Below are 57671 nucleotides of genomic sequence, written 5' to 3'. Positions count from 1 at the left end.
GTCCGTTACATAGAGATTGGGCAGGCTGCTCACCCGTGCGTTGCGTATGGCTTCACCCGTGAATGCCGTGATGGCTCCCTTCACCTGTTCGATGTATATTTTCCCTGTCTGCCAGATGAACTGCACTTCCGGATGTGCCTTGATGAGCGGTAGGCCGGCCGTCAGTGTTTGGTTGATGGTACGTGCTCCCAGGCTTCCACCCAGTATCAGGATGGTTTTCCGTTTGGGGTCGAGACTGAATACATGGGCGGCTTCTTCGCGCGTCGTCGGGTCGTTGAGCAGGGTTTGTCTGACCGGGTTTCCGGTCAGTAGAACTTTATCGGCTGGGAAGAATTTCTCCATACCTTCGTAGGCCACACAGATGCGGTCAGCCTTTTGTGCCAGCAGTTTGTTGGTTACACCGGCGTATGAGTTCTGTTCCTGTATCAGGGTGGGTATTCCCATCATTCCGGCTGTCTTCAGTGTCGGACCGCTGGCATATCCGCCTACTCCCACAGCTACCTGCGGACGGAATTCCTTGATAATCTGCCGTGCTTTCCACTGGCTGCGCAGGAGTTTGATGATGACGGCGAAGTTTTTCCACAAGTGCTGGCGGTCGAAACCGGCTACCGGCAGGCCGATGATGCGGTAACCAGCATCGGGAACACGCTGCATCTCCATTCTTCCTTCTGCGCCGACAAAAAGAATTTCTGCTTCGGGGCGCAGTTCGCGTATGGCGTTGGCAATGGATACGGCCGGAAAGATGTGTCCTCCCGTTCCGCCACCGCTGATGATGATGCGCGGCTTATTATAATCGATATTCTTCTCTTTCATTCTTTCACCTTATTATATATGTGCTTATTTGAATTCACTGTCACTGTTCAGCAGTTGTGAAGTCGGTTCTTCAGCTTCCTCTTTGGTTACAGCTTCGCCAGTAGTGTCCGTATGACTTGTTTCTACTTGCATCGGTATCTGTGCATCGTGTAGACGCTGTTCTTCCAGTTTGGCTGTATATCGGCTCACACTCAATATCATGCCGATGTAGGCACAGTTGATGAACGTCGATGTACCTCCCTTACTGATAAGCGGCAGCGGTTGCCCTGTGACAGGGGCCAGACCTACGGCTACCATCATGTTGAACAAGGCTTGTGTCACCAGCAGCAAGGCAATGCCTGTCACGAGAAAGGCCGGGAAGGTACGGTCACATTTCTTGGCTATTCGTCCTACACGTATCAGCAGACAAATGTAGAGAAAAACAACGACAATGCCACCGATAAGTCCCAGCTCTTCAATGATGATGGCGTAGATGAAGTCCGAGTATGCCTGACTTAGGAAGTCGCGCTGTACAGAGTTGCCAGGACCTTTACCGATGACGTGGCTGGTGGCTACGGCAATACGTGCATGCGCCACCTGAGCATCGCCGTCGATATCAAATTTGGCTGCAGGTACTTCCTTGGCGTAGGCAAAATCCACAATACGTGCCTTGACCGTCGTAAAGCGGTGTCCCATCGGAATCCTTTCCAAGGTATCATTGGGCGTGGCCAGCAAGAAGGATACGAACAGTACTACGGCACCTATCAGTCCTCCCCCCAGCAATATCAGTTTCTTGGCCTGCACACGTCCGATGAACATCATCAGATAGACGGTGCCGAAGAGCAGTACGCCGGTCGAGTAGTTTTCCGGTAGAATAAGCCCGCAGACGATGCATGTCATGATCATGATGCGTTTGAAAGCCTTCGGAGAGGCTCCATGTTCGTCCTGCCCCCTTGATAAGATGACGGCAGTTCCCATAATGACCCCCATCTTGGCCAGTTCCGATGGTTGGAACTGTACCCCCATGAAAGTCATCCAGCGTGCGGCACCGTTGATACGGTCGCCGGTGACGACTCCTGTAATCATGACGAAGAGCAGCAGCACGACTGATACCAGCAGTAGCGGGTAGGGAAGTGCCTGAAACCATTTGTAGGGAATGTTGTGTACAAACACGACAATCAAAGCGCCGATGGACAGCAGAATTGTGTGCTGCGTAATCGGGGCCCAATGGTCACCACTCTTATAGGTCAATGTAGAGGCGGCAGAGAATACCTCGGTGATGGAGATGAGACAGAGCACCAGAAAGATAATCCATATCACCTTATCACCTTTGAATATACTTTTTAGCAGGTCCACTTTATTCAGTTTTTTAGGTTGTTCCTTTCTCGTTTATATATAAGTCTAGGTAAGCAGTTTTACAGACTTCTTACACAGGCCTTGAATTGGTCGCCACGGTCTTCGTAGCTCTTGAATAAGTCGAACGAGGCACAGCAGGGACTTAACAGAACTGTCTCACCTTTTTGCGCTAGGCGATAAGCTGCCTCTACTGCGTCTTTCATGCCTGTCTGTACATCGGCAACAGGGAGCCCCAAACGGTCGAAGAACTCATGTAGCTTTTCGTTGTGAAGGCCTAAATAGACTAATGCGGAGCATTTTTCCCGTACCAGATCCTCAATTTCCGTGTAGTCGTTACCTTTGTCCTTGCCTCCCAATATCAGTACGGTTTTGGTCGTCATGCTTTGCAGGGCGTACCAGCAGGAGTTGACATTGGTGGCCTTCGAATCGTTGATAAAGTGTATACCGCGGATGGTAGCTACCTTTTCCAACCGATGGGGGACTCCTTGAAAATCGGACAACGCTTTGCGTATATCTTCATTTTTTACACCTGCCAAATTGGCTGAGATACCGGCGGCCAACGAATTATAGAGGTTGTGTGTACCGCGCAGGGCCAGTTCTTCCTGCTCCATGTTGAAAGCGATGGGGGTATTAATTTCCACTTCACCATCTTCAACGTACGCTATGGCTCCATCTTCCTTGACAGCTGAAAAGGGGTATAGTTGGGCCCTCAGGCCGTGTTTGGCCAGTTCGCGGCGGATGATGGGGTCGTCGTTCCAGTAAACGAACGCATCTTCTTCCGTTTGGTTCTGTGTGATGCGGAACTTGGCATCTACGTAGTTTTGCATGCAGTGGTCGTAACGGTCCAGATGGTCGGGTGTGATGTTCATCAGTACGGCGATGTTGGCACGGAATTTATACATGTTGTCCAACTGGAAACTGCTCAGTTCGATGACGTAATAGTCATGCTGCTCGGTAGCTACTTGTAAGGCCAGGCTGTTTCCTATATTACCCGCCAGGCCGACATTCATACCTGCACTTTTGAAAATGTGGTAAATGAGTGAAGTGGTCGTGGTCTTTCCATTCGACCCGGTGATACAGATCATCTTGGCATTCGTGTAACGTCCGGCAAATTCGATTTCCGAAATGACGGGCGTTCCTTGTGCTTTCAGTTTAAGAATCATCGGGGAATCGTTAGGAATACCCGGACTTTTGATAACTTCATCAGCATTTAGAATCATGTCTTCCGTATGTCCTCCTTCTTCCCAGGGAATGCCATACTTGTTCAGCAGTTCTTTGTACTTGTCTTTGATGGCACCCATGTCTGAAACAAAAGTGTCGAAACCTTTCACTTTTGCCAGCACGGCAGCACCTGCGCCGCTTTCGCCGGCTCCTAAAACTACAATTCTGTTCATATCTAAAGTTATCTGATCTTCAATGTTATAATGGTAATAGCTGCCAGAATGATGGTTACAATCCAAAATCGGACGGTAATCTTTGATTCGTGGAACAGCTGTTCGGGCTTGGTGAATACGACACGGCATCCCGGTTCAATCAGGTTCATGCCGGTACGGAAGTGGTCGTGTATCGGTGTACGTTTGAACAAACGCTGTTTGACACCTTTTCGTTTGCCGGCTTTGTAGTACACCCTTTGCAGGATGACAGACAAATTTTCAACCAGAAAAATACCGCAGAGGATGGGAATCAACAGTTCCTTGTGGATAATGATGGCAAAAACCGCAATGATACCTCCGATGGTAAGGCTACCTGTATCCCCCATGAACACTTGTGCCGGATAAGCATTGTACCACAGGAAACCAATAAGTGCACCGATAAAGGCGCAAATGAAGATTACCAGTTCTTCGGAGCCGGGAATATACATAATGTTCAGGTAGCCTGCATATTCAATGTGGCTCGACACGTATGCCAAGATTCCCAGTGTCAGTCCGATGATGGCCGAGTTACCTGCAGCCATGCCGTCCATTCCATCATTCAGATTGGCACCGTTGCTTACGGCTGTAACGACGAAGATGGTAACGATGACGAACAAAATCCATCCGGCTGTCTGTGCGTGGTCACCCAGAAAGCCCATAATGTCGGCATAATCCAGGTTATTGCTTTTGAAGAAGGGAATGGTAGTTTGTGTGGCCTTGATTTCCTTAGCTGCATGTACTACCTCAATCTGTCCGTCGGGTTGTTCTACTTCAATGTTTTCGCGGATGACAACCTGCGGGCTGAGGTAGAGAGTCAGCCCCACAATCAGGCCGAGACCCACTTGTCCGATAATCTTGAATTTGCCGTGCAAGCCCTCCTTGTCTTTCTTGAATATTTTGATATAGTCGTCAGCAAAGCCCAGTGATCCCAGCCACACAGTGGTGATGAGCATCAGCATCATGTAGATATTCTCCAATTTGCCTAACAGCAAACAGGGGATAAGGGTTGCAAAGATGATAATGACTCCTCCCATACTGGGTACCCCCACTTTGTTTACACCGAACGGATCAATGCTGGCATCGCGTTGGGTTTCGGTAATCTGCTTCCGTTTGAGCAGGTGAATGAACTTGTCTCCCCAAATCGTAGAAATCAGCAGGGCCAGAATGATAGCCATCAGCGATCGGAAGGACGTATAGGCAAACATACCTGCGCCGGGGAAATCATATTGGTCGAGCCAATGGAATAAGTAGTATAACATGACAATGAATAGTTTACAATGTACAATTAACAATCGGTCTTCAGTTCATGATTTTCTGGAGTTCTTCCTTGTCGTCGAAGTGGTGTTTCACACCTTTTATCTCCTGATAGTTCTCATGCCCCTTACCTGCTACCAGTACGACATCTCCGGGTTGTGCCAGCATGCAGGCTGTCTTGATGGCTTCGCGGCGGTTGGCAATGCTGAGTGTTTTCTGCATGTCGTCTTTGTCGAGTCCGGTCAGCATGTCATTGATGATATCCTGAGGTTCCTCGAAACGAGGATTGTCGCTTGTTATAATGACACGGTCGCTCAGACGGGCGGCCTCTTTGGCCATAATGGGGCGTTTGCCCTTGTCGCGGTTGCCGCCGGCTCCTACAACGGTGATGACCTTGCCTTTTCCTTCCAGCACTCCGTGGATAGCATTCAATACGTTGACCAGTGCATCGGGCGTATGGGCATAGTCCACAATGGCGGTGAAGCCTTTTTGGGGCGAACGGACCGCATCGAAACGGCCGGCAACCGGATGCAGTGTACTCAATGCCACCAGTACGTCTTCTTCTTTCTTACCCAGCAGCACGGCGGCACCGAATACGGCCAGTAGGTTGGAGGCGTTGAAGCGTCCGATAAACTGGACGGCCACTTCGTGATTATTGAAGTCGAGTAACATGCCTTCGAAGTGCGACTCCAGTACACGCCCCTTGAAGTCGCTCAAGCTACGCAATGAATAGGTATATACATGCGAACGGGTATTCTGAGTCATTACCAGTCCGTTCTTATCATCCAGATTAGTCAGGCTGAAAGCATTCTTGGGCATGTCGTCGAAGAACTTTTTCTTGGCCTTCAGATAGTTCTCCACCGTCTTGTGGTAATCCAGATGATCGCGCGTTAAGTTGGTAAAGATACCTCCGGCAAAGCGCAGACCACTGATTCGTTTCTGGTCGATGGAGTGGGAACTTACTTCCATGAAAGCATATTTGCATCCCGCGTCGGCCATCTGTCCCAGCAGGCGGTTGAGTGTGATGGGATCGGGAGTCGTATGGTCGGTCGGAACCGGTTGGTCATCGATGTAATTGCATACGGTAGAGATGAGACCGACCTTGTAGCCGAAGTATCGGAATACATTATATAATAAGGTCGCAATAGTAGTCTTGCCGTTGGTACCGGTGACGCCTACCAACTCCAGTTTCGAGGTCGGGTCGCCATAAAAGGTCGTTGCTATCTTGCCCACAGCATCTTCACTGTCCTTTACACGGACGTAAGTGATATTGGTTTCCTTCTGCTTCGGCATTTCCTCACAGAGTATGGCGACAGCTCCTTTACCAATGGCAGAGGGAATATAGGCATGACCGTCGGTCTGCGTGCCGCGCATGGCCATGAAGAGGTGGCCGGATTCTATCAGGCGTGAATCGATGTTCACTCCGGCTATTTCGATGTCTGTACTGCCGGTTACTTCTACCGGTTGTATAGCTTTCAGCAATTCATTCAGTTTCATAATCTTCCATTAAAATGTTTCCATTCGTTTATTGTCTCAGTTGGAGGGTGACGGTCTGTCCCTTTATAATCCTGCTGCCTCCTGCAATGGACTGGCTTCTTACTTTTCCGATACCATAGAGCTGTACGCGCAGGCCTTTGCTTTCCAGCAGATAGACGGCGTCTTTAGCTCCCATGCCTATCACATTCGGTACCAGGCCTGTTTTGCTTTCGCCCGTTTGCAGGATAACGGCATTGGGTGATTGTTGCGCATGCCCCCACGTAATTTGGCCGTCTGCCAACTTGAAGTCTTTCTGTACTGGCACCTTCAGGCCTTCCAGTACCCGAACCGTTTCGTTCATGTTACCTGCCTTGACAGACGGGATGACGTTGGTCGTGCTGTCTACGGCATTACTCAGGTCGAAGTGCAGGTTCTTGGCATAGACTCTTTCCGCAATCTTGCCGAAGACACTTCCTGCCATTCCACCGCCCGAGGCGATACCTTTGTTGATTTGGATGGAAACGATACAGCTGTATCGCGGCTGCTCCGAGGGAAAATAACCGCAGAAGCTGACCAAGTGATTGCGTACACCGCCCTTGTAACCTGCCGCTCCTTGCGAAATCTGTGCCGTACCGGTCTTTCCCGATACATGGAACTGATCACTGCCTGCCGGTTTGGCAAGGCCGTGCCCTACTACGTTGCGCAGGATGGTGCGTATCTGCTCCAACGTATGGTCTGAACAGATTTTGGGATTGATGACTTCTACCGGATATTCTTCCACCGTTTCACCATCCTTCACGGCTTTAGTCACAAAGCGCGGACGTACCATCGTGCCGTTGTTGGCGATGGCGTTGTAGAAGGTCAGTATGTTGATGGGGGGCAGCTGTACCTCGTAACCGATACTCATCCATGGCAGGGTGGTCTTGGCAAAGTATTTTTCTTTCGGTCCCTTGATATTGGGGGTGCCTTCGCCTGGTATCTGCAGATGCAGAGGCTGATCGATACTCATGCGCTTCAGGCCGTCCACGAACTTTTGTGGATTGTCTTTGTAGAATTTGTCGATGATGCTCGACACGCCGATGTTGGATGATACCTCCATGATGCGGTTCACGTTGATGACGCCATAGCCTCCCTTGTACCAGTTGTGGTCGCGCATGGCTTGTCCGTACATCATCTTGATACCTTTCTCGGTGTCTACGGTATAGTCGGGTGTGATTTTCCCGTCTTCCAGCGCTACCATGATGGAGGCTGTCTTGAAGGTGGAGCCCGGCTCTTGCAAGTTGCTGATGGCCAGGTTACGCATTTCGTAGTAATTGCCGTCCTGTCCGCGGGTCATGTTTACGATGGCCTTGACATCGCCTGTAGGCACATCCATCAGGATGGCTACACCCGATACGGCTTCCAGCTCCTTCAGCTTGTCTACCAGTGCCTTTTCGCAGATGTCCTGCATGTCTACGTCGAGGGTGGTGATGATGTCGCAACCGTCTACGGGCGGGCGGTCTACGATGTTCAGGTATTTGTTCATCACCTTCTGGCGGTGGGTAATACCTTCGCGTCCTTTCAGCAGGGAGTCGAAGGCCAGTTCGATACCGTTCTTGGCTCCTTGGGCGGTGTCGGCATACAGGTCGCCCAGCGTACGTGCGGCCAGCGAACCAAAAGGTTTCTTGCGCTGGTTGTAGGCCAACTCATGAAATCCTCCCTTATACTTGTTCAAGTTGAACACGGGCAGACGCTTCGCCTCCTTGTATTGGATGTACGAGATGCGTTTGGGATAAATCAGGTAGTTGCGGCTTCCCTTCTTGCGGCCCTTCAGCAGATGGGCCTTGAACTGGGCAGCGCTTCGGTCGGGGAATATCTTGTGCAGGCCTTCGCAGATTTCCGTTAGATGGTTCATCAGCATGGTGTCCTTCTGGTGCCCGCCTGCCTTGAAGTCCATGTAGATGCGGTACTCGGGCAGGGAGCTGGCCATCAGCTTGCCGTCGGCCGAGAGGATGTTGCCACGGTTGGGCTTGACGGGCACACCCTCGCGCACGAAGCGGTCGGCCACGTCTTTCCAATAGCCCTGTTCGGCAAACATGATGAAGCCGGCCTTGACTACCACCGCTATTCCCATCAATGACATCAGCAGCACGACGAAGAAGTAGCGGGTCATTATATTTTTTTTGTTTACAGCCATGGTTGTTCGTTGCAGGTTGTGGTTTTACTTGATGAGGTAGGGTGGAGTCGTTGCCGTCTGCAGGTCGCTCTCGCGGGTGGAAATATATTCCTCGATGCGCGACTGGCGGCTGCGCTCCATCAGTTCGGAACTGCGTGTCAGCGCGTCGTACTTGATGTCGGTCAGCTCCTTCTTCAGCCGGTCAATCTCTATCATCTGCTGCTGGCAGGCATAGCGGTTGTGGATGTAGAAGATGATAAGCACCATGACCAGCACCAGCAGTTTGGTTTGCCGGCGGAAGAAGTCGGTGGCCAGTATGTCTCCTCCCACAATGCTTTTCCAGGAAGCGTGTCTGCTCTTCTTTTCAGGTTGCGCGATGTTTTCTTCTCTGCTTTCCATTGCAATGTCTCCTTTTTATCTCATCGTTTCTCAGCAATTCTCAGTTTGGCGCTCCGTGAGCGGGGATTGCGGGCAATCTCCGCTTCGTCGGGCACAATCACTTTGTTGTTCACGAGGCGGAAGGGCGTCTGTACGTTGCCGTAGAAGTCCTTTTCGGCCTTGCCCTCTACGTTGCCCGTCTTCATGATGTTCTTCACCATGCGGTCTTCCAGCGAGTGATAGGTGATGACGACCAGTCGCCCGCCCGGGCGCAGGGCTTCGGTGGCGGCATAGAGCATTTCCTTCAGGGCTTCCATTTCCTGATTTACCTCGATGCGCAGTGCCTGGAATACCTTGGCCAGCTCCTTCTTCTCGCGTTCGCGGCCGAAGAGAGGCTTCACGAGGTCGAGGAATTCGCCGATGGTTTCTATCTTCTGCGTATTGCGCGCCTTGACCAGCAGCGAGGCCAGCTTGCGGCTGTTCTTCAGTTCGCCGTAGAGGTAGAAAATGTCGGCCAAGCGTTCTTCGTCGTACATGTTCACCACATCGGCCGCCGTCAGGCCTGCGCGTTTGTTCATGCGCATGTCCAGCTGGCCGTCGAAGCGGAAGGAAAATCCCCGTTCGCTATCGTCGAAGTGATGGGACGATACACCCAGATCGGCCAGGATGGCGTCCACCTGCTCTACGCCGTAATAGCGAAGGAAGTTGTGCAGGTAGCGGAAGTTGCTTCGCACGAAGGTGAAGTGCGGGTCATTCACGATGTTGCGTTCGGCATCCTCGTCCTGGTCGAAGCTCAGCAGCCGTCCTCCGTCGCCCAGTCGGGACAGGATTTCGCGCGAGTGTCCTCCTCCGCCGAAGGTCACGTCTACGTACGTGCCGTCCGGGCGGATGTCCATACCGTCTACGCTGGCTTTCAGCAGCACGGGGATGTGATATGTCGTTTCTTCTGTTGCCATTTACACCTTAGTTATATAAACGGCTGTAAAAGTACACATTTCTCTACAATTACGGGCAAGGTTTTTGCTAAAATCAATGAACAAGTTTTCAACAGCTTTAAATCCTTTGTTTGCAGAGGGTTCTGTCGGCTTGTGCGAATGATACTTTAAGTGAAAACGTTATTTTCTGAGGAAAATTGCGCTTCTGTGCCGGAAGTGGTGGAAAACATTGCTTTTTCCGATGCAAAACATTGCTTTCTTTGCAAGAAAACATTGTTTTTTCTGTTGCAGAACATTCGGTCTTTTTTTCGTTGGCGATGGATGCCGTTTTTAGAATCGGCGTAGGCATGAGGTTGGTTGGTGGCGGAAAAGTCTTTCTTTGGAGGAAGGCCTTGATAAATGGAAAGGACAGGCTTCGGGTGGAGCCTGTCCTTTCGTTTGCACAACTAAAAATATACGCGGTCTCTTTTCAGACGCTTATACCTCAAGTGACAGAGGTTAGGGAGAATTATACAAAGTCTTTCAGTTCGCGTTGCAGCTTCTGGCGTGTGAAGAAGATGCGGCTTTTCACGGTACCCAGAGGGAGGTCCAGCTTTTCGGCAATCTCGCGATACTTGAATCCGGCCACGTGCATGGAGAACGGCACACGATATTCCTTGGGAAGTGCGTTGACGATGCGGTGCATCTCTTTCAGGTCGTAGGCTGTTTCGGTGCTCTCCGTATAGCTTTCGCTTGGCGTGTTCAGGTGATATTGGTTGTCCGTCTGGTCAACGAAAGTCTGGTCGCGTACCATCTTGCGGTAATTGTTGATGAAGATATTGCGCATGATGGTATAGACCCATCCTTTGAAGTTGGTTTCGGGAGTATATTTATCTTCGTTGTCGAGGGCTTTCAAGGAGGTTTCCTGAAGCAGGTCGTTTGCGTCTTCGCGGTCGGCGGTGAGCTTGTAAGCGAAGCGGAGCAGATCGTCCTGCATGCTTACCAAAGCTTTTGTAAATGTTACACTGTTCATATTCTACGTGCGTGTTAAATGATTAATTGTCGTTCTTTTATTTCGACGTTGCAATGATACGGACTATTTGCGTCTCCAGTCGCCTGAAAACAGGCAATAATAGGGGGAAAATCTGTTTATTGATAGTTTTCGGGTGGTTTTTGATAGTTTTCAGGTGTATTTTCTGTCAAAGTCTTGCTTAGAATTAAAAAGAAGCGTTAATTTTGCGCAGTTATTTTATCTGAATGAAAGAATGGCAGATGACTCTTTGTTTTTAATCGACATTGACAGGATTCTTCGGGAGAAAGCTCCGAAGCAGTCAAAGTACGTGCCGCGTTTTGTCGTTTCGTATCTGAAGCACATCGTCCATCAGGACGAATTGAACGTCTTCTTGCGCGAATCGAAAGATAAGGTCGGCGTCGATTTTCTGGAAGCATGCCTGGAGTTTCTGGATGCCAAGATTGAGGTGAAAGGCCGTGAGAACTTGCCCGAAGGTAACTTGTGTACATTTGTCTCCAATCATCCGTTGGGTGGGCAGGATGGCATTGCTTTGGGCTACGTGCTCGGCAAACACTATGGCGGCAAGGTGAAATATCTGGTGAATGATTTGCTGATGAACCTGCATGGATTGGCTCCTTTGTGCATTCCCATTAACAAGACAGGCCGTCAGGCAAAAGATTTTCCGAAACTGGTGGAGGCTGGTTTCGCTTCGGACAATCAGCTCATCATGTTTCCGGCCGGCCTTTGTTCCCGTCGCCAGAAAGGTGGAGTGATAGCCGATCTGGATTGGAAGAAGGCATTTATCGTAAAGAGCGTGGAGCATCATCGGGATGTTGTCCCCATTCATTTCGAAGGACGGAACTCCGACTTCTTCTATAATCTGGCCAATCTGTGCAAATTCTTGGGTATCAAGTTCAACATCGCCATGTTGTATCTGGCCGACGAGATGTTGAAGAATCGGCATAAGACCTTTACTGTGACCATCGGAAAGCCTATCCCCTGGCAGACCTTTGATAAATCGAAGACACCCGTCGAGTGGGCACAGTATGTAAAGGACATCGTATATAAATTGTAAGGACACTGAGTTTATAGAATATTAGGTATGAGTATGGAAGAGATTATAGCACCGGTAGACAAACAGTTGCTGAAAGCGGAGCTGACGGAAGACAAGCGTTTGCGCATGACCAACCGCAGCCATAATCAGATATACATTGTCACGGCACACGATGCGCCGAATACGATGCGTGAAATCGGCCGTTTGCGTGAAATTGCTTTCCGGGCAGCCGGAGGGGGAACAGGCATGTCGATGGACATTGATGAGTATGATACAATGGAAAACCCCTACAAGCAGTTGATTGTGTGGAATCCCGAAGCAGAGGAAATTTTGGGAGGATACCGCTATCTGTTGGGGACGGATGTGCGTTTCGATGAAAAGGGAGCACCTATTTTGGCCACTTCGCACATGTTCCATTTCTCGGAGAAGTTCCTCAAGGAATATCTGCCTACGACCATTGAACTGGGACGTTCGTTTGTTACATTGGAGTATCAGTCCACCCGTACGGACAGCAAAGGCTTGTTTGCCCTCGACAACTTGTGGGACGGCTTGGGAGCACTGACAGTCGTAATGCCGAATGTGAAGTATTTCTTCGGAAAGGTGACCATGTACCCCAGCTATCATCGTTTGAGCCGCGACATGATACTTTATTTCCTGCATAAACATTTTGCCGATAAGGATGGATTGGTTGTGCCTATTGAACCCTTGAAACTGGAAGCCGATGAGAAAGACCTGGCCGCTCTGTTCTGTCAGGATTCCTTCAAGGAAGATTATAAGATATTGAACGCTGAAATCCGCAAGGTTGGTTATAACATTCCTCCGTTGGTCAATGCTTATATGAGTCTGAGTCCTACAATGCGTATGTTCGGTACGGCCATCAACTATGAGTTTGGCGATGTGGAGGAAACAGGTATCCTGATAGCTGTGGATGAAATTCTGGCTGAGAAACGCATCCGCCACATCCAGTCGTTCGTAGAGAACGAGCAGGATGTCAGTCGCTTCATGTTTAACAAGAAGGCATAAACGGATAGAACTGAGAGGGATTGCTGGAAAAGAGTTGGGGAAGCTTCAGCTGATTTCCGGCAGACTGTTTCCGTTGATTTTCCGATAAAGGTCGAGGGCAAAGACGTCTGTCATGCCCGAGATGTAATCCAATACCGCCTGTATTCTTTCATAGAATACGGGCGATTTTATGTTATACTGGCTGGATACACGGTTGATGAGCAGCTTGGAGTAGGCCTTTTCGGGCGAACAAACTGCTTCGGTCATCAATTCCAACAGGGTACCGATGATGCGGAAACCGGCCAGTTCGATGTCGAGCACGTCGCGCGAGCGGTAAATTTTCTCCAGAGACACGTCGGAACTGTGGCGGTAGGCCGATGCCGGCAGGGAACTGATGTGCTTGATGAGCGGTCCGTCGAAGGTGCCGGCCAGTATCTGCTCTTCATTGTCCAGAAAGGCCTGGGTGCATTCGCGTATCAGCAGGCCGATGACGCTGGAGCGCAGGTAGGCTATCTGTTCGTTCACGTCGTTTACAATCTTCAGTGTTTGCTCTCTATGGGCCTTGCGTGTGTCGTCAAAATAAGAGAGAAACAGTTCTTTGGTTTCATCGGTTGTCAGTATCTTCAGTTTGTGTGCGTCTTCAATGTCCATCATTTGGTAACAGATGTCGTCGGCGGCTTCTACCAGGTAAACCAGCGGGTGGCGGGCATACTTCAACGGTTGGTCATTCAGTTTGGTCATCCCCAATTCTTCGGCAATGCGTCGGAAGCTTTCTTCTTCGCTGAGGAAGAAGCCGAATTTAGATTTCTTTCCAGCAAGACTCGATGAAAAGGGGTATTTAACGATACTGGCCAAGGTCGAATAGGTCAGAACGAACCCTCCGGGGCGCCGGCCTTCAAACTGATGGGTCAACAGGCGGAAGGCATTGGCATTGCCCTCGAAGTGAGTGAAATCTTCCCATTGAGCTTCTGTGAGTGCCTCTTTCAGGGCAAGGCCTTTCCCTTCGGAGAAGAAAGTCGAAATGGCCCGTTCGCCCGAATGACCGAACGGTGGATTGCCCAAATCGTGAGCCAGGCAAGCGGCCGAAACTATCGCACCGATTTCCGGCAGGAAGCTTTGTTGCAGTTCCGGTTGGCGGGTCAGAATACCCTTGGCGACATCATTGCCCAGTGAACGTCCCACGCACGATACCTCCAGACTGTGTGTCAGTCGGTTGTGCACGAAAATACTGCCTGGCAGAGGAAAAACTTGTGTCTTGTTCTGCAGGCGGCGGAAGGGAGCTGAGAAGACCAGCCGGTCGTAGTCGCGTTGGAATTCAGAACGGTTCTCGTGGCGTTCCTGATGGTATTCTTCCAGTCCGAAACGCTTGGCTGACAGAAGGGTATTCCAGTTCATCATGGGCTTGATGTTTGATAAAATACAAATCCGGTTACTATAATTTAACTGCAAATGTATGACTATTTGCTTCAAAATCCGTACTTTCGCCCGTTAAATTAGTACATAAAAATAGTAAGACGATACCAAATATGCTGAAAGTACAGATTATCAACCGTTCGAAGCACCCGCTTCCGGCCTATGCCACCGAGTTGTCGGCGGGTATGGACTTGCGTGCCAACCTGTCCGAACCGATGACCCTCGCCCCCATGCAACGTTGTCTGGTGCCCACCGGACTGTATATTGCCTTGCCTCCCGGTTTTGAGGCACAGGTGCGCCCGCGTAGCGGATTGGCTTTGAAGAAGGGGGTGACGGTACTCAACTCTCCCGGTACGATAGATGCCGATTATCGGGGTGAGATTTGTGTGATTCTGGTCAATCTGTCTGCCGAGCCGTTTGTCATTGCCGACGGTGAGCGTATTGCCCAAATGGTGATAGCCCGCCATGAGCAGGCTGCCTGGGAAGAAGTGGAAGTGCTGGATGAAACTCAACGTGGAGCCGGAGGATTCGGACATACCGGTGTGTGAAGTCTGTGAATGATAAACGAATGATTCGAGTGATGAAATATAATCTGAACAAATGGCTGGGAGCGGTGCTCTCGCTATGTTTGTTGATGTCGTGCGGAATGCTTCGTAAGGGAAGCGTTCCAGCGGATACGGTAGAGATGGTTTCGGCAGATACCTTGGCGCCGGCACTCCAGCGTAAGTATGACTATTTCTTTTTGGAGGCTGTGCGGATGAAGACGTTGAAAAAGTATGATGCGGCATTCGACCTGCTGCAACATTGCCTTCGTATCCGTCCCAATGCCCCTTCCGCCTTGTTTGAGCTTTCCCAATATTATATGGCCTTGAAGGAGGAAAAACAGGCTGCGGCTTCATTGGAGAAGGCTGTTCACTATGCTCCGGACAATTATTGGTATGCGCAGGGGCTGGTGAATTTATACCAGCAGCAGAAGGAAATGGACAAGGCAGTCGTTTTGCTGGAGGATATGGCGGTACGCTTTCCCGACAAACTGGACCCGATTTACAACCTGCTGGACGTTTATAACCGGCAGCAACAATACGACAAGGTGCTGGCGCTGCTCAACCGGTTGGAAGAGAAGTTAGGCAAGAGCGAACAGATCAGTATGGAAAAGTTCCGTATTTATCTGCAACAGGACGACCGTAAGAATGCATTCCGTGAGATGGAAAGCTTGGTGACGGAATATCCTAATGACCTTCGTTATCAGGTTGTCTTGGGTGATGTCTATCTGGAAAATGGCAAGACAGAAGAAGCCCATGCACTTTATCAGAAAGTGCTGGCTGAAGAGCCGGACAATGCGATGGCTCTTTACTCGATGGCTTCTTATTACGAAGAAACCGGGCAGAAGGAACTTTATGACCAGCAGCTCGATACCATTCTGTTGAACAAGAAAGTGGAACCGGCTACTAAAATGGAAGTGATGCGCCGCCTGATTGTGCAGAACGAACAGGCCGGTAAAGACAGTACACGTATCATTACTTTGTTCGACCGAATTATGGGACAGGATACCGACGACGCCAACATGCCGATGCTTTATGCCCAATACCTTCTTTCCAAGGGTATGAACAAGCAGTCGGTACCGGTACTCAATAAAGTGATAGACATTGATCCTACCAACACGGCAGCCCGCATGACACTGTTGGGTGAAGCGGTACGGAAAGAAGATTACAAGGAAATCATCCGCTTGTGTGAGGCGGGTGTAGAATCCAACCCGGACATGCTGGAGTTTTATTATTACTTGTCCTATGCTTATATTCAGGCTGAACGTATGGATGACGTTCTTGACATCTGCCGTAAGGCGTTGGCGCATGTTACCAAAGACAGTAATAAAGAAATGGTGTCCAATTTTTATGCTATCATCGGCGATGCCTGGCATACGAAGAATCGTAATGAGGAAGCTTATGCCGCTTACGATTCAGCTTTGGTTTATAATCCCAATAATGTCGGTGCTTTGAACAACTATGCCTACTATCTTTCCTTGGAACGTAAGAACTTGGACAAGGCAGAGGAAATGAGTTACAAGACGGTGAAGGCCGAACCACAGAATGCCACTTATCTGGATACCTATGCCTGGATATTGTTCGAGAAAGGCAATTATGCCCAGGCACGTCTGTATATCGACCAGGCCATGAAGAGCGAAGAAGAAAAGAGTGCCGAGGTGGTAGAACATTGCGGCGACATCTATTATATGGTGAATGAGGTCGAACAAGCCGTGAAATACTGGCAGCAGGCTCTCGATATGGGCAGTGACTCGAAGACACTGAAGCAGAAGATAGAGTTACGGAAATATATACCAGAACCGGAAAAAAAGACTGAATGATGATGAAGACAACCGAACTTTTACGTTTCCGGCCGTTATTGCGGTTGGTGTGTCTGATGGCTTTGCTGATTGGGCTGGCCGGATGTAAGACTTCCCGACAGACTGGAAGCGACAGGCCTGAAACAGGTTTTCTGTCGTCCAAAGTTGTATTGACCGTACCGACAAAGGAGGCCGTACTGACGGTCAACGGTACGATGAAACTGAAGGCAGGCGAGCGTATGCAGCTTTCTTTCCTCATGCCGATATTGCGTTCGGAGGTTGCCCGTATCGATATTACTCCCGATGAAGTGATTTTGGTGGACCGTATGGGCAAGCGGTATGTACAGGCTTCACGTCGGGAACTGAAAGGCGTGCTTCCCAAGAAAGCGACCTTTCAGCATCTGGAAAAACTGCTTTATGCCGCGTCGCGTCCCGGCGGCAAGAATACACTGACCGGCACAGAGTTGGGTATCCCTTCGATGGAAAAGGGAAAGATAGAACTGACCGACTTCTCCACCAAACCTTTCAATATGACTCCCACACAGCTTTCTTCGCGCTATCAGAAGGTGGAATGGTATGAAATCCTCGAAATGCTGATGAGCTTATGAAACGGGTCTGGTGTGTGTTGGCGGCATGCTTCTGTCTGCTGTGTCCTCTGATGGCCCAGTCTAACAAGCTGATTAAGGAGCTGGAAAGTAAGCGCGGTGCTCTGCAGAAGCAGATTGCCGAGTCGGAAAGCTTGCTGAAGACTACCACAAAAAATGTGGGTAGTCAGCTGAAGGGCTTGGCTGCACTGACGGGGCAGATTGAGGAACGCAGGCGTTATATCCTTGCCATCAACCGCGACGTGGACCTGATAGACAAGGAACTGGCTTCCCTGCAACGTCAACTCACCCAGCTGCAAAAGGAACTGAAGGACAAGAAGAACAAGTATGCGGCTTCGGTCAACTACCTTTATCGCAATCACACCATTCAGGATAAGTTGCTGTTTATATTTTCTGCTTCTACCTTGGAGCAGACGTACCGCCGTTTGCGTTACGTCCGCGAGTATGCTTCCTACCAGCGCATGCAGGGCGAGGAGATACAGAAGAAGCAGAAGCAGATCAGCGACAAGCGTACAGAGCTGACCGAGGCGCGTAAGGCCAAGGAAGGCTTGTTGAAAGAACGCGAAGACGAAAAGGCTACGCTCGAGAAACAGGAGAAAGAGCAGAAGGAACTGGTAAACAGTCTGCGCAAGAAGCAACGCAGCCTGCAGAGCGAAATCAGCAAGAAACGTAAGGAGGCCAACCAGCTGAATGCCCGTATCGACCGCCTGATAGCCGAAGAAATAGAGAAGGCGCGCAAGCGTGCCGAAGAGGAGGCACGTAAAGAAGCGGCTGCCCGCAAGAAAGGGGAGAGCAAGAGTGACGGTTCTGCTACGAAGCCCAAGGCGGCTCCGCTGGAGGCTTATACCATGAACAAGGCCGACCGCGAACTCTCCGGCAGTTTTGTCAGCAACCGGGGTAAGCTGCCTGTTCCCGTCACAGGACCTTACATCATCACCAGCCATTACGGCGAATACACCGTACCCGGCCTGCGGGGTGTGAAGCTCGATAACAAGGGCATCGATATCCAGGCCAAGCCGGGAGCACAGGCACGGGCTGTGTTCAACGGAAAAGTGGCTGCCGTGTTCCAGCTGAACGGGCTGTTCAACATCCTAGTGCGTCACGGAGCCTACATCTCCGTCTATTGCAACCTTTCCTCGGCCTCGGTCAAGGCAGATGATGTAGTGAAGACGGGGCAGACACTCGGCCCCATCTTCTCAGACGGGGCAGACGGCGGACGCACGGTACTCCACTTCCAGTTGCGCAAGGAGAAGGAGAAGCTCAACCCCGAGCCGTGGCTTAACCGCTGATACAAGATACGAAATTCCAGATGAAGGATTATCGAAGGTTGGAATGTAGCCGGTGGAATTCTTTGGCAGATACTCCCATCGTGCTTGTAAACACATGTGCAAAGTGTTGCGGATCCTGGAAGCCAAGTTTATAGGCGATTTGATTGACCTTCATGTTGGTGCTGGTAAGTAGCTGGCAGGCTTTTTCTATTTTCAGTTTCATATAATATTTCATAGGAGGGATACCTGTTTCTTTGATGAACTTGCGATGGAAATAAGAGGGTGAATATCCGCAGAAGTTGGTCAGTTCTTTTATTGTTATATGCCCTTCAATGTTTTCGTTCATGTACTGAATGACCCGTTTCATGACGTTTTCCGAATATTCCTTCTGTTGGAAAGGAGCTGCCAGTACATCGGAGAAACAGAAAGTGGCCAGAAGGTGTCCAAGACATAAGTTGGCGTAATGTATGTGGGGAGGTGTAAGCCCCTTATCCAGTATACTGTATATTTCTTCAAAAAGGTTGATACGCTTCTCTTTGGCAAAGTACGGATTGGGGCTTATGGAACAAGGCTTGTCAAAATCCTTGGCCAGGAAAACTGCTTTTCTTCCTTTGAAATGCAGCCAGTAGATAGTCCAGGGGTCCTGTTGGTCGGCCTGATAGCGGTGAGGCGTGCGGCGCGGTAATATGATGAACTGTTCTGCTGTCAGCGGGAATCGCTTGCCATATAGCTCAATCCACCCTTTTCCTTGTGTACAGTAGATGAACAGGTATTCATTGCAACCTTCCGGCCGGTCGATGTAGTGGTAGGCGGCATGTGGAAAATATCCCATGGCATACAGATATAAGTCGCTTGTTGTCAGATTGTCTCCAGCCGGTTTGCATTCGGGTGGAATGTAGAGGAAACGTTCGCCTTGAAATCCCAGTTCCATATAATTGTTTTTTGTATAAAAGTAGACACTTTGTTTGGATTGTACAAACTTGGGAGATGAAAAAACAATAAACAGACAATGAATAGGCCATTTTCCGACAATGACAAATCTCTTTAACTTCCCTAATTTTGTATCAATGAAATTTTAAATGTGATGGAATCATGAAAAAGGGAATTGTAGTAGGGCTGGTACTTTGTTTGTGTGTGAATGTTCATGCCCGGGAGTATCATGTGTCTCCTCAGGGCAGCGATGCGGATGCGGGAAGTTTTGAAAAACCGTTACGGACCATCAATCGGGCAGCACAGCTGGCTTTGCCGGGCGATACGGTGACGGTTCACGATGGTGTCTATCGGGAGTGGGTGAATCCGCTGTATGGCGGGGAGAGCGATGACAAACGTATCCTTTACCGGGTGGCTCCGGGTGAGAAAGCCGAGCTGAAAGGCTCGGAAGTTGTGAAGAAATGGAAGGCGGACAAGCGGGCCAAGGGAGTCTGGGTGGCAGTGGTAGACAATGCTCTGTTCGGAAATTACAATCCGTTCAACGATGAACTGTTCGGCGACTGGTTGTGGAAACCGAAAGGAACTGTTTTCCATACAGCTGATGTCTATCTGAACGATGTCTCTCTATATGAGGCCCAAAGTGTGGAGAAGGTCTTGCATCCTGACACAGTCTATACCGTCCGCGACCCTCAAGGAAGTACTGCCTTCTGGTATGCCGAGGTCGGTGCTGACGTAACCACAATCTATGCCCGTTTTGGTACGGTGAATCCCAATAAGGAGACCGTAGAAATCTCCGTACGTCCCACATGCTTTTACCCGACACGCGAAGGTTTGAACTATATAACTTTCCGTGGGTTTCATGTCAGTCAGGCAGCTACGCAATGGGCTGCTCCTACTGCCGAGCAGGTCGGTATGGTCAGTACCCACTGGTGCAAAGGATGGATTATAGAGGACAATGTGATTAAGAATTCACGGAGCAATGGTATTATATTGGGAAAGGAACGCGGAAGCGGTCATAATCTGGATTGTACGGACAAGCGTCTGGACGGTACCCATCATTATATAGAAGTCATATTCAATGTGCTTCGCCACGGATGGAACAAAGGACAGGTCGGATCGCACATCGTACGCAACAACATCATATCCGATTGCGAGCAGACCGGTATTTGTGGCAGTATGGGAGGGGCTTTCAGTGAGATTTATGGCAACCATATCTATAATATATTGTGCAAACAACAGTTCGGAGGAGCTGAGATGGCCGGTATCAAACTGCATGGTGCCATCGATACCTATATCCACCATAACCGCATCCACGACAGTGGAAATTTTGGCATCTGGCTGGACTGGATGTCACAAGGCGCACGTGTCTCTTCCAATCTTTTATATGAGAACCGAAGTTATGACCTCTTTACGGAAGTAGACCACGGTCCGATGGTGGTAGACAATAATATCTTCCTTTCTCCCCTGTCAGTTCAAGAAAATGCAGATGGCATTGCATACGTACACAATTTGTTCTCCGGTAGTTTTCGCGGTGTGGACGACGGACGTTACGTTCCCTATCATCTGAATCATTCTACCGAAATCAAAGGTTTCAAGAGCATTGTCCATGGCGACCACCGTTATTATAACAACATCTTCTTGGGGCGCAAGGATGGTAAAGGGCAATATGGACTGGCCGGATATAAATCGGCCCAATGGCCCATTCAGGCAGCCGGCAATTTGTTCTGCAACGGTGCCTTGCCTGCCGCCGATGGTCAAGGTGAAGTGTACGACCGCCCCCTTTCCGACATTCGGGTTGAAGAAGCCGGGCAGGAAGTCTATCTGATTCTGCCGGATGAGGCGACCGGCTTGCCAGCAGCCGGAAGGATTGATGCGGCCCGTTTGGGTAAGGCACGCCTCTCCAATTATGCTTACGAGAACGCAGACGGTACACCTGTTTCCCTGAATAAGGATTACCGGGGAAGGGAACGTGCGGAACATACCGTCGTCGGTCCGCTGGAGCAGATTGAAGGCAAACGGATCAGGGTGTGGTAAGAGTGATTGTGGACCTGGGCTGGCGGAGTGTTACAGCTCCGCCCCGTCCAGCAACTCCAGATACAGCCCGATGGCCTCTTCTATCTCCTTGACGAAGATGAATTCGTCGGCCGTGTGCGAGCGGGCACTCTTGCCGGGCCCCATCTTCATGGAGGGGAAGGGCATCAGCGCCTGGTCCGACAGGGTGGGTGAACCGAAGGGCGTGCGGCCCAGGGCTACGGCACGGCGCACCAGCGGATGGTCGGCCGGCACATGCGACGAGCTCAGGCGGAACGAACGGGCCTGCGGCTGGCAGTGGATGTGCTTCTTGATTTCCTCGAACAGTTCCTGGTTGGTATAGCATTCGTTGCTGCGGATGTCCACGACGAACGTGCAGCGGTCGGGCACGACGTTGTGCTGCGTGCCGGCGTTGACCATCGTCACACTCATCTTCACGGGGCCCAGCAGAGGCGAAACCCGTTCGAACCGATAGTCGCGGAACCAAGCGATGTCTTCCAATACCTTGTAGATGGCATTGTCGCCCTCCTCGCGGGCGGCATGGCCGGAGCGGCCTGTGGCGGTGACGTCCAGCACCATCAGCCCCTTTTCGGCGATGGCGGGCTGCATCTCTGTGGGTTCACCTACCAGGGCAAAGGCAATGGGCGGCAGTTGGGGCAGCACGCTTTCGATGCCCTCGCGCCCCGACACCTCTTCTTCGCACGAAGCCAGGTAGAGGAGGTTGTAGCGTTGCGCCGTGCGGCACAGGGTGAGGAACACCTGCAGCAGGCTGACCACGCTGGCGCCTGCGTCGTTGCTGCCCAGGCCGTAGAGCTTGCCGTTCGGTTCGAGCTGGGGGGTATAGGGGTCCTTGCGCCAGCCTTGTACGGGCTTCACGGTATCGATGTGCGAGTTGAGCAGCAGGGTGGGGCGCTTCAGGTCGAAGCCGGGTGCCAGGCACCACACGTTGTTGCCCTTGCGGCCCGTCTGCATGCCTTGCAGCTCGATGTACTGTTGCAGGCAGTCGGCTGCCCGCTCCTCGTCGCGGCTGACGGAGGGGATGCTTATCAATGACTTGAGCAGGCCGACGGCCTCGGAGGTCAGGGTGGGGATGTCGTATTTCATGTCTTCTCTTGTTTTTTCTGCAAACATACGGATAAATTCGGAACTGCGCTTGGCTTTGCCTGCTTTTTCTTTGGCCGGATGGTAAATAATGTGTACGTAAAATGCTCCTTTCCGGTTGTGCCGCAGGTTTTCCGGCCCGATTTTCTTCTGATGTCGATTTTCTTGTTAAGCGTCTGATAATCAGTATTGATTTTTTCAGGTAGCATTCCGGAAAAACCTGAATACTTTTCAGGCCGTACCTGAAAGGTCTTCAGTCCCTACCTGAAAGGTCTTCAGGTCCGGCCTGAAAGGCTTTCAGGTTGCACCTGAAAAATACCTGAAAAACGGGAAGGGGATGGAACGTTCTGATTTTCTTACAGCTGTCGGGCGCCTTTTCTGCCTTCGCGGCAAGCTTTGGAGCGGGGAAAGTGGTAATTCTTTGCGTTTTATGAAATAGTTTCAAATAAAACTAATACCTTTGTACCATATTAACCAACTTACTTTATCATGGTTCAGCATCATTTGTCTGTCCTGATTCACCGTCAGGCAGAGAAGTATGGAGAGAAAGTGGCCCTGAAGTACAGGGACTACGACACAAAACAGTGGCTGCCGGTGACGTGGAACGACTTCTCGCGGCAGGTACGCCAGGCCGCCAATGCGATGGTGGCGCTGGGCATCGGCGAGCAGGAGAACGTCGGTATCTTCTCGCAAAACAAGCCCGAATGTCTGTACATCGACTTTGCCGCGTTCGGCAACCGGGCCGTTACCATCCCTCTGTACGCTACCAGTTCGCCTACGCAGGCCCAGTATATCATCAACGACGCGCAGATACGTTTCCTTTTCGTGGGCGAGCAGTTCCAGTACGACGCCGCTTTCCGCGTCTTCGGCCTCTGCCAGTCGTTGCAGCAGCTCATTATCTTCGACCGCAAGGTGGTGCGCGACCCGCGCGACCTGACCTCCATCTATTTCGACGAGTTCATGCGGCTGGGCGAAGGCCTGCCGCACAACGAGGTGGTGGAGGCACGTACGGCCAAGGCTTCGCCCGACGACCTGGCCAACATCCTCTATACCTCCGGCACCACGGGCGAGCCCAAGGGGGTGATGCTTCCTCATTCCAACTACCTGGAGGCATTCCGCACGCACCGCATCCGCCTGCCGCAGGTCACGGACCGGGATGTGTCGATGTGCTTCCTGCCGCTGACGCATGTCTTCGAGCGCGGCTGGACCTACGTCTGCCTGGAGCGCGGCGTGCAGGTGTGCATCAACCTGCGTCCGCAGGACATACAGACCACCATCAAGGAAGTGCGCCCCACGGTGATGTGCAGCGTCCCTCGCTTTTGGGAGAAAGTCTATCAGGGTGTGCAGGAGCGCATTGCTCAGGAAACAGGCCTGCGCAAGGCGATGATGCTCGACGCCATCCGCGTGGGCCGCGAGCACAACCTGCAGTACGTGCGTCAGGGCAAGACCCCGCCGCTGATGCTGCACCTCCGCTACAAGTTCTACGAGAAGACCGTCTATGCCCTGCTGAAGAAGACGATCGGCATTGAGAACGGTACGTTCTTCCCCACCGCAGGTGCCGCCGTGTCGGACGAGGTGTGCGAGTTTGTCCACTCGGTGGGTATCAACATGGTGGTGGGTTATGGTCTGACGGAATCGACGGCTACCGTCTCCTGCTTCCCGGCCGTGAACTACATCATCGGTTCGGTGGGCGAGGTGATGCCCGACCTGGAAGTGAAGATCGGCGAGAACGACGAAATCCTGCTCCGCGGAAAGACCGTGATGAGGGGCTATTACAAGAAACCCGTCTCTACGGCCGATGCCATCGACAAGGACGGATGGTTCCACACCGGCGATGCCGGCCGGCTGGAAGGCCGTACCCTGTATCTGAAGGAGCGTATCAAGGACCTCTTCAAGACCTCGAACGGCAAGTACATCTCACCGCAGGCCCTGGAGACCAAGATGATTATCGACCGCTACATCGACCAGATAGCCATCATTGCCGACCAGCGTAAGTTCGTCTCGGCGCTCATCGTACCGGCCTACGACTTGGTGGAGAAGTTTGCCCGCGAGCAGGGCATTGCCTGCAAGGACCGTGCCGAGCTGATGCAGCATCCTGCCATCGTGGCCTTCTATCGCGACCGCATCGACACCTTGCAGCAGCAGTTTGCCCACTACGAGCAGATCAAGCGCTTCACCCTGCTGCCCGAACCTTTCAGCATGGAGCGCGGCGAGCTGACCAATACCTTGAAGCTGAAACGCGGTGTCGTGGCCCGCAACTACAAGGAGATCATCGACCGGATGTACGAAGAGTAAACAAATGTTGATAGTTTGATTGGATTGTTGGAGATATGGATGGAATTTCATTTCTTTGCAATCCAATCAAAACTATAAACGCCATGAAGAGAGCCTTTCCTCTTTTATCCATATACTTTCTGATGACCGTGCTGTGCGGCTGCAACGGCGACGTGTTCATCGACGACTTCGCCCCCTTGACGGATCAAATGCAAGTGCCCGCCGACGGTTCGGCCGCTACTCTCCGTTTCGACGGTGACAACTGGTACGTGCGCGGCCTCTTTCTGGAAAAATCAGAGCAGCACTTCGAAGAAATCCGTGGCAACATCTACGATGCTGACGGTACCCAACTCTATTTCGACGTCCCCTTCCACTTCAGTGACCTCGGGCTGGCGAAATACGTGGTTAGCTATCCGCAGTTCACGCTCACGCTGGAACGTACAGGAGGAAAGGAATTGCGAATCTCGGACGCCGAAAACATCGGGCTGGAGTTGTGCCGGCTCTCCCTCGGCGTGGGCAACGAGTACGAATACCGCGAAGTGGAGCTGCTTCTCGAACCCTCACCCCGCTACCGGCTGGACAGCATCGTCTATTCGCTGGATTCCTGGTACTTGGATCAAGACAGTGCGAGAACAGATCGAATGGTGATTTCTCCCACCAATCTTACGGACAATCCCTGGAAATATCCGCTTCATCCTTATGACAGTTTCCGGCAAAGTTTCACCTTCAGAGGTGGCGACGAGTGGCACCCCGGCATCGACCCGTCGCTGTTCCAGATGTTCGGTACCGAGATGCCTGTCGTCCCCGTGCCCCGCCTGGACAAATACAATAGTCCTGCTTTGCTGGGCGACGAACTTCCGCTCTCGGGCGAAAACTATGAATTCCCCTTGTCCGACGAACTGCTGGCCGTGACAGATACCGTTGTCGTACCGCCCGGCAAGGCGGTAGAGTGCACCGTGAAGTGCTGGTTCCGTTATACCAGCGTTCCCTATAAGATTTATGCCAGTTGCCCGCAGACGGACCGCCGCCGCGTGCTTGAAGGCCGGGCCGACCTTTACACTCCGCAAAGCTATTCGCTGACAACTGTCGTACGCGATGTGAACATCAACAAATAATCTACTGACTCTTTCCATGAAGAAGACCATTCTTGCTCTCCTGACAGCCCTCTGCCTGCCGCTTGCCGGCGGCGTCGTTCGGGCCCAGTCTTTACAGCAATCGTCGGATACACTCCGCCACCGTCCGTCGCACAGCATCGGATTTGACTTGCGTCCCAGCTATGTATTTCCCACCCGCAGTTTCTTTACGGGTGACAATGCGGCGGGCAAACCCATCAACACGGCCCTTTCGGCTCATCTGAAATATGCTTTCCGTTTCTCGCCCGACTCCCGTTTGGGGCGCTTGTATCCTTATGCCTATCAGGGTATCGGTGTGGCCTACAACACCTTCTTCAATTCGTCGGAGGTCGGGACACCCGTTGCGGTCTATGCTTTTCAGGGTTCGCGTATCGCAAAGCTGGCTCCGGGGCTGACGCTGGATTATGAGTGGAACTTCGGAGCCTCGTTCGGCTGGAAGCGGTATAATCCCGAAACCAATTATTATAACGATGTGGTGGGTTCGCGCATCAACGCCTACATCAATGCCGGCTTCTTCCTGAACTGGCAGGTGGCTCCGCAATGGAACTTGACGGCGGGTGTCGACCTGACCCACTACTCGAACGGCAATACCAATTACCCCAATTCGGGTGTCAATACGGTGGGAGCACGTATCGGGCTGGTACGCACTTTCGGAGGCAGTGCAGCGGAACCTGCGACGGCTTCTGTCGGGAAGGAGGAAGAATCATCGTCTTGGGCCGGGCGCATCAGCTATGACGTGGTGCTCTACGGTTCCACACGCCGTCGGGGAATCTTGTTGGATAACGGCCCCCTGCTGGTTCCCGGTTCGTTTGGTGTGGCGGGCTTGAATTTCAATCCCATGTATCGGGTCAACCGGTATTTTCGTGCCGGTGTGTCGGTGGATGCGCAGTACGACGAGAGTGCCAATCTCAAGGACTATCACGTCGAAGGAACCAGCGGCGGCGACATCAAGTTTTATCGTCCGCCTTTCCGCGAGCAGTTTGCTGTAGGTCTGTCGCTCCGTGCCGAACTGAATATGCCTATCTTCTCGGTAAACGTGGGTTTCGGCCGGAACCTCATCCAGCAGGGCGAGGATACCCGCGGTTTCTATCAGGTCTTGGCGCTCAAGACCTTTGTCACGCCCCGCCTCTTCCTCCACGTGGGCTACCAGCTGCATGACTTCAAGGACCCCAACAACCTGATGCTGGGCTTGGGCTGGCGGTTCGGGAAACGTTGATGAGTGGTTAGTGGTTAGCGGTTAGTGATTAGTGATTAGTGGTAAGTGGTTGGCATAAAAAAAGCGGTTAGTCGTCAGTATCACCACTAACCACTAACCGCTTACCGTTAACCGTTCTTTTTTAGTATCCGAAGATATCTTCTGTCGTCAGTTCGATAACCGGACCGATTTTCTTCAGTGCCTCCATGTCGAGTTCTTTCTTGTCACCCAGGATGCCGTAGCTGTACGTGCGTCCCTTGATCCACTTCTGCTGGAAGTCGATGACGTTCTGCAGCGTCATGCCCTGCACGTCATTGAAGAGCTTGATGCGGCTGTCCACCGTCTGGCCCAGATCCTGTGCGTTGATGTAGCTCCAGATGACGCTCATCTTCGTGATGCGGTCGGTACGCAGGCGGGCTATCATACCCTCCTTGGCCAGCTTGAAGGCCGTTTCAGACTGCGGCATGTTGTTGATGATGTCGTTGAACGTATTGATGGCGTCGAGCATCTTGTCGTTCTGCGACGAAATCTGCGAAATGAAGTAATAGTCCTCGTCGGCATATCCCGGCTTGTTCAGTCCGGCCCAGGCAGAGTAGGCCAGTCCGCGGCTCTCGCGCATCTCCTGGAAGACGATGGAGTTCATGCCTCCGCCGAAGTATTCGTTGTAGAGCTGGCGGGCAGGCTCGATGGAAGCGTCAAACTTCTCGCCGCGGTTGGATATCTGCGACATATAGATGTTCTTGGCTTCGTAAGGAGCCAGATAAATCTTCGTTTCGGGCGTAGCCTGTTGCTTGAAGTCTTCGCCGGCAGGTACGTCCTTCAACGTTTCGGGGGTGCGGTGCTCCTTGTCGAGCAGGGCCACGAGTTCCTTGTCGCTGCTCGGACCGTAGTACAGGATGCGGTGCTTGTAGCTGTTCAGGTTGTGGATGCGGTCCACCAGTTCCTGCGGGTTCATGCCTTTCAGTTCGGCTTCGCTCAGCAAGTTTGTTGCGGGGTTCTTCGGGCCATAGTTCACGTAGTTGATGAGGCGGCCGAAGTTGGTACCCTGGCTCAGCTTGGCATCCTTGCGTGCCTTCAGCAGGTCGTTGGCCAGATTGGCGTAGGCTTCGGCGTTCACCTGTGCGTCGGCCAGCAGCTTCTCGAACAGCGCCATGGCGGCAGGCAGATTCTCGTTGAGGCCGGAGAGGGTGACATATGTGCGTCGGCTGCCCGGCGATACGTAGAACGAGCAGGCCATGCGGTAGAACTCGCTCTTCACCTGTTCGGGTGTCATATCCGACGTACCCAGGTATTCCAGGTACTGGGCGGCGGTACCCAGCGCCTTGTCCTGATTGTTACCCATATCGAAGAGGTAAATCAGCTGGAAGAGGTCGTTGGATGTATTCTGCTTGTAGAGCACGGGCACGCCTTTGCCGGTGGTCAGCTGCGTCAGGTCCTTGCTGTAGTCCAGGAAGACAGGTTCGATGGGTGTCACGTTCTTGGCCTCGGCCTGCAGTTCCTTCAGGAAGGCGCTGGCTGTGTCGCGGTTCATCACAATCGGAGTGATTTCGGGCTTGGCAATCTTTACCTCGTTGGGATCTTTGCCCTGGCGTTTGTAGATGATGGCGTAGTTGTCGTCCTTCAGGTACTTGTTGGCAAAGTCTACGATGTCCTGCTTCGTCAGCTTGGCCATGCGGTCCAGTGCGGTCACTTCGTCGGCCCAGTTGCTGCCGTTGACGAACGACTGTACGAACCAGTCGGCACGGGCATCGTTGCTTTCCAGCTGGTGCAGCTGGTAGAGCTTGAAGTTGTTGATGTTGGCTTCCAGCAGACTCTCGTCGAAGTCGCCGTCGCGCAGTTTCTTCAGTTCACCCAGCAGCAGGTCCTTCACCTCGTCCAGTGTCTGCCCGGCTTTGGGGCGTCCGGCCATCATGAAGGCACTGTAGTCGCTCATGGCCATCGGGTAGCAGTAGGCACTCAGCGTCTTCTGCTGTTGCGACAGGTCGAGGTCGATGAGGCCGGCCTGACCGTTGTACAGGATTTGCGACAGAATCTGCAGCGTTTCCAGTTCCTTGCTGGCTGCGCCGGGGAAGCGCCAGGCCAGTGTCACGTTCTCGGCCTCGGGGCCCAGTACCTCACGTACCACGGGAGCCGTGATGTCGGCTTCCTTGGGCAGGTTGAGTTTCGGCAGGTTGGGGTTGGGCTGCATGTCGCCGAAATATTTGTCGATGGTGGCAATCATCTGGTCGGGGTCGAAGTCACCGCTGAGGCAGATGGCCATGTTGTTGGGCACATACCACGTCTTGTAGTAGTTCTTGATGTTGGTGATGGAAGGGTTCTTCAGGTCTTCCTGTGTGCCCAGTACGGTCTGCGTGCCGTAGGGATGCTGGGGGAAGAGGGCAGAGAGCATCGTTTCGTAGACCTTGCGTCCGTCTTGCGTCAGCGACATGTTCTTCTCTTCGTACACCGTCTCCAGTTCGGTATGGAAGCCGCGGATGACGCAGTTCTTGAAGCGGTCGGCCTGAATCTTGGCCCAGTTTTCCACTTCGTTGCTGGGAATGTCTTCGGTGTAGCAGGTTACGTCGAAACTGGTGTAGGCGTTGGTGCCGTTGGCGCCGATGGCAGCCATCAGCTTGTCGTATTCGTTGGGGATGGCATATTTCGAGGCTTCATACGACAGGCTGTCGATGGTGTGGTAGATGGCCTTGCGTTCGGCTTCGTCGGTAGTCTTGCGATAGACCTCGAAAGTCTGTTCTATCTGGTCGAGCAGGGGCTTTTCAGTCTCGTAGTTCATGGTGCCGAAGTGGTTGGTACCCTTGAACATTAGGTGCTCGAAGTAGTGGGCCAGACCGGTGGTCTCGGCGGGGTCGTTCTTGCCGCCCACGCGTACGGCAATGTAGGTCTGGATGCGCGGTTCGTCCTTGTTGACGGTCATGTACACTTTCAGGCCGTTGTCCAGCGTGTAGATACGCGCCTGGAGCGGGTCGTTGGGAACAGTCTCGTAGCTGTACTTCGATTGCGTGCAGCTGCTCAGGCCCAGGGCTGCCAGGCAGAGCAGCGGCAGGCCGATTTTCTTGAGTAATGCGTTCATAAATAGACTTATTAGATTGATAACTGCAAAGTTATTCGTTTTTTTCATACCTTTGCACTCCGAAACAAAGTATTTTCATTATGATAACCGCTGAACAACTGAAAGATATCAAAGACCGTACCGAGGCGCTGAACCGCTACCTGGACATCGAAGGCAAGAAGATTCAGGTGGAGGAAGAGCAGCTCCGCACGCAGGCACCCGGCTTCTGGGACGACCAGAAGGCTGCCGAAGCACAGATGAAGAAAGTGAAGGGACTCCAGCAGTGGATTTCCGGCTACAACGAAGTGAAGACCCTTTCGGAGGAACTGCAGCTGGCGTTCGACTTCTACAAGGACGAGCTGGTGACCGAAGAGGAAGTGGACGAGGCTTATGCCAAGGCTGCCGAAGCCGTCGAAGCCCTGGAACTGAAGAACATGCTGCGCGAGGAAGCCGACCAGATGGACTGTGTGCTCAAAATCAACTCCGGAGCCGGAGGCACGGAGAGTCAGGACTGGGCCAGCATGCTGATGCGCATGTACCTGCGCTATGCCGAGACCCACGGCTACAAGGCTACCATCGCCAACCTGCAGGAAGGCGACGAGGCGGGCATCAAGACCTGTACCATCGAAATCAGCGGCGACTATGCCTACGGTTACCTGAAGGGTGAGAACGGTGTGCACCGCCTGGTGCGCGTGTCGCCCTACAACGCCCAGGGCAAGCGTATGACATCGTTTGCCTCCGTGTTCGTCACCCCGCTGGTGGACGATACCATCGAGGTGAACATCGAGCCGGCCCGCATCTCCTGGGATACCTTCCGAAGCGGCGGCGCGGGTGGCCAGAACGTGAACAAGGTGGAGTCCGGCGTCCGTCTGCGCTACCAGTACAAGGCCCCCTACACGGGCGAGGAAGAAGAAATCCTGATTGAGAACACCGAGACGCGCGACCAGCCCAAGAACCGCGAGAATGCCCTCCGCCTCCTCCGCTCCATGCTCTACGACAAGGAGATGAAGCACCGCATGGCCGAGCAGGCCAAGATTGAGGCGGGCAAGAAGAAGATTGAGTGGGGCTCGCAGATCCGCAGCTACGTCTTCGACGACCGCCGCGTGAAGGACCACCGCACCAACTACCAGACCAGCGACGTGAACGGTGTGATGGACGGCAAGATAGATGGTTTCGTCAAGGCCTACCTGATGGAGTTCGCAGGTGCGGGCGAGGCGTAAGGTGAACGATCGCTTTTATTCTTATTTTATATATATGATGGAGGAAGTGACTGAATAAGGAGGCCACTTCCTTTTTTTTGTTGGATACTGAGTTTGGGACTGTTTAAATTTTGTTCTGTACTTATTTGGATTGTTTCCGAGGCTGTTTTTTCCTGAGGAGCGTAGCAAGTTACGTGAGAGAAACAAACCAGAGAGAAACTTGGGCAAAGGCAGAATAAAAGACTTTATCTATCAATTTTCAATAAGATCTTTCGCTTTCGTATTCATGCTAATATATTTTTACGGAACAGCTACGAAAGAACGCAAATCTATAATGTTGTTGGATTAGTTTTTGGGTAACAAGAGTCCCATGTGACGAAGATATATGCATGTCATGTCTTTTTGGTTTTTTTGTGGACAGAATAGAAATTCATTTTTACCAGAATTGTTGACGAAAATAAAAAAACGTTGTTCAGTTCCATCCCTTCTATTTATAGGGAAATATACCGAATCATGTTGGAGAAGTGTATATCTAAAACCATTTAATTTATTTTTCCATAGGATTTGTGTCGTGCGGTTGACAGAATACGAGGTAACAATGATAAATATATGTTTGCCCATAGTGTGTTGAACTTCTGATAGAACTTCTAAATCTTGTGTGATACATTCATCGCACATGTCTTCTGAAAAACAATAAACTAGAGAATTTTGGATGGGGAATTTATTTTCGTAAACGGAGTCTGTATAATTGTTGCCATACACTACCATAAGACTATTGGTAAATAGTGTTAAATTATTTGCTTCCCTTTCCATAACTGTTAAGTGATTTGCTTGTATTATCGTATATATTATCGAAGATGCTAGAATAAAACAACCTATGCTAATACTTAGATATACTTTATTTTTTAAATTCATAGTATAATAAAACAGGATTTGATTCACTGTCCAGCTGGTTTATTGATTCCTTGTTGACAACTTTGTCTGATATATATCCGTCTTCAAGAAGGTGTTTGAGTTCCGGTATTTGTTCTGTCGTATAACAATAATAGATGCCGGTAGAATCTGCACAAAGATAATGGGGGAGCGTGCGGTTTACCTTTTTCTGTAAGAAGATGTCGTATTCTGTCCGGTTGTAAATATGAGTACGCCTATTCTTTAAATCGTATCTGACTGACAGACGTGAACCTCCGTTGCATTCGAACCATATGTTGTCCCCCTGTATGAAGAAGTTGGAAAAGCCGAAAAACTTCTCTTGCCGATTCAGGCGCATAGACTGCATGACCAGTTGCTTGCTGCGGGTAGTGGGGACGGGGGAATAGCGTTTGTCTTCTTCGGGTATATCCTCTTTCCGGACCACCTGCTTGCCGTGTATGGCCAGGACAGGATTTACTGTACCGTCTTTTAGAACCATCACCGTATCCATAAGCCCGGTGCAGAACCAGGTTTCTCCTTCCATGGGGAAAAACGGAGGATTGCTTTGGCCTATGGGTTCATTCTGCCATCCTTGGTTGTACAGGTCGGCATCCAGCATCCGGCCGGTCTCTTTCCCCGTCTGCGGATCTATTTGGTGTAGCAGGTAGAAGGTGGAAGATGCATCCGGATTATGGCAGGGTTGGGCTGCGTACAGATGGCCGGACTGGTAATGGATGTGGCTGTAATACTGGCGGCTGCTTAGTGTGATTCCCTCCTCAAAGGTTCCTGTCGGCAGGTCGTATCGCAAGATTTTCCGTCGGTTGGCATCATAGATATAAAGTTTGTTGTTTGTCGGGTCTATGGTAAAGTCCCTGCAATTTGTATATTCACCAGGTGCAGAACCGTGGTTCCCGAATTTTCGGATAAAACTTCCATCTTTTTTGAAGGCATATACACTTTCAGTCTTTTTGTCGATTAGAAAAAAAGCGTCTTTTGTAATAAGCATCTTGTGAATGTTTGATAACAAGACTTCTTTTGTGCTTAGTGGAATGATTTTTGCAGTATTGAAAAATGTGGAATATTTAAATGTTTCAATTGTAGCACTGTCTAAATTTATAATGGTTGTTTCTTGGGCAAGAAAGTTGTTCCCTTTTGGAGAAGAACAAGATGCTAAAAAAAAGTATATTATAAGAGATAGATAAGTATATGCCTTTTTTTTCATATGCAAGAATAAATATAGGTGTTGTCTAAATGCTGAATCATTTGTCCATTACAATCATAGTAATAATATTCAGCACCTTTAGTGCAAATTCCGGGTTGATCTCCTTCGCATTGAAATGTGATTGCTTCTCTGATAGTTCGTTTTATTCCACCACAATCTTGCTCCATTACTTCTTGTGTAACAGAAGAATGGCAGGGCTCATTATTTCCTCCTGTTTCTCCTCCTCCGGATTCTCCATTTGCGAGTGCTTCTAATGAGAAATAGTAAGGTTGATATTCTTTTGTCTCAATTTGCGCCTTTCTGATGTTTAACATTGCTATGGAAATAATAGCAGCTGTCAATCCAAATTTGGAAATTTTGTTCATAACAAAGTGTTTTTATTGTTTTCAACAAAGGAGTAAAAAAAGTGGAATTTACAAAGGATTGGCAGAATAAACTGACGGAATATAACATTATTTAGCTTTTGGGATTTGCAATAGTACTCTTTAAGTGATGCTTTTGCAGAAAAATGAATGTAAAAAGGAAGGACGTTATGAGAGGAAAAATTGCTGCTGCTTGTGTTGTCGCTTCTTGCTGGTTTCTGGTAGCTTGCCGCTCGACTAAAGATGCTGTCCCGGCAACCGCCAATCCTTATTTGACACATTATCTCACCGCTGTTTCTGATTCAACAAGTAGGACGAAGGGGATTGTTTCACCCTCCCATTCAGTGGAACGTCTGAATAAGGACCGCCTGCACGAGGAGGTCAATCCAGAAAAGGAAGGTACGTGAGCCGATTTCCTGCGTCATCTTGTGGAGTATCTTTGGCCAGACAGGCGTTAGTGAATGCCTTTTGTAAATCAGAATTACTATTCTTTCCGGTGCTCTTCAACGGGAGGCATCTGATGCGTTGGAAGTCATTTATAGGGAAGGTTTGAAACCTCGGGGCCTTATGTTTGAAACATTCCCCCCTTATGTTTCAAACATAGGCGCCTTAGGGTTTAAACCCATTTATTTCAAGGGGAAGAGAACGAAACTGAATTCGCCTTTGATTTGTCAAGAAAATATACTATCTGGTGGATGGGGTGATTGTTACTGCAACTCTTCCCTCGGCTTGCGTCAAGGCTGTCGGATAGCTTATTTCCCACGAAAAGTCACGAACGTACCGTCGAGCAGACACGAGAAGAGGTCGAGCTTGATGTAGACGTGGTCCATGTAGAGCGTCCCTCCTCCCGGATAGCTCAGGGCGATGGAGTTTTGCAGGCTGTTGGCCCAGCGCCAGTAGAAGGTGTAGTATTCTTCCCACACCTCACCGTTGTAGTTGCACAGCAGCGATTCTTCGCCTTGGCCGCCGGTATAGAAAATAATCTGGTGGTTGACCAGCGTACCGTCGTCCAGCGAATAGTTGGCCTCCCAGGTGTGGCCGCACAGCTCCCACGTGGTGGCTCCGCTTCCTTCGGGATAGTCGCTTTCGCCGATGGAGCAGCTGCTCCCGGCAACCAGCAGGGCGAGGAGGCAGAGGAGGAGAGGCAGGTTTCGTTTACGTTCTTTCATGTCATTGTTTCGTTACGGCTGGATATCACCGACTGCTATCTGATATTCACGCCACAGCTGGTCTATGTTGCAGTCTTGTCCCAAGATGTGCTTCACTGCTCCGTCGAACGACCAGGGAACGACCTCCAGCGCGCTCCGGTTGAACTTGCGCAGGAATTCGGCGTCTTTGTGGTCGCGCAGCCAGACGAGGAAGTAACCGGTCGTGCGGTATCCGTCCATGTAGCTGCCGCCTTTCGGTCGCGCACTGGGGCCTTCGAAGCCTCCGTTGGCTATCCGCACGGCGTCTGCCATGCCCTCGATGAAGGCGCGGAACGTCGGGCTGTCTCCGTAGCTGCCCACTCCCTGCGGCTCCAGCTGGTAGGCGTGTGTCAGTTCGTGGAGCAGTACGCCGCGGGTTTCGAACAGCACCTTGGCCGTATCGTTCTGACCAAACGATTGCTCGATATGGCGGGTACTGTAGAAAATACTGACGTAACCGTTGCCACCACTCTTGGCCGAAACACCTTCGATGTCTTCCAGCGTATAGTGTATCTGGTAGACACGGGGGATGCTGTCTTTGGGCGACGTGTAGAGGGTGGCCAGCACGGTGCGGGCCTGTTCCTTGATGTAGCTTTCGGGCCGGGGGATGATACGGCGGTAGATGTCCGATCCGGCGGTTTCGGGCGCCTTGTCCTCGAACAGGACGCTTCCTACGTTGTAACGGTCCCATACGGTGATTGTCTGCTCCGGTTGGGGATTGTCACTGGTGGTGCAGGCTGCCGCGTTGGCGAGCAGGCTGGCTGCACAGGCAAATGATAACATCAGTCTTTTCATTGGTTTAAGTTTTAGGATTGGGTTAATGAATAAGGTTTGTCTTGGGTGGAGAGACCGCGGCGTTTGTTGGGCGAGGACGACATGCTGAACTCGAAGACACCGCCTTTCATCAGGTCTTCGTGGGTGATGTACATCTTGTCATAAACGGTACCGTTGATTTTCAGCGAACGTACGTAGCGCTTCTTGTCGCTCACTCCGGGTGCTTTGATTTCCAATGTCTTTCCGTTGGGCAACTTCAGCTTCAGGTAGGGCAGGTAGGGGGCTCCCAGTACGTATTGGTCGGTGCCGGGGCATACCGGGTAGAAGCCCATGACGGAGAATATATACCAGGCCGACATCTGCCCGCAGTCGTCGTTGCCTCCCAGTCCGTCGGTCGCATTGCGGTACATCTTGTTCAGGATTTCGCGCAGCCAGTACTGGGTCTTCCACGGTTGCGAGGTCCATGCGTAGAGGTAAGGGATGTGGTGGCTGGGTTCGTTACCATGCACATATCCGTCTACGAGGCATGCCTCCGTGATGTCCTCGTTCTGTTCGTAGAACTGCTTGGGCAGGTGCATCGTGAACAGCTTGTCCAGCTTGTCGATGAACACCTTTTCGCCGCCCATCAGCGGGATGAGGCCCGCCACGTCGTGGGGCACGTGGAAGGAGAAGTTCCAGGAATTGCCTTCGATGAAGCCTTCCCCGTGGGTCTGCAGCACATCGAAGTCGGGCTTGAACGAGCCGTCCTTCAGCCTGGGACGTGCAAAGCCGATGCTGGGGTCGAAGAGGTTGCGGTAGTTGAGGGCGCGTTCGCGATAGGTGCGGGCCACCTCCTGGTTGCCGGCTTTCAGAGCCGTCTGGTAGATGGTCCAGTCGTCGTAGGCATACTCCAGCGTCGTGGAGGCCGCGGTGGCACTTTGCTCGAGGGGCACGTAGCCCAGCTTCATGTAGGCTTCCAGCCCTTCGTAGTAAGGCACCGTCGAGGTGCTGACCATGGCAGCCAGGGCTTCGTCGGCAGGAGGATAGTTGCCCTTGGCAATGGCGTCTGCCAGTACGGACACGGCGTGGTAACCGCTCATGCACCAGTTCTCGTTCCCCATCAGGCTCCATACGGGGAGCATGCCGTGTACGCTCTGCTGCTCGTGCCGGATCATGGAGGTCACCATGTCGGCATTCCGGGCCGGCTGGATGAGGTTCAGCAGCGGGTGTTCCGCCCGATACGTGTCCCACAGGGAGAAGATGGTATAGTTGGTGAATCCTTGGGCCTGGTGGATGTTGTGGTCCAGACCGCGGTAGGAACCGTCTACATCCATGTAGACCGAAGGATTGATCATCGTGTGGTAGAGCGAGGTATAGAACATGGCTTTCTGGTCGGGCGTACCTTCTATCTCGAAGATGCCCAAGTGTCGGTTCCAGTCTTCTCCGGCTTCCGCGGCCAGCTGCCCGAAGCTCTTCTGTGCAGCTTCAGCCTGCAGGTTCTTGAGGGCTCCTGCCGTGCTGGTGGCCGAGAGGGCTACCTTGACCACCAGTTCCGACTGGCGGTCGGTGTCGAAGTTGAAGTAGGCCACCACCTTGCGGCCGCCCATTTCGGGGAAGTTCCTGTTTACGGCAAAGCGTCTCCAGAAACCGTTGTACAGCGTCTTCCCCTTTTCCTGGTAGCCATAGTCGCGGATGGGCTGCGAGAAGGAGATGGCAAAGTACGTGTAGTTGGTGCGTGCCCATCCGTTGGTGATGCGGTAGCCGGTCAGCAGGGTATCGTTCTCCACGCGGAGGTTGCTCCACAACACTTTGCCGTCGTAGTTGTAGATGCCGTGCACCAGGTCCAGAATCAGGTGGCCCTTTTCTCCTGCGGGAAACGTATATTTATGGATGCCGACCCGTTGCGTGGCGGTGAGCTGCGCCCGGATGCCGTAATCGTCCAGCATGACTTCGTAGTAGCCCGGCGCCGCTTTCTCGGTGGCGTGGCTGAAGCGCGAGCGGTAGCCCTCGTCGGGGTGGTCGGCCCGGCCGGGGTTCAGCTTCAGCGGGCCTGTGGCCGGCATCAGCAGCAGGTCGCCCAGGTCCGAGTGGCCTGTTCCGCTGAGGTGGGTATGGCTGAAACCCACGATGGTGGGGTCCTGGTAACGGTATCCGGCACAGTAGGCATACGTGCCTTTCTGATACACTCCGTCTACGTTGTGGGGGATGGTGTCTGTATCGGGACTGAGCTGTACCCAGCCGAAGGGAGTACAGGCTCCGGGAAAGACGTGCCCCATCCCGTTGGTCCCTATCAGGGGATTGACATAATCAGTCGGCTGCTGGGCCGCGGCGGGCAGGTTTGCGCCCAGAAGAGCGGCCAGTGCAAGGCCGGTTGTGATAAGACTCATGTTGTGACGTACCCGCTGGAGAACGTTGTTGATTGAGGCAGGCGTATTCCGCCTGTTGAAAAGTGATTGACTCATAATGCGGTATTAGTTAGAGGATATGGTTTGTCAGGCGGCAAAAATAGGATATTGATGGCAAAATGCCAAAACTTCAGGGAAAGTTTTTCGGCAATGCCATGAATATTAGCTATTTTGTCTTTGCAGGTAGAGGGACGGACTCATGCCGGTTTGTTTGTGGAACAGTTTGGAAAACTGTGACAGGTTGGGGATACCGATTTCTTCGGCTACCTCCTTGATGTTCATCTCGGACGACAGCATCAGGGTCTGTGCCCTTTCAATCCGTTTGAATTGCAGATATTGGTTGGGCGTCATGCCGTTCAGGTTTTTGAAGATGCGTGTGAAGTGGTCGGGCGTCATGCACATGATTTCCGAAAGTTCCGCGACGTGGATGTTCTTGTTCAGGTTGTTGTTGATGTAGTTGAATACCTTGATCATCCTTTTGTAGGGATTCTTGGCCTTTGTTACCGGCCTGGAGTTCTTCCCCAGGAACTTGGAGAACAGCTGGAGCAGTATGCCGTTGCTTTCCAGGTCGTTCTTGAATTCCAGATTGGCATTCTCGCGGTTGATGGAGAACAGCTCGGGCCTGTTGTCGTAGGCTTTCGGGTCGGGGTCGGCAATGTGACAGTCGGGGTTCAGCTCTAGGAAACGCTCCATCAGGCATTTGTCCAGTTCCGTGGCACGTATCTTATATTGGATATCGGCATATTCGAAGAGGTTTTTCCCTCCGATAAGCTGGTCGAGGAAACAGATGTAGTAATGGCTCATGTATTCTACACACTCGTAGGTATGGAACGTGAACTTGGGGATGATGAACATGTCACCTTCGCGGAGTTCGTATTTCTTCCGGTTCATGTAGACACTGGCAGAACCCTTGTCTATGAGGTACAGGCGGGTGAACGGACTGATGATGTTGCGGTAGCACCATTCCTTGCCGACTTCGCAATGGCCGGTATAAATCATGTGCAGTGAGAGCGTATTCTGGTAGTTGGCATATTTCATGGTAACCTTGCTTTTTTGATTGCTGGCTGTAAATTTAGGTATATATCCATGAATTATGTCGGATTTTGCAAAGTTTTGGAATATTTTTTATTCTTCTTACTCTTTTGGAAAGCCTACCTTTGCAAAAAACAAAAAAGTTAACTGTTTAATTGAAGTCTGACAATGAAACGCGTAGGAAGTATTATCGGAGTAAATCCGGAAAAATTGGAAGAGTACAAGAAACTCCATTCGGCTGTATGGCCGCAAGTGTTGGAAATGATCCGTTTGTGTAACATCCGCAACTATTCCATCTATTACAGGAATGGCATGCTTTACAGCTATTACGAGTATGTGGGAACCGATTATGAGGCCGATATGGCCCGTATGGCAGCCGATCCGGTGACGCAGGATTGGTGGAAGTTGTGTGGCCCGTGTCAGCAACCGCTGGCCGACAGGAAGCCGGGCGAGTGGTGGGCCGAAATGGAAGAAGTGTTCCATTGTGACTGAGTTTTTTTATTGTATCCTTTAACTGAATAACCGTAGTGTTTGCGATGAGAAATATATGGTTTGCCATTTTGCTGCTGGCAGTTGTATCGTCTTATGGTCAGGTACGGAAGAAACTGATCCTGCCTGAACCTTCCATGCAGCCAAGTAAGGTACAGATGGAACAGATAAACCGTAAGTACGGCATGTTCATCCATTTCGGTATCAACACGTTTCACGATGAAGAGTGGACGGATGGAAGCAAGCCGGCATCTTCGTATGCCCCTGCCACCATCGATGCCGAGCAATGGATACAGGCTGCCAAGGACGGAGGAATGAAGTATGTTATACTGGTGGTGAAACATCATGACGGGTTCTGTTTGTGGGACAGCAAATATACAGAATATGATGTGGCCAATTCGTCCAACACGACAAACGTGGTTGAAGAGGTGGCCAAGGCCTGCAAGAAACACGGCATTGCTTTGGGACTCTATTATTCCTTATGGGACCGGAAAGTCAATGCAGATGTGAAAGAACCGCAATCGGACGGTGCGTATAATGAATATATGCTGAAACAGCTGGACGAGCTGATTAATATTACAAAGAAATATGTACATATCGTGGAGTTCTGGTTTGATGGGGGCTGGGTAAAGGAGAATTACCGGTGGCCGATAATGGACATTTACCAGACCATCAAATCGAGAGAGCCTCACTGCCTTGTAGGAGTGAACTGGAGTATCGGTGCCAAGAACAATCCCGATGCCCATGCCATTACGCCTGACAAGCAACAGGCCGGTTTTCCGATCCGCTATTTCCCCAGTGATTTCCGTTTGGGAGATCCCTATCTGCCGACAGACAACGACCCGAAACTCTTCGCGCACGACGGGCACCTTTATTATATGCCGTGGGAGTCTACTGTTTGTATCAGCAGCCGGTGGTTCTACCATACAAAAGACCATACCTATAAAAGTGTGGACGAGCTGGCAAAGCTGTATCAGCAATGTACCAAAAACAATAACATCCTTATTTTGAACTGCCCTCCTGGCCGTGATGGCAAATTGAGACAAAAGGATGTTGAAATATTGAAGGAGCTGCGCAAGCGGGTGATGTGATTGCGCAGAACGTGAAACTGGAACAAACATAAATAGGAAAAATGCCATGAGAAAGTTTTATTGTTTGCTGTCGCTTTGCCTGTTGGGATTAACCCCGCTGGCGGCCCAGACTTCGCATGAAGATCTGATAGAGCGGATGGGCTTTTATTCTGCGGAGTCCTATAAGGCAGCTGTAGAAAATCTGGAACGGAAGTATGCCGGGCAATATAACCCGGGTAAGGAATGGAAAAAAGCGCTTGACGATTTGGAACAGAATAGGGCAGCTTATGCGGAAGCTTTGCGCCGGAACGATCGTAAGGCTGAAAAGAAAGTCCTTTCTTTGTTGAAAGAACTTGATGCGACGCTTCTGGCCAATCCGCTTTTGGAAGGCAAACGGGTCGTGGCCATCAAACGCGCTTTGGGCGATCGGGCCAGAAGGGCCATGGGGGCGCAGCTCGGAATCGCCCCCAGTAACTTTCAGAACAATTCGGAGATAGGTAATCCTGGAAAAGGATGGAACAACCAGTTTGTTCTTTTGAAATCCAATCGGGGAAAGATGGAGCAGAACGAATTGTATACGCCTGCTCCGGGCATGATAATCTCGGATCCCGAGCCCTATTTTGACGGAACCAAGCTGATGTATTCGTCGATTGGAAGTTTTAACCGGTGGCATCTGTTTGAGTTGGATATACAGACCGGTCAGACGAAGCAGCTGACCCCGGAGACTTACAAGGATTTCGATAGTTTTGACGGCTGTTATACTCCCGACGGCAATTATATCTTTTGTTCTACCGGAACATTTCTTGGTCTTCCCTGTACCAATGGCGGGAACAAGATGTGTGGCTTGTTTACCTACAATCCAAAAACCGGGCAGACACGGCAGTTGACTTATGACCAGGACAGCAACTGGGGACCGGTGATGATGGAAAACGGAACGGTGTTGTATCAGCGTTGGGAATATGCAGACCTGCCTCATTCCAATTCCAGAGTCATGTTTACAATGAATCCGGACGGAACGACGCAAACCGCTTTCTATGGTTCGAATTCTTATTTTCCGACCGCATTCTTCAATGCGCGTCCCATCCCCGGCAAGCCGTCTTGCATAGTGGGAGTCGCTACAGGGCATCACAGCGTTTCGCGCAGCGGGCGGCTCATGGTGATTGATACCCGTCTGGGGCGTCACGAGGCGGATGGGGTCGTTGCAGAAATACCTTTCGCCGGGCGCAAAGTGGAACCTTTGGTCAGAGACCGTTTTCCGGATGGCGTATGGCCGCAATTCCTGCAACCCTTTCCGCTGGATGAAAACTACTTTCTTGTATCGATGAAGAACAGCCCGCAAAGTCTGTGGGGTATCTATTTGGTAGACCGTTTCAACAACCGTACGCTTCTTGCATCGGAAGAAGGTTACTGTTATCTGGAACCGGTATTGCTGGAAGCAGGCAAGAAGCCGGCTGTCATACCCGATAGGGTTGATATGTCACAAACGACTTCGACCGTCTTTCTGCAAGACATTTATCATGGCGACGGCTTGAAGGGAATACCCCGTGGAACTGTGAAGAAACTGCGTGTAGGTTCTTTTGATTTCAGTCCCCTTCGTCAAGGCGGATTGCTGGGTACAATCGGAATGGACGGTCCGTGGGATGTAAAACGTATCTTGGGGGAAGTGGATGTGGAAGAAGACGGATCGGTTATGTTTACAATACCGGCCAATACTCCGATTTTCATACAGCCTCTCGATGCGGAAGGAAAAGCCTTGCAGGTGATGCGCAGCTGGTTCACCGGCATGCCGGGCGAAACGGTCTCCTGTATCGGGTGTCATGAGAACAAGAATACCATTCCGGTTCCCAAGATGACAACTGCTTCCAGAAAGCAGCCTCAGCACATCCGGGAGTGGTATGGAAAGGAACGTGGTTTCAGTTATCGTCATGAAGTTCAGCCGATATTGGACAAGTATTGTGTTTCTTGTCACAATCGCGAGAATGATTCCCGTGTTCCTTATTTGAAAGGAGACAAATGGATTACAGACTGGAGTTCCCAGATAAGCGGTAGAGCCAGCAGCAGTTACGGAGGGCATTTCACGCTGTCGTATGCCAACCTGCATCGGTATGTACGCAGACCCGGTATAGAGAGTGATATGCACATGCTGGTTCCGATGGATGTACACGCGGACCAGACGGAACTGATGCAAATTCTTCAGAAAGGGCATCATCATGTGAAACTGGATAAAGAAGCTGTGGAAAAACTGGCTTGCTGGATTGATTTCAATGCACCTTTCCACGGACGCCGTTCGGATATTCCTAATTATCCGGATACTAAGAGGAGCAAAGAACTGAGGGAGTTGTATCGTGAAATGTTCGGTGCTCCCAAAGTGGATACGGAGTGGTTGCCCGAACTGCCACAGAACATAACTCCTGTTGTGCCGGAACAAACGGCAATGGAGGTAGGTGATACCGTCTTGGCCGGCTGGCCGTTGTATAATCCGGCCACTTCGCAGAATGGAAGTTGGGGAAAGGCCTATCAAAAGCAGTTAAGTTTGGGGAATTTCCAGCAGACCATTGATTTGGGGAATGGAGTGAAGCTGGAATTGGTCAAAGTGCCGGCAGGAAGTTTCATTATGGGCAGTCAGGCCCAGCCGGACGAGATGCCGCAAACGGTTGTAAAGATTGACAAGCCATATTGGATTGGCCGCTTTGAAGTGACAAACCGCCAGTTCAGGCAATTTAATCCGACGCACGACAGCCGTGACGAGCATAGACACGGTTACCAGTTTGGCCGTAAGGGATATTCGATGAATGGTGAGGACCAACCTGTCGTGCGCATCTCCTGGCAGGAAGCGATGGAATTCTGTAAGTGGCTTTCTGAAAAAACGGGTATGAAGTTTACGTTGCCTACCGAAGCCCAATGGGAGTGGGCTTGCCGGGCTGGTAGCGGTACTCCTTACTGGTTTGGAACGTTCGGGGCCGATTTCTCACCGTATGCCAATCTGGGTGATGTACGTTTGAAGGAGTTTGCTGCCTGTACCGCTTTCAAGAACTATGAGAGTGTACGTGTTATTCCTCAGCCGAACAAATATGACGATTGGATTCCCCGTGATACACTTTATAATGACGGAGGTTTCATTTCGGAATCGGTAGGACGATATCAGCGCAATGCTTGGGACCTGTTTGATATGCATGGCAATGTCTGGGAATGGACACGGTCTTCTTACGTGCCTTATCCTTACTCGGATACTGACGGACGCAATGATGTGAATGTGGCCAAAGACAAGCGTGTTGTGCGTGGAGGGTCGTGGTACGACCGTCCTTATCGGGCAACGTCTTCTTTCCGTTTGCCTTATCGGGAATATCAGAAAGTCTATAATGTGGGTTTCAGAGTGGTGATGGAGGAATGATGATGATGAGAGATGTGGCCTTATTCTGTTTGCTGGCAATGGTTCATGTTTTCTGCCAGGCTGGTGAGAAAATGTTGATTGCCGGTTGCGGCTGGAACAAGATTGCGGTTTTGGACAAACAAACCAAGAAGCTGGAATGGGAGCACGCTTTGTCTCCCAAGGAAGACTGTAATGACATTGAACAGACCAAAGAAGGCCATATCTTGTATGCGTATCGGGGTGGAGCCCGTCTGATTAATTGGAATCATGAGGTACTTTGGGACTATAAGGTACAAGAGGGTGAGGAAGTCTATACGGCAACCCAATTGGCGGACGGGAAATATCTGGTGGCGGTTTGTGGCAATCCCTCCCGTATTGTGGAGCTGAATGATGCGGGTGCGGTTGTTGAAGAGTTCTCGTTTGAAACCGGCATTAAGAATGTACATGGGCAATTCCGGCAGATACGAAAGCTGGCAAACGGCCATTATCTGATTCCTTTGATGGGAAAGGGGGAAGTGGTGGAAATGGATACCAGAGGAAACTTCTTGAAGCAGGTAAAATGTGGAGGTACTCCATTTTCTGTCAGTCCTCTTGCCGCAGATAGATGGCTTGTCTCTTGTGGAGACGGGCACAATCTGGTGGAAATCGACTGGAATGCAGAGAAGGTTATCCGTGTGATCGATGGTACGTTGCTGAAAGGCTGTACGCTGTTTTTTGTGGCTGAGGCCGTAAGTACGAAAGGGGGGAATATCTTGTTCTGTAACTGGAATGGGCATACGAAAGACAAGTCGCAACCCTTGTTGGTCGAGATGGATAATCGAGGAAACATTGTCTGGAGTTATTCTGTAACCTCTGATGTGGCGAATGTATCGTCAGTTTTTTATTTTGAGAAATAAACAATAAATGATAGAGTATTATGAACGAATTATTGACTAAACTGCAAGCATGTGTGGAGATGGGGAAAATCAATCAGGCATCGCCCTATCCTCCTACAATGAAAGGGATGCCGGGTGCTTTTGAATTGGCGAAAGAAGCCCTTGAGGCAGGCGTGGCACCACAAACCATTTTGGATGAATCATTGATTCCGGCGATGGCCAAAGTGGGAGAGAAATTTACGGAGGGTAAGATTTTTGTACCGCAGATGCTGTTGTCTGCCAAGGCTATGAATGAAGCCATGAAACATCTGAAGGCTTTTTTCCTTTGTGGAGATATCCAGCGTAAGGGAGTGTTCATTGTAGGTACAGTGGCAGGCGACTTGCATGATATCGGCAAGAATCTGGTAGCCATGATGGTAGAAGGAGCCGGTTGGGAAGTCATTGATTTGGGTACGGATGTTCCTGCAGAGAAATATATTTCGGCTTTGGATGCCCATCCCGGTGCTGTGTGTGGCATGTCGGCACTGCTTACGACGACCATGAGCAACATGAAACCGATGATTGCTTCCATCCGCGCCAAACATCCTGAGGCGAAGGTTGTAGTGGGCGGTGCTCCGCTCAACGCTCAGTTTGCCGCCGAGATTGGTGCTGATGCCTATGCCCGTGATCCGCAGGATAACATTAATTGGTTGAACTCTTTAGTGTCGTAAAAATGAACAAGTGGGTTGAAAAGATTGTAAACGAGAAAGAACGGCAGGCACTGCTGATTATGACTCACCCGGGCATTGAAGCCACGGGGCATACGACTCGCGAGGCCGTTACGGATGGTGAGGTCCATTACGAGGCCATTAAGAATGTGATGGATACGTATGGCACATCTGCCTGTACGGTTATTATGGACCTGACGGTAGAGGCCGAGGCCTTCGGTGCGGAAGTTCTGATGCCCGAACATGAAATTCCCAATGTGACCGGACGTCTGGTTTCCGACTTGGACAGTGTGCAACGGCTTGAAATACCGTCGCTCGATGCCGCCCGCGTACCGGAATACCTGAAAGCCAACCGGCTGGCCGTTCAACATACGGGTAAGCCGGTCTTTTCGGGATGTATCGGTCCGTTCTCATTGGCTGGGCGTTTGTATGACATGTCGGAAATAATGATAGGCATTTATATTGATACCGAAGCCGTTTGTCTGTTGCTGGAAAAATGTACCCGTTTTATTATTGATTATTGTAAGGCCTTTAAGGCGTTGGGAGCTACCGGTGTCATCATTGCCGAGCCGGCAGCCGGCCTGCTTTCGAACGATGATTGTCTGGAATATTCCACGAAGTATGTTCGTCAGATTGTGGAAGCAGTTCAGGATGACGATTTTGTAGTGATACTTCACAATTGTGGCAATACGGGGCAATGTACGGATGCTATGGTGAAAACAGGTGCTGCCGCATTACATTTCGGTAATGCCATTGATATGAAACAGGCATTGGACGAATGTCCCGATTCTATTCTGGTGATGGGGAACCTGAATCCGGTCGGCTTGTTCAAGCAAGCTTCGCCGGATCAGGTTTATCAGGAAACGTATGCCTTGCTCAAAGCAACCTCCGCTTGTCGGAATTTCGTCATTTCGTCGGGTTGCGACATGCCTCCCGGAGTACCGGTGAAGAATATAGAGGCATTCTTCAGAGCCTTGGCCGATTATAATCAGGAAATGTGCCATGTTTAGGGAATATAAATTTCGTTTTGCCGATGTCCGTCCGGACGATAAGATGCTCGCGGCGGCACTCCAGATAACAGACGAAGGTGCTTATCAGGATTTGCTTCTGGTTATCGAGGCTGTATTTGCCCGTCTGCAGGACAATCCTGGTATCATTGGCGGCTATACCATCCGGCCTTGTAGTGGAGTGGATGTAAAGGCCGGTGTGATACATTGTGACCGAACCGAGCTGCAAGCGGGAAAGAGAATAGCATCCTATATGAAAGATGCTTCCTCGTTGGCCGTCTTTGTCTGTACGGCCGGAGCACTTTTTACAGACTTGGCAAACGCATATCTGAAACAGGGAGATCTGCCGGAAGCTTTTATTGTTGATGCAATAGGGTCGGTAACGGTCGAAAATGCGATGGACCGTATCCAGCAAGCGTTGGAAACGGAAATGAATCTTCAGCAGCTGAGAATCAGCAACCGTTATAGTCCGGGGTATTGCGAATGGCATGTAAGCGGGCAGCAGTCCTTATTTTCTTTATTGGACGATAACCGCACGGGAGTGACGTTGACAGAATCTTGTTTGATGCAACCGATTAAGTCGGTCAGTGGGGTAATAGGTATTGGTACAAATATACAGAAGCGTCCATATGGATGCAGTATCTGTCACAGCTCCACGTGTGTGTATCGTCGGATTAAACGTAACTGATAAAAAATAGCCTATGAGTATAGATTTATTGTATGGAATAGCCATTATTGCAGTCGGAGCATTTGCTTCGGGAAGTTTTTCCATGCCGTTCGAGAAGGTGAAGGGATGGAAATGGGAGAACCATTGGTTGGTATACAGTTTGTTTGCTTACGTAGTGGTCCCCCTCTTGTCTTGTCTGCTTTTCTGTCCCGATTTCCTGTCGGTACTTTCTACATGTCCGCCGGGATTGCTGGGACGGATTTTTCTGCTGGGAGTCCTGTACGGAATTTGTAACCTGACATTCGGCCTTTCGTTGAAATACCTGGGAGTATCCTTGGGGTTCATTATTTCGTTGGGACTGATGATGGTTTTGGGTACGGTAATACCGCCGATGCTTGACGGACGGATTGAGGGAATGTTCAGCGGATCGGGTGGCCCGATGTTGGTCTTGGGACTTTCGATTGGGGTAGTCGGCGTATTGGTAAGCGCTTATTCCGGTTATAAGAAAGACAGCCAGGGAAGTGACGGTCAGGAGACGACACTCGACTTCAAGAAAGGTATTCTGCTGGCCTTGTTTGTCGGACTGACGGGAGCTTCGCAGGCTTTGGGAATTGAGCAAGGTAATGATATTTCCCGTGTTTTTGCAGACAGGGGAGTGAATGAGTTGTTCGTTATGCTTCCCACGGTAACCGTTTTGTTTGCCGGTTCTTTTCTGATTACCTTGATTTGGTGTCTTTGGGTCGGTTATAAAAACGGCAGTCTGAACTTGTTTGCCGGAACAAGTGAAGGAAAGTTGACATCCAACTATCTTCTTTGTGCCCTTTCCGGCTTTCTCTGGTTCCTCAATATGATTACTTACGGAATGGGGAAAAGTTTCATGGGAGCGTATTCTTTCACGGCATGGGGCATCCTGATGTCTCTGACCATTGTTTTCGCAACGATTTGGGGATTGTATCGGGGGGAATGGAAACGGGTGACGTCTCGGGTACGTGCTTGGATGTATGTAGGCCTGGCCATTCTGGTTATTTCTTCCTTTATTATCGGAATCAGCAGTAATTGAGTTTTTAATATAGTATAAAAGTAAAGATATGACTTCAAGAGAACGTGTTTTAGCAGCAATCGCCCATAAGGAACCCGATCGGGTGCCTGTAGATATGGGTTCAACCCCGAGTTCGGGTATATCGGCCATCGCTTATTCCAATCTGCTCAAGGCTATCGGCCGCGATGATTTGCCGGTATGGATTTACGATGTGGTTCAACAGTTGGCCCAGCCGGATATGGCGGTACTCGACCAGTTTGGTGTAGATGTCATCGATATTGGCCGGGCTTTCAATACCCGTCCGGAAGACTGGTACGAAACAGAGCTGGCCAATGGTGACAAGGCTTTCTATCCAAATAGTTTCCATCCGGTAAAGCAGGCCGATGGTTCCTATTCGTGTTATGACGATGACGGTGTACGCATGTTGGCGCGGATGCCCAAAGGTGCAACCTTCTTCGACCAAACCTATTTCCCTTATGTAGACGGTTTCCCGTCGGATTATTCCTCATTGGACAACGAGATGGGGAAAGTATTATGGTCACGTTATGTGCACAGTCCCTGGGACCATGCTTCCGATCCCGGCTTTTGGGATGAATTGCGTAAGCGTACCCTCCGGTTGCGTGAAACGACCGATAAGGCTTTGATGATAGTCTGTGGTTGCAATCTTTTCGAGTGGGGTACTTTCCTGCGTCGTATGGACAACTTCCTGATGGATCTACTCTGCGACCCGGATGAAGTGGCCCGTATGCTGGATCAGGTTTTGGAACGTCATCTGGCTACACTGGAGAAGGTTTGCGCTTCGGTGGGCGACATTGTGGACATCATCCGTTTTGGCGACGATTTAGGCATGACGAACGGTCCGTTTATGGATGTGGATACCTACAAGGCTTTGTTCAAGCCCCGTCATAAACAGTTGTGTGATTATGTCAAGTCGCACAGTAACATGCACACCTTTATCCATTCCTGTGGTTCTATATCCAGTCTGATGCCCGACCTGATAGAGGCTGGTATTGAGATATTCAACCCGGTGCAGACCAATGCGGTGAACATGGAGCCGGAGTTCCTGAAACGTGAGTTCGGTAAGGACTGCACCTTCTGGGGAGGAGGTGTCGAAACAGTCGGTACACTGAATAATGGTACTCCGGAAGATGTACGCAGACAAGTATTGGAGCGTCTGGAAATCATGTCAAAGGGAGGTGGCTTTGTCTTTAATACAGTACACAATATTCTGCCCGACGTGCCCCCTCAGAACATCATTGCCATGTTCGATGCGGTGAAAGAGTTTAACAAATAGAGTCCAATAATATGTGATTATATATAAAAATGAACAGATGGTTCGTTTTACTCCTGATATGGATTGGTTTCACAGGAATCGTCTCTGCACAGAATGATGATGTCCGTATTCTTACTCCTTCGGACAAACCGTCCAAAGAACAGGTTGCTTTGATGAAGCGTCAGTATGGTATGTTTATTCATTTTGGCGTGAATACATTTACCAATCATGAATGGTCCGATGGTAAGATTCCTGTGGAAAAATACAATCCTACTCAGTTGGATTGTGATCAATGGGTACGGGTAGCCAAAGAAGCCGGTTTCCGTTATGTGCTGCTCATTACCAAGCACCATGACGGTTTCTGCTTGTGGGACAGTAAGTATACGGATTACGATGTGGCCTCCTCTCCCGTAAAGACCGATGTAGTGGCCGAAGTTTCCAAAGCTTGTAAGAAATATGGATTGGATTTTGCTATTTATTACTCGTTGTGGGACAGGCATGAACCTCTGTATAAAAGCAAGAATTTCGGTGACTACATCGACTATATGGAGAAACAGTTGACAGAGTTGTTGACACAATACGGACCGGTTCATGAGGTTTGGTTCGACGGTGGATGGGACAAGAAGCCCGAGGAATGGCAACTCCCCAGAATTTATGCCCATATCAAGCGTTTGCAACCCCAATGTGCCGTTGGAGTGAACCACACCATTGTGCTGAAAGAAGGCGAGCGTAAATTTGCCTTGCCCGATTCAATGACGGTCGACAACAAATATTACTTCCAGTATTTCCCCAGCGATTTCCGTTTGTGGGATCCCAAGATTGCCCATAAATTGGACAAGAAACAATACATCCATGAAGGGGAATCGTATTATCTGCCCTTTGAACATACGATTTGTTTGAGTAAGGCATGGAACTGGTTTCAGAAAGACCGCTATACGCCTGTAAGAGATCTGGACGAGTTGGAAGAACTGTTTTACTGGTGTACAGACAATCAGAATACGCTGGTGGTGAATGTTCCGCCTGACAATACGGGGCGGATTCGTGAACATGAAGCCAATGCCATTATCGAACTGAACAGGCGTTTGGGTGGTCTGAAGAAAGGGAAACCGTTGCCTCGTAATGGTGAATTCGTATCGTTGGGAAGCTCGGCTTCTGCAAGTTCGGTATGGAAAGATGAGGCTGATAAATATGGTGCCCGTTTGGCTACCGACGGCGGTATGCAGACCTATTGGGCTGCTGCCAGTACGGATACGCTGGCCGTACTGACCATTCCTTTGGATGAGAAGAAACCGTTCAATAAATTGTCCATTTTTGAATATTGTGACATGAAAACGGCCAGTGACGGTTTCTCCAATATCCGTACGAACCGCATTCAGGAGTATGCCATAGACATTTGGAAAGATGGCCAATGGAAAACCGTTTATTATGCGGACGAACCGATGGGTGACTGTAAAGTGATCCGTTTTCCGCATCTGTATTCCACTTCCCAATTACGTCTGAGAGTTGTGAAAGCAATCGCTCCGCCAGCCATCTATGAATTGAATGTGATTCGGATGGAGTGAGTATTGGATGGTAAAGTATTTCTTTTTTATGAACGTATCTGGATTAAAAGTTAGTATGAAAAGTAGAATCGTGTTGTTTATATTGTGTCTGTTGGGATTGGTAGTTCCCGCAATACAGGCTCAGCGTCCTGCGGATAAGATGGAATGGTTCAAGGATGCCAAGCTGGGTATGTTCATTCATTGGAGTGTGTTTTCCAAGATAGCAGGTGAATGGAAAGGTGAACAGAAGTACAATGAATTTGTGATGCTTCAGGCCAAGATTCCGATACGGGAGTTCGAGCCGGTGGCCGCCAGTTTCAATCCGGTGGATTTTGATGCCGAAGCCTGGGTCCTGGCTGCCAAGCGGGCCGGCATGAAGTATATTGTCTATACCTCCAAGCACCACGAAGGTTTTGCGATGTACCATTCCAAATGCAGTCCGTACAACATCTATGACTTTACGCCGTTCAAGCGCGACCCGCTGGCCGAACTGGCTGCTGCCTGCCGGAAGCATGGTGTCAAGTTGGGTATCTATTATTCGTTGGGGCGCGACTGGCACGATCCGGATGTCCCTACCAATTGGCCTACCAAGGGTGGAAGAAGCAATACTTGGGATTTTCCGGATGAGGATGCCAAAGACATAAACCGCTACATGGAACGGAAGGCGAAACCACAAATTAAAGAATTGCTGGAGCAATACAATCCCGACCTGATCTGGTTTGATACGCCGGATATGACACCGAAAGCGCAGAGTATTGCCATCCGCAAGATGATACTGGACCATAATCCGAACATCATCATCAATGACCGTATCGGTAACGGTCAGGGAGACTACAGGACGGTGGAACAGAAAAAGGCCGGCGCCATCAACCGTAATCCATGGGAGGCTTGTATTACGATGTCCCGCAATTGGGGATATATGAAGAGTGACAATGACTTCAAGTCGTCCGAGAAGCTGATAGGGCTTCTGATTGATACGGCCAGCAAGGGAGGTAACCTGCTGTTGAATGTGGGGCCTACTCCGGAAGGCGTCATTCAGGAACGTAATCTGGAACGGATGGAGTGTATCGGCCGGTGGCTGAAAACGAACGGGGAAGCCATTTACGGTTCTGAACCCTGGAAGGTCTACGGTGAAGAGGCCCAACAGGCGGAGGGGGCCGAAGTGGTGCGCGAGAAGGGTTTTGAGGATGCCGTCTATGATGCGACGGGAGCTGTGGCGCAAGACATCCGCTTCACCGTCAACAACGGTTATCTGTATGTCTTTGCCCGAGACTGGCGTACGCCTGAAATCCGGGTACAGAGTCTGGCCGGTAGTGCCGTAAAGATTGAGTCGGTCAAGTTGCTGGGATGCCGGAAGAAGGTGGAATGGAAACAGACGGACGAGGGACTGTCAGTCCGTATTCCGGACAAGGCTAAGAACGATTTGAATATTTATACCTTGAAGGTGAAGTTGGAGGAGCCTTGAAACCGGCTGTAGGTTTTATCAAATAAGGGCGGTTACAATCTGATGATTTAATCGTCCTTATTTTTTATGAATAGAAGTTAGTTGGGCGGATTCGATTGTGATAGGATCGTATTTATCGGATTTTGCAAAGCCGATGTCGGTTTTTGTCATTCTCTTTTTCGTTTGTTTCTTTTATTTTTGCAAGAATTGCTTCGATTGGTACGTAATTATAGGATTGGTATGAAACATCGTGTTATTTGGAATTTCCTGTTTGCGGGGATGCTGGCTTGTGCGTGCCGGCAGCCGGACAAAGGGCCTCATGCATACAGGTATGAGGCGCAACCGGTAGATGTCAAGGTCTGTCAGACGGACAGTGTATGTAGGGTGGAAGGTTTTTCATCCTTTCAGATGCCCGGTCATTTCACTTGGGGAGCTTCAGTGCTTCGGGGAGACGACGGAAAATATTATATGGTCTACTCGGCTTCCGAAGCCGGTACGTACCGTTTTACGGATGCATGGGTATTCGGTTCGAAGATGGGGCTGGCCGTATCCGATTCACCCGATGGCGGTTTTCGGCATTTGGGCTTCTTTATGAATGCAGACGGCTTTGCTGACGACCGTTCGTGCTGGGATGCACAGACGGTATGCAATCCGCATTTACGCAAATTCGGCGACCGGTATTATTTGTATTATGCTGCGTCGGTTGTCGGCGGAACTGACGATTGCGGACTTTCCCGAAGGGCTCGTATCCAGCAGAACCAGAAAATTGGCGTGATTTCGTTCCGTTCTTTCCCTGATTTGCTGAAAGGCGAATTTATTCATTCGGACACGCCTTTGCTCAGTCCCCGTACCCGGGTGAAACCGGACGGCGTTCTCGAACCATCCCCCGCAGGGACAGTTCCCAAACCTGATAACCTGATTGTCGTAAATCCCTCGGTTGTCTATCGGCCGTCCGACGGGAAATATCTGCTTTATTTCAAGGGTAATATCTATGATCCGGGATGGAGAGGCGTACATGGAGTAGCGATTGGCGATGCTCCCGACGGCCCGTTTACGGCTTTGGATGAACCGGTATTCCAGCTGGAAAAGGCCGGGGAAAAGTTGTCGGCAGAAGATCCTTACGTGTGGTATCATCAGGGCGACAAATGTTTTTATGCGGTATTCAAGGATTTTGGCGGACAGTTTACGCAAGGAGAGCCCGGCCTGGCTGTAATGGCTTCGGAAGATGGTATCCACTGGACATTACCGGAACATTCGTTGTTCATGAAGAAACAATTGCGTCTGCAGGGCGGAGAAGTGCTGTCTGTGGATCGTCTGGAGAGACCTCAGCTGTTGCTGGACGAAGAGGGGAATCCCGAAGTGCTGTATGCTGCCTGCTCGGTGCACGACCTGAATCCTCGGAAAACCGGCGATTCGTTCAATGTTCAGATTCGCATTCGGGCTGAAAGACAGGAAAGTAAAACGGATAAATAAGAAAATGAATAATATCATGGAAAAACAGCGTTTGTTTGCTTGTATGGGAGGAGTCTTGTCTGCTTCTCTCCCTTTGTTGGCCCAGGTTTCTGTACCCCAACATCCCAATATAGTCGTCATCGTGGCCGACGATCTCGGTTACGGTGACTTGAGCTGCTACGGTGCTACGGCTTTGAAGACGCCCGGCATGGACCGTCTGGCTTCGGAGGGGCTGCGCTTCACCCAAGGCCATTGCACGGCTGCCACGTCTACGCCCAGCCGCTATTCCCTGCTGACGGGCATGTATCCCTGGAGCAATCCGGATGCGAAGATTCTGCCGGGTAATGCGGCTCTGATTATCGGCACGGACCAGCTGACGCTTCCGAAGGTGATGAAGCGTGCCGGCTACGTGACGGGCAGCGTCGGCAAGTGGCATCTGGGCCTAGGCGACGGTTCGGTGGACTGGAACGAGAAAATCTATCCCGGTGCCCGTGAGGTGGGTTACGACTATTCTTTCATCCAGGCTGCCACGAACGACCGTGTACCCTGTATCTTTATTGAGAACGGCAAGGGTGTCGGTCTGGAGGAGGACGATCCGCTTTACGTGAGCTATCGGAAGAACTTCGAAGGCGAGCCGACGGGGAAGGACAATCCCGAACTGCTTCGAATGCATCCCAGCGTAGGTCATGCGGGTTCCATTGTGAACGGGGTGCCCCGCATCGGCTTCCAGACGGGAGGACGGAAGGCCCAGTGGAAGGACGAGGAAATGGCGGAGCTTTTCCTGGAAAAGGCGAAAGCCTTCCTGCGTGACAACAAGGACAAACCATTCTTTCTGTATTACGGCCTGCACCAGCCCCATGTGCCCCGTGTTCCGAACGAGCGTTTCGTGGGCAAGTCGGGTATGGGCCCTCGTGGGGATGTGATTCTGGAGGCTGACTGGTGCGTGTCCGAGTTCCTGAAGGAGATGGACCGTTTGGGCCTTACGGAAAACACGCTGGTGATTCTGACCAGTGACAACGGTCCTGTACTGGACGACGGTTACAAGGATGAGGTCGAGGAACGGGTAGGGAACCATAAGCCTGCGGGTCCTTACCGTGGCTGGAAGACGACGATGTACGAAGGGGGTACGTGTGTGCCCTTCCTGCTCCGCTGGCCATCGGTGGTGAAGCCGGGTACTTCGGATGCCCTGGTCTGCCAGATGGACCTGCTGGCCTCGTTGTCGGCTTTGGTGGGCGAGTCCTATTCTGAGCATACGGACAGCCAGAACACGCTTCCGGCTTTTCTTGGTCTCAGTGGAAAGGGACGCGAGGAGCTGGTGATGGAAGGCTATTATAATTATGCTTTCCGCCAGGGGGACTGGACTCTGATACCTCCTTATGGCCCGAACCGGGTGTATGAACTTTATAACGTGAAGGAGGATCCGGGGCAGACGAAGAATGTGGCGGACAAACACCCCGCCCAGTTGCGCAAGATGATGAGGCGTCTGGAGCAACTGAAGCGTGAAACAGGAAAGAAAACAGACTTTTAAATAGCGGTATATGGAGAAAGGTACCTTTATCAGCCTTTTAGGCTTGCTGCCCTTGGCTTCTGTGGACCTTTATGCGCAGCAGAAACCCAACGTCCTGTTCATCTTTGCCGACGACATGACTTATAATTGCATGGGGGACATCGGTCCCGACGAACTGCATACCCCGAATCTGGACGAACTGCGCGGAAACGGCATGTACTTCACCCACGCCTTCAACCAGGGTGGCTGGAACGGCGCCATATCGGTGGCCAGCCGATCCATGCTGGTGACGGGGCGGTACCTGTGGAAGGCGAAAGAAGTGGTTTCCGACAAGGCGAAGGTGACCGATGTAGATGCCTTCCGTCCCCTGTTCTGGCCACAGTACATGAAGCAGGCGGGCTATGATACCTACATGACCGGCAAGTGGCATGTGGCCGTCGATGCCCACAAGGTGTTCGATGTGGCCCGTCATGTCCGTGGCGGTATGCCCAGACAGACACAGGCCGGCTATGCCGCCTCCACAAAGAATCCGCAGGGACGCAAGTTTGTGGAGGGTGAGGCGGATGCCTGGCAACCCTACAAGGAGGAATATGGCGGCTACTGGGAAGGTGGCCGCCATTGGAGCGAGGTGGTGGGCGACGATGCCGTCGACTACATCCGGACAGCAGAGGAACAGGACGATCCGTTCTTCATGTATATCGCCTTCAATGCACCGCACGACCCGCGCCAGTCACCCAAACGTTTTGTGGACATGTATCCGGTTGACCGGATTTCCATTCCGGAAAATTTTCAGCCGTTGTATCCTTATTATCGGGAAATCGGTTGCGGAGAGGGTTTGCGGGACGAGCAGCTGGCTCCCTTCCCGCGGACGGAGTATTCGGTCAAGGTCAACCGCCAGGAGTATTATGCCATCATCTCGCACATGGACGAGCAGATTGGCCGTATTTTGGACGCTCTGAAGGAGTCCGGCAAGTACGACAATACCTATATCATCTTCTCGGCCGACCACGGTCTGGCGGTGGGCGACCACGGCCTGATAGGTAAGCAGAATATGTATGACGCCAGTATGCGTGTTCCCCTCATCATTTGTGGACCGGGCGTGAAGAAGGGACGCTGCGAAGAGTTGGTTTACTTGCAGGACGCGATGGCCACGGCCATGGATATTGCCGGAAGCAGCCATCTGGATACCGTCGACTTCAAGTCGCTCCTCCCTCTGGCCCGGAAGGAACGGAAAGCGGAGTCGTTGTGTGCCGAAGAAGCGGTCTACGGTGCCTATATCAATCTGCAGCGTATGGTCCGTACGGACCGTTACAAGCTGGTGCTTTATCTGAAGAACAACGTGGTCCGGCTGTACGACCTGAAGAAGGACCCGCACGAAATGAACGACCTGGCTGGCAAGGCAAAGTATCGGAAGATTGCCGACGAGCTGTTCGGCATCCTGCTTTCCAAGCAGCTGGAAGTGGGCGACGAGGTGGATGTTAAGGCCGCTTATGAAGCATATTGGGCAAACAAACAAGAATAAGGATATGGACAGAAATCGCTTTTTATGGTTGGTTGGGACAGCCGTTTCATGTGAACTTGCCACGCCCCATCGGATTGCCCGGACGGGACGAGGCGGTGATTTTAATTTGTTTATATGGGGAATACTTGTAATTCTGTTATCAAGTTGTTCTCAGTCGAATAGTGATCAAATTCAACGTTATTTTCAGGCAGATGGTGATTCCTTGGCTTTAAAGTCTTTTATGTTTTTAAAGCAAGAAATGGAATCCTCTGATTGGGAGACTTTTACGATGGATAAAGAGTTTGCCGTTCGTGAGATACAAAACGCTCTTCAGGTAAACAGAGAGCAATTGAGCAATGGGGATATTTCGTTTGATGTTTTTGCGGAGTATCTTCTTTCCCCTATTATAATGGATGAGCCTTTGGACGATTGGCGGGAAAAATGTCGTAAGCAATATGATTTTGCCCGTTCCTTGGATTTGGCCAGTGTATGTGATACAGTCAATAAATTGT

46 protein-coding genes (2 of these 46 running past the window's edge) are annotated in these 57671 nt (G+C 50.9%); 27 read left to right on the top strand and 19 right to left on the bottom strand.

Features of this window, described 5'->3' with window-relative positions:
* The 9 genes from murG to RDO88_RS00630 all read right to left on the bottom strand — a co-directional run.
* On the bottom strand, window positions 1–813 hold the 5' portion of the coding sequence (gene murG, locus RDO88_RS00670; RefSeq protein WP_307757514.1) for an undecaprenyldiphospho-muramoylpentapeptide beta-N-acetylglucosaminyltransferase. 351 nt of this gene lie to the left of the window's left edge; the window shows 813 of its 1164 coding nt (coding positions 1–813); it begins with the start codon at window positions 811–813; its stop codon lies beyond the left edge, outside the window.
* A 24-nt stretch (window positions 814–837) separates the two neighbouring features.
* A complete protein-coding gene (locus RDO88_RS00665) occupies window positions 838–2148 on the bottom strand; it encodes an FtsW/RodA/SpoVE family cell cycle protein (protein WP_307757513.1) in 1311 nt (436 codons plus the stop codon).
* Between the two features lie 59 nt (window positions 2149–2207).
* Window positions 2208–3542 (bottom strand): UDP-N-acetylmuramoyl-L-alanine--D-glutamate ligase, encoded by a 1335-nt coding sequence (gene murD, locus RDO88_RS00660; RefSeq protein ID WP_307757512.1) that lies wholly within the window; start codon window positions 3540–3542, stop codon window positions 2208–2210.
* Between the two features lie 8 nt (window positions 3543–3550).
* Entirely contained in the window at window positions 3551–4819 is a 1269-nt protein-coding gene (gene mraY, locus RDO88_RS00655; protein ID WP_307757511.1) for a phospho-N-acetylmuramoyl-pentapeptide-transferase, read from the bottom strand.
* A gap of 40 nt (window positions 4820–4859) precedes the next feature.
* A complete protein-coding gene (locus RDO88_RS00650) occupies window positions 4860–6311 on the bottom strand; it encodes a UDP-N-acetylmuramoyl-L-alanyl-D-glutamate--2,6-diaminopimelate ligase (protein ID WP_307757510.1) in 1452 nt (483 codons plus the stop codon).
* Between the two features lie 28 nt (window positions 6312–6339).
* Entirely contained in the window at window positions 6340–8466 is a 2127-nt protein-coding gene (locus RDO88_RS00645; protein WP_307757509.1) for a penicillin-binding transpeptidase domain-containing protein, read from the bottom strand.
* A gap of 24 nt (window positions 8467–8490) precedes the next feature.
* Window positions 8491–8844, bottom strand: coding sequence for an FtsL-like putative cell division protein (locus tag RDO88_RS00640; protein ID WP_307757508.1), 354 nt, complete (start codon window positions 8842–8844; stop codon window positions 8491–8493).
* Between the two features lie 20 nt (window positions 8845–8864).
* Window positions 8865–9779 (bottom strand): 16S rRNA (cytosine(1402)-N(4))-methyltransferase RsmH, encoded by a 915-nt coding sequence (gene rsmH / locus RDO88_RS00635; RefSeq protein WP_307757507.1) that lies wholly within the window; start codon window positions 9777–9779, stop codon window positions 8865–8867.
* A gap of 487 nt (window positions 9780–10266) precedes the next feature.
* Window positions 10267–10770, bottom strand: a complete 504-nt coding sequence (locus RDO88_RS00630) for a sigma-70 family RNA polymerase sigma factor (RefSeq protein ID WP_307757506.1) — start codon at window positions 10768–10770, stop codon at window positions 10267–10269.
* 232 nt (window positions 10771–11002) lie between these two features.
* Here RDO88_RS00630 and RDO88_RS00625 point away from each other — a divergent pair, with 232 nt between their 5' ends.
* Both RDO88_RS00625 and RDO88_RS00620 read left to right on the top strand, forming a co-directional pair.
* A complete protein-coding gene (locus tag RDO88_RS00625; RefSeq protein ID WP_307757505.1) occupies window positions 11003–11824 on the top strand; it encodes a 1-acyl-sn-glycerol-3-phosphate acyltransferase in 822 nt (273 codons plus the stop codon).
* 33 nt (window positions 11825–11857) lie between these two features.
* Window positions 11858–12826, top strand: coding sequence for a GNAT family N-acyltransferase (locus RDO88_RS00620; protein ID WP_307757504.1), 969 nt, complete (start codon window positions 11858–11860; stop codon window positions 12824–12826).
* Window positions 12827–12871: 45 nt separating this feature from the next.
* Here the strand turns inward: RDO88_RS00620 and RDO88_RS00615 are convergent, their stop codons facing one another.
* The gene (locus RDO88_RS00615; RefSeq protein WP_307757503.1) at window positions 12872–14203 is read right to left on the bottom strand and encodes a deoxyguanosinetriphosphate triphosphohydrolase; all 1332 of its coding nucleotides are present in this window, start codon (window positions 14201–14203) and stop codon (window positions 12872–12874) included.
* A 131-nt stretch (window positions 14204–14334) separates the two neighbouring features.
* Between RDO88_RS00615 and dut the strand changes: the two genes are divergently transcribed.
* The 4 genes from dut to RDO88_RS00595 are packed head-to-tail and all read left to right on the top strand — an operon-like array spanning window position 14335 to window position 18453.
* A complete protein-coding gene (gene dut / locus RDO88_RS00610) occupies window positions 14335–14766 on the top strand; it encodes a dUTP diphosphatase (protein ID WP_307757629.1) in 432 nt (143 codons plus the stop codon).
* 32 nt (window positions 14767–14798) lie between these two features.
* Window positions 14799–16580, top strand: a complete 1782-nt coding sequence (locus tag RDO88_RS00605) for a tetratricopeptide repeat protein (protein WP_307757628.1) — start codon at window positions 14799–14801, stop codon at window positions 16578–16580.
* A 2-nt stretch (window positions 16581–16582) separates the two neighbouring features.
* Window positions 16583–17167 (top strand): DUF4292 domain-containing protein, encoded by a 585-nt coding sequence (locus tag RDO88_RS00600; protein ID WP_307757627.1) that lies wholly within the window; start codon window positions 16583–16585, stop codon window positions 17165–17167.
* Complete coding sequence (locus RDO88_RS00595) at window positions 17164–18453, top strand: peptidoglycan DD-metalloendopeptidase family protein (RefSeq protein ID WP_307757502.1); 1290 nt, start codon at window positions 17164–17166, stop codon at window positions 18451–18453. The genes RDO88_RS00600 and RDO88_RS00595 overlap by 4 nt, the downstream gene beginning before the upstream one ends.
* A 28-nt stretch (window positions 18454–18481) precedes the next feature.
* Here the strand turns inward: RDO88_RS00595 and RDO88_RS00590 are convergent, their stop codons facing one another.
* On the bottom strand, window positions 18482–19363 hold the full coding sequence (locus tag RDO88_RS00590) for a helix-turn-helix domain-containing protein (protein ID WP_307757501.1): 882 nt from the start codon (window positions 19361–19363) through the stop codon (window positions 18482–18484).
* A gap of 161 nt (window positions 19364–19524) precedes the next feature.
* On the opposite strand from RDO88_RS00590, the gene RDO88_RS00585 reads away from it, so the two are divergent.
* On the top strand, window positions 19525–21396 hold the full coding sequence (locus RDO88_RS00585) for a right-handed parallel beta-helix repeat-containing protein (protein WP_307757500.1): 1872 nt from the start codon (window positions 19525–19527) through the stop codon (window positions 21394–21396).
* 30 nt (window positions 21397–21426) lie between these two features.
* Here RDO88_RS00585 and RDO88_RS00580 read toward each other — a convergent pair whose 3' ends face one another.
* Entirely contained in the window at window positions 21427–22497 is a 1071-nt protein-coding gene (locus tag RDO88_RS00580; RefSeq protein ID WP_307757499.1) for a M20/M25/M40 family metallo-hydrolase, read from the bottom strand.
* Between the two features lie 486 nt (window positions 22498–22983).
* Here RDO88_RS00580 and RDO88_RS00575 point away from each other — a divergent pair, with 486 nt between their 5' ends.
* From RDO88_RS00575 to RDO88_RS00565, 3 genes are all read left to right on the top strand, one after another.
* Complete coding sequence (locus tag RDO88_RS00575; RefSeq protein ID WP_307757498.1) at window positions 22984–24789, top strand: AMP-binding protein; 1806 nt, start codon at window positions 22984–22986, stop codon at window positions 24787–24789.
* Between the two features lie 83 nt (window positions 24790–24872).
* On the top strand, window positions 24873–25883 hold the full coding sequence (locus RDO88_RS00570) for a hypothetical protein (protein WP_307757497.1): 1011 nt from the start codon (window positions 24873–24875) through the stop codon (window positions 25881–25883).
* Window positions 25884–25899: 16 nt separating this feature from the next.
* Window positions 25900–27117 carry an acyloxyacyl hydrolase gene (locus RDO88_RS00565; protein WP_307757496.1) on the top strand — a complete coding sequence of 406 codons (1218 nt, stop codon included), beginning with the start codon at window positions 25900–25902 and terminating at the stop codon, window positions 27115–27117.
* Between the two features lie 121 nt (window positions 27118–27238).
* Here RDO88_RS00565 and RDO88_RS00560 read toward each other — a convergent pair whose 3' ends face one another.
* Window positions 27239–30166, bottom strand: a complete 2928-nt coding sequence (locus RDO88_RS00560; protein ID WP_307757495.1) for an insulinase family protein — start codon at window positions 30164–30166, stop codon at window positions 27239–27241.
* Between the two features lie 80 nt (window positions 30167–30246).
* On the opposite strand from RDO88_RS00560, the gene prfB reads away from it, so the two are divergent.
* The gene (gene prfB, locus RDO88_RS00555; RefSeq protein ID WP_307757494.1) at window positions 30247–31365 is read left to right on the top strand and encodes a peptide chain release factor 2; all 1119 of its coding nucleotides are present in this window, start codon (window positions 30247–30249) and stop codon (window positions 31363–31365) included.
* An 877-nt stretch (window positions 31366–32242) separates the two neighbouring features.
* On the opposite strand, the gene RDO88_RS00550 is transcribed toward prfB, so the two are convergent.
* Both RDO88_RS00550 and RDO88_RS00545 read right to left on the bottom strand, forming a co-directional pair.
* Window positions 32243–33478, bottom strand: coding sequence for a 6-bladed beta-propeller (locus RDO88_RS00550; RefSeq protein WP_307757493.1), 1236 nt, complete (start codon window positions 33476–33478; stop codon window positions 32243–32245).
* Window positions 33475–33843, bottom strand: a complete 369-nt coding sequence (locus RDO88_RS00545; RefSeq protein WP_307757492.1) for a hypothetical protein — start codon at window positions 33841–33843, stop codon at window positions 33475–33477. The genes RDO88_RS00550 and RDO88_RS00545 overlap by 4 nt, the downstream gene beginning before the upstream one ends.
* Before the next feature lie 167 nt (window positions 33844–34010).
* On the opposite strand from RDO88_RS00545, the gene RDO88_RS00540 reads away from it, so the two are divergent.
* Window positions 34011–34247: a hypothetical protein gene (locus RDO88_RS00540; RefSeq protein ID WP_307757491.1), complete on the top strand. Its 237-nt coding sequence runs from the start codon at window positions 34011–34013 to the stop codon at window positions 34245–34247.
* A gap of 345 nt (window positions 34248–34592) precedes the next feature.
* Here RDO88_RS00540 and RDO88_RS00535 read toward each other — a convergent pair whose 3' ends face one another.
* From RDO88_RS00535 to RDO88_RS00520, 4 genes are all read right to left on the bottom strand, one after another.
* Window positions 34593–35009, bottom strand: a complete 417-nt coding sequence (locus RDO88_RS00535; RefSeq protein ID WP_307757490.1) for a hypothetical protein — start codon at window positions 35007–35009, stop codon at window positions 34593–34595.
* Between the two features lie 12 nt (window positions 35010–35021).
* The gene (locus RDO88_RS00530) at window positions 35022–35822 is read right to left on the bottom strand and encodes a basic secretory protein-like protein (RefSeq protein ID WP_307757489.1); all 801 of its coding nucleotides are present in this window, start codon (window positions 35820–35822) and stop codon (window positions 35022–35024) included.
* Window positions 35823–35833: 11 nt separating this feature from the next.
* Entirely contained in the window at window positions 35834–38167 is a 2334-nt protein-coding gene (locus tag RDO88_RS00525) for a GH92 family glycosyl hydrolase (protein WP_307757626.1), read from the bottom strand.
* A gap of 180 nt (window positions 38168–38347) precedes the next feature.
* The gene (locus RDO88_RS00520; RefSeq protein WP_307757488.1) at window positions 38348–39223 is read right to left on the bottom strand and encodes a helix-turn-helix domain-containing protein; all 876 of its coding nucleotides are present in this window, start codon (window positions 39221–39223) and stop codon (window positions 38348–38350) included.
* A gap of 162 nt (window positions 39224–39385) precedes the next feature.
* Here RDO88_RS00520 and RDO88_RS00515 point away from each other — a divergent pair, with 162 nt between their 5' ends.
* The 15 genes from RDO88_RS00515 to RDO88_RS00445 form a co-directional block, all read left to right on the top strand.
* Window positions 39386–39709 carry an L-rhamnose mutarotase gene (locus RDO88_RS00515; protein WP_307757487.1) on the top strand — a complete coding sequence of 108 codons (324 nt, stop codon included), beginning with the start codon at window positions 39386–39388 and terminating at the stop codon, window positions 39707–39709.
* A 44-nt stretch (window positions 39710–39753) separates the two neighbouring features.
* A complete protein-coding gene (locus RDO88_RS00510; RefSeq protein ID WP_307757486.1) occupies window positions 39754–40797 on the top strand; it encodes an alpha-L-fucosidase in 1044 nt (347 codons plus the stop codon).
* A gap of 46 nt (window positions 40798–40843) precedes the next feature.
* Window positions 40844–44167, top strand: coding sequence for an SUMF1/EgtB/PvdO family nonheme iron enzyme (locus RDO88_RS00505; RefSeq protein ID WP_307757485.1), 3324 nt, complete (start codon window positions 40844–40846; stop codon window positions 44165–44167).
* On the top strand, window positions 44164–45042 hold the full coding sequence (locus RDO88_RS00500; protein WP_307757484.1) for a hypothetical protein: 879 nt from the start codon (window positions 44164–44166) through the stop codon (window positions 45040–45042). The genes RDO88_RS00505 and RDO88_RS00500 overlap by 4 nt, the downstream gene beginning before the upstream one ends.
* A 20-nt stretch (window positions 45043–45062) precedes the next feature.
* Window positions 45063–45731, top strand: coding sequence for a cobalamin-dependent protein (locus RDO88_RS00495; protein WP_307757483.1), 669 nt, complete (start codon window positions 45063–45065; stop codon window positions 45729–45731).
* Window positions 45732–45733: 2 nt separating this feature from the next.
* Entirely contained in the window at window positions 45734–46738 is a 1005-nt protein-coding gene (locus tag RDO88_RS00490; RefSeq protein WP_307757482.1) for a uroporphyrinogen decarboxylase family protein, read from the top strand.
* Entirely contained in the window at window positions 46731–47423 is a 693-nt protein-coding gene (locus RDO88_RS00485) for a vitamin B12 dependent-methionine synthase activation domain-containing protein (RefSeq protein ID WP_307757481.1), read from the top strand. Before RDO88_RS00490 ends, RDO88_RS00485 begins: the two co-directional genes overlap by 8 nt.
* Window positions 47424–47436: 13 nt before the next feature.
* Window positions 47437–48462, top strand: a complete 1026-nt coding sequence (locus tag RDO88_RS00480) for an L-rhamnose/proton symporter RhaT (RefSeq protein WP_307757480.1) — start codon at window positions 47437–47439, stop codon at window positions 48460–48462.
* Window positions 48463–48490: 28 nt separating this feature from the next.
* Entirely contained in the window at window positions 48491–49735 is a 1245-nt protein-coding gene (locus RDO88_RS00475) for a uroporphyrinogen decarboxylase family protein (protein WP_307757479.1), read from the top strand.
* Window positions 49736–49764: 29 nt separating this feature from the next.
* The gene (locus tag RDO88_RS00470; protein WP_307757478.1) at window positions 49765–51276 is read left to right on the top strand and encodes an alpha-L-fucosidase; all 1512 of its coding nucleotides are present in this window, start codon (window positions 49765–49767) and stop codon (window positions 51274–51276) included.
* Between the two features lie 55 nt (window positions 51277–51331).
* Window positions 51332–52720 (top strand): alpha-L-fucosidase, encoded by a 1389-nt coding sequence (locus RDO88_RS00465; RefSeq protein WP_307757477.1) that lies wholly within the window; start codon window positions 51332–51334, stop codon window positions 52718–52720.
* A gap of 219 nt (window positions 52721–52939) precedes the next feature.
* Complete coding sequence (locus tag RDO88_RS00460; protein WP_307757476.1) at window positions 52940–54172, top strand: glycoside hydrolase family protein; 1233 nt, start codon at window positions 52940–52942, stop codon at window positions 54170–54172.
* A gap of 43 nt (window positions 54173–54215) precedes the next feature.
* Entirely contained in the window at window positions 54216–55679 is a 1464-nt protein-coding gene (locus RDO88_RS00455; RefSeq protein ID WP_307757625.1) for a sulfatase-like hydrolase/transferase, read from the top strand.
* Between the two features lie 10 nt (window positions 55680–55689).
* Entirely contained in the window at window positions 55690–57180 is a 1491-nt protein-coding gene (locus tag RDO88_RS00450) for a sulfatase-like hydrolase/transferase (protein WP_307757475.1), read from the top strand.
* Between the two features lie 4 nt (window positions 57181–57184).
* Window positions 57185–57671, top strand: the beginning of a protein-coding gene (locus RDO88_RS00445) for a hypothetical protein (protein ID WP_307757474.1). It continues 1043 nt past the right edge of the window; only the first 487 of its 1530 coding nucleotides appear in the window; it begins with the start codon at window positions 57185–57187; its stop codon lies beyond the right edge, outside the window.

The organism is uncultured Mediterranea sp., assembly GCF_902493215.1.
In the GTDB taxonomy this organism is placed as follows: Bacteria; Bacteroidota; Bacteroidia; order Bacteroidales; family Bacteroidaceae; genus Bacteroides.
This window is presented reverse-complemented; position numbering and strand designations above follow the sequence as displayed.

Excerpts from the sequence above, each read along its gene's own strand:
- RDO88_RS00605 (WP_307757628.1), top strand. The coding sequence starts at position 14,799 with ATGAAATATAATCTGAACAAATGGCTGGGAGCGGTGCTCTCGCTATGT.
- RDO88_RS00650 (WP_307757510.1), bottom strand. The coding sequence starts at position 6,311 with ATGAAACTGAATGAATTGCTGAAAGCTATACAACCGGTAGAAGTAACC.
- RDO88_RS00480 (WP_307757480.1), top strand. The coding sequence starts at position 47,437 with ATGAGTATAGATTTATTGTATGGAATAGCCATTATTGCAGTCGGAGCA.
- RDO88_RS00575 (WP_307757498.1), top strand. The coding sequence starts at position 22,984 with ATGGTTCAGCATCATTTGTCTGTCCTGATTCACCGTCAGGCAGAGAAG.
- RDO88_RS00455 (WP_307757625.1), top strand. The coding sequence starts at position 54,216 with ATGGGAGGAGTCTTGTCTGCTTCTCTCCCTTTGTTGGCCCAGGTTTCT.
- RDO88_RS00450 (WP_307757475.1), top strand. The coding sequence starts at position 55,690 with ATGGAGAAAGGTACCTTTATCAGCCTTTTAGGCTTGCTGCCCTTGGCT.
- RDO88_RS00645 (WP_307757509.1), bottom strand. The coding sequence starts at position 8,466 with ATGGCTGTAAACAAAAAAAATATAATGACCCGCTACTTCTTCGTCGTG.
- mraY (WP_307757511.1), bottom strand. The coding sequence starts at position 4,819 with ATGTTATACTACTTATTCCATTGGCTCGACCAATATGATTTCCCCGGC.
- RDO88_RS00550 (WP_307757493.1), bottom strand. The coding sequence starts at position 33,478 with ATGAAAAAAAAGGCATATACTTATCTATCTCTTATAATATACTTTTTT.
- RDO88_RS00585 (WP_307757500.1), top strand. The coding sequence starts at position 19,525 with ATGAAAAAGGGAATTGTAGTAGGGCTGGTACTTTGTTTGTGTGTGAAT.
- RDO88_RS00590 (WP_307757501.1), bottom strand. The coding sequence starts at position 19,363 with ATGGAACTGGGATTTCAAGGCGAACGTTTCCTCTACATTCCACCCGAA.
- RDO88_RS00470 (WP_307757478.1), top strand. The coding sequence starts at position 49,765 with ATGAACAGATGGTTCGTTTTACTCCTGATATGGATTGGTTTCACAGGA.
- RDO88_RS00545 (WP_307757492.1), bottom strand. The coding sequence starts at position 33,843 with ATGAACAAAATTTCCAAATTTGGATTGACAGCTGCTATTATTTCCATA.
- RDO88_RS00510 (WP_307757486.1), top strand. The coding sequence starts at position 39,754 with ATGAGAAATATATGGTTTGCCATTTTGCTGCTGGCAGTTGTATCGTCT.
- RDO88_RS00490 (WP_307757482.1), top strand. The coding sequence starts at position 45,734 with ATGAACAAGTGGGTTGAAAAGATTGTAAACGAGAAAGAACGGCAGGCA.
- RDO88_RS00520 (WP_307757488.1), bottom strand. The coding sequence starts at position 39,223 with ATGAAATATGCCAACTACCAGAATACGCTCTCACTGCACATGATTTAT.
- RDO88_RS00595 (WP_307757502.1), top strand. The coding sequence starts at position 17,164 with ATGAAACGGGTCTGGTGTGTGTTGGCGGCATGCTTCTGTCTGCTGTGT.
- RDO88_RS00515 (WP_307757487.1), top strand. The coding sequence starts at position 39,386 with ATGAAACGCGTAGGAAGTATTATCGGAGTAAATCCGGAAAAATTGGAA.
- RDO88_RS00640 (WP_307757508.1), bottom strand. The coding sequence starts at position 8,844 with ATGGAAAGCAGAGAAGAAAACATCGCGCAACCTGAAAAGAAGAGCAGA.
- RDO88_RS00630 (WP_307757506.1), bottom strand. The coding sequence starts at position 10,770 with ATGAACAGTGTAACATTTACAAAAGCTTTGGTAAGCATGCAGGACGAT.
- RDO88_RS00570 (WP_307757497.1), top strand. The coding sequence starts at position 24,873 with ATGAAGAGAGCCTTTCCTCTTTTATCCATATACTTTCTGATGACCGTG.
- RDO88_RS00505 (WP_307757485.1), top strand. The coding sequence starts at position 40,844 with ATGAGAAAGTTTTATTGTTTGCTGTCGCTTTGCCTGTTGGGATTAACC.
- RDO88_RS00615 (WP_307757503.1), bottom strand. The coding sequence starts at position 14,203 with ATGATGAACTGGAATACCCTTCTGTCAGCCAAGCGTTTCGGACTGGAA.
- RDO88_RS00560 (WP_307757495.1), bottom strand. The coding sequence starts at position 30,166 with ATGAACGCATTACTCAAGAAAATCGGCCTGCCGCTGCTCTGCCTGGCA.
- RDO88_RS00530 (WP_307757489.1), bottom strand. The coding sequence starts at position 35,822 with ATGAAAAGACTGATGTTATCATTTGCCTGTGCAGCCAGCCTGCTCGCC.
- RDO88_RS00600 (WP_307757627.1), top strand. The coding sequence starts at position 16,583 with ATGAAGACAACCGAACTTTTACGTTTCCGGCCGTTATTGCGGTTGGTG.
- RDO88_RS00565 (WP_307757496.1), top strand. The coding sequence starts at position 25,900 with ATGAAGAAGACCATTCTTGCTCTCCTGACAGCCCTCTGCCTGCCGCTT.
- prfB (WP_307757494.1), top strand. The coding sequence starts at position 30,247 with ATGATAACCGCTGAACAACTGAAAGATATCAAAGACCGTACCGAGGCG.
- rsmH (WP_307757507.1), bottom strand. The coding sequence starts at position 9,779 with ATGGCAACAGAAGAAACGACATATCACATCCCCGTGCTGCTGAAAGCC.
- RDO88_RS00500 (WP_307757484.1), top strand. The coding sequence starts at position 44,164 with ATGATGATGATGAGAGATGTGGCCTTATTCTGTTTGCTGGCAATGGTT.
- RDO88_RS00525 (WP_307757626.1), bottom strand. The coding sequence starts at position 38,167 with ATGAGTCTTATCACAACCGGCCTTGCACTGGCCGCTCTTCTGGGCGCA.
- RDO88_RS00460 (WP_307757476.1), top strand. The coding sequence starts at position 52,940 with ATGAAACATCGTGTTATTTGGAATTTCCTGTTTGCGGGGATGCTGGCT.
- RDO88_RS00540 (WP_307757491.1), top strand. The coding sequence starts at position 34,011 with ATGAGAGGAAAAATTGCTGCTGCTTGTGTTGTCGCTTCTTGCTGGTTT.
- RDO88_RS00465 (WP_307757477.1), top strand. The coding sequence starts at position 51,332 with ATGAAAAGTAGAATCGTGTTGTTTATATTGTGTCTGTTGGGATTGGTA.
- RDO88_RS00535 (WP_307757490.1), bottom strand. The coding sequence starts at position 35,009 with ATGAAAGAACGTAAACGAAACCTGCCTCTCCTCCTCTGCCTCCTCGCC.
- RDO88_RS00580 (WP_307757499.1), bottom strand. The coding sequence starts at position 22,497 with ATGAAATACGACATCCCCACCCTGACCTCCGAGGCCGTCGGCCTGCTC.
- RDO88_RS00485 (WP_307757481.1), top strand. The coding sequence starts at position 46,731 with ATGTTTAGGGAATATAAATTTCGTTTTGCCGATGTCCGTCCGGACGAT.
- RDO88_RS00495 (WP_307757483.1), top strand. The coding sequence starts at position 45,063 with ATGAACGAATTATTGACTAAACTGCAAGCATGTGTGGAGATGGGGAAA.
- RDO88_RS00625 (WP_307757505.1), top strand. The coding sequence starts at position 11,003 with ATGGCAGATGACTCTTTGTTTTTAATCGACATTGACAGGATTCTTCGG.
- RDO88_RS00620 (WP_307757504.1), top strand. The coding sequence starts at position 11,858 with ATGGAAGAGATTATAGCACCGGTAGACAAACAGTTGCTGAAAGCGGAG.
- RDO88_RS00475 (WP_307757479.1), top strand. The coding sequence starts at position 48,491 with ATGACTTCAAGAGAACGTGTTTTAGCAGCAATCGCCCATAAGGAACCC.
- murD (WP_307757512.1), bottom strand. The coding sequence starts at position 3,542 with ATGAACAGAATTGTAGTTTTAGGAGCCGGCGAAAGCGGCGCAGGTGCT.